Annotated in this window: 54 protein-coding genes; 7 read left to right on the plus strand and 47 right to left on the minus strand. The window is 35.9% G+C overall.

The features are described 5' to 3' along the window. Window positions 1-514 precede the first annotated feature (514 nt). The 38 genes from hpf to ACIQXI_RS20715 form a co-directional block, all read right to left on the minus strand. On the minus strand, window positions 515-1066 hold the full coding sequence (gene hpf / locus ACIQXI_RS20530) for a ribosome hibernation-promoting factor, HPF/YfiA family (RefSeq protein WP_402928188.1): 552 nt from the start codon (window positions 1064-1066) through the stop codon (window positions 515-517). A gap of 89 nt (window positions 1067-1155) precedes the next feature. After that, window positions 1156-1539 carry a PilZ domain-containing protein gene (locus tag ACIQXI_RS20535; RefSeq protein ID WP_402928189.1) on the minus strand — a complete coding sequence of 128 codons (384 nt, stop codon included), beginning with the start codon at window positions 1537-1539 and terminating at the stop codon, window positions 1156-1158. Between the two features lie 219 nt (window positions 1540-1758). After that, complete coding sequence (gene fliS / locus ACIQXI_RS20540; protein ID WP_402928191.1) at window positions 1759-2169, minus strand: flagellar export chaperone FliS; 411 nt, start codon at window positions 2167-2169, stop codon at window positions 1759-1761. Window positions 2170-2243: 74 nt separating this feature from the next. Continuing rightward, on the minus strand, window positions 2244-2603 hold the full coding sequence (gene fliT / locus ACIQXI_RS20545) for a flagellar protein FliT (RefSeq protein WP_402928193.1): 360 nt from the start codon (window positions 2601-2603) through the stop codon (window positions 2244-2246). 33 nt (window positions 2604-2636) lie between these two features. Next, window positions 2637-5123: a flagellar filament capping protein FliD gene (gene fliD / locus ACIQXI_RS20550; protein ID WP_402928194.1), complete on the minus strand. Its 2487-nt coding sequence runs from the start codon at window positions 5121-5123 to the stop codon at window positions 2637-2639. A gap of 21 nt (window positions 5124-5144) precedes the next feature. Next, entirely contained in the window at window positions 5145-5534 is a 390-nt protein-coding gene (gene flaG / locus ACIQXI_RS20555; RefSeq protein WP_402928195.1) for a flagellar protein FlaG, read from the minus strand. Between the two features lie 225 nt (window positions 5535-5759). Beyond that, the gene (pseC, locus tag ACIQXI_RS20560; protein ID WP_402928198.1) at window positions 5760-6914 is read right to left on the minus strand and encodes a UDP-4-amino-4,6-dideoxy-N-acetyl-beta-L-altrosamine transaminase; all 1155 of its coding nucleotides are present in this window, start codon (window positions 6912-6914) and stop codon (window positions 5760-5762) included. Continuing rightward, window positions 6911-7957: a pseudaminic acid synthase gene (gene pseI / locus ACIQXI_RS20565; protein WP_402928199.1), complete on the minus strand. Its 1047-nt coding sequence runs from the start codon at window positions 7955-7957 to the stop codon at window positions 6911-6913. The genes pseC and pseI overlap by 4 nt, the downstream gene beginning before the upstream one ends. After that, on the minus strand, window positions 7954-8913 hold the full coding sequence (pseG, locus tag ACIQXI_RS20570; protein WP_402928200.1) for a UDP-2,4-diacetamido-2,4,6-trideoxy-beta-L-altropyranose hydrolase: 960 nt from the start codon (window positions 8911-8913) through the stop codon (window positions 7954-7956). The genes pseI and pseG overlap by 4 nt, the downstream gene beginning before the upstream one ends. Further along, entirely contained in the window at window positions 8913-9635 is a 723-nt protein-coding gene (locus ACIQXI_RS20575; RefSeq protein ID WP_402928202.1) for a cytidylyltransferase domain-containing protein, read from the minus strand. The genes pseG and ACIQXI_RS20575 overlap by 1 nt, the downstream gene beginning before the upstream one ends. A 15-nt stretch (window positions 9636-9650) precedes the next feature. Then, window positions 9651-10823, minus strand: a complete 1173-nt coding sequence (locus tag ACIQXI_RS20580; protein WP_402928205.1) for an acyl-CoA reductase — start codon at window positions 10821-10823, stop codon at window positions 9651-9653. Then, window positions 10820-11881: a LuxE/PaaK family acyltransferase gene (locus ACIQXI_RS20585; RefSeq protein ID WP_402928207.1), complete on the minus strand. Its 1062-nt coding sequence runs from the start codon at window positions 11879-11881 to the stop codon at window positions 10820-10822. Before ACIQXI_RS20585 ends, ACIQXI_RS20580 begins: the two co-directional genes overlap by 4 nt. Beyond that, complete coding sequence (locus ACIQXI_RS20590) at window positions 11878-13212, minus strand: AMP-binding protein (protein ID WP_402928209.1); 1335 nt, start codon at window positions 13210-13212, stop codon at window positions 11878-11880. Before ACIQXI_RS20590 ends, ACIQXI_RS20585 begins: the two co-directional genes overlap by 4 nt. A gap of 57 nt (window positions 13213-13269) precedes the next feature. Further along, complete coding sequence (locus ACIQXI_RS20595; protein ID WP_402928211.1) at window positions 13270-14241, minus strand: transketolase family protein; 972 nt, start codon at window positions 14239-14241, stop codon at window positions 13270-13272. Beyond that, window positions 14234-15064 carry a transketolase gene (locus ACIQXI_RS20600; RefSeq protein ID WP_402928212.1) on the minus strand — a complete coding sequence of 277 codons (831 nt, stop codon included), beginning with the start codon at window positions 15062-15064 and terminating at the stop codon, window positions 14234-14236. The genes ACIQXI_RS20595 and ACIQXI_RS20600 overlap by 8 nt, the downstream gene beginning before the upstream one ends. Beyond that, a complete protein-coding gene (locus tag ACIQXI_RS20605) occupies window positions 15057-15812 on the minus strand; it encodes an SDR family NAD(P)-dependent oxidoreductase (RefSeq protein ID WP_402928213.1) in 756 nt (251 codons plus the stop codon). The genes ACIQXI_RS20600 and ACIQXI_RS20605 overlap by 8 nt, the downstream gene beginning before the upstream one ends. 16 nt (window positions 15813-15828) lie before the next feature. Further along, window positions 15829-16068, minus strand: a complete 240-nt coding sequence (locus tag ACIQXI_RS20610; protein ID WP_402928215.1) for an acyl carrier protein — start codon at window positions 16066-16068, stop codon at window positions 15829-15831. A gap of 7 nt (window positions 16069-16075) precedes the next feature. After that, window positions 16076-16624: a UDP-4-amino-4,6-dideoxy-N-acetyl-beta-L-altrosamine N-acetyltransferase gene (pseH, locus tag ACIQXI_RS20615; RefSeq protein WP_402928217.1), complete on the minus strand. Its 549-nt coding sequence runs from the start codon at window positions 16622-16624 to the stop codon at window positions 16076-16078. Between the two features lie 17 nt (window positions 16625-16641). Further along, window positions 16642-17712 (minus strand): FkbM family methyltransferase, encoded by a 1071-nt coding sequence (locus ACIQXI_RS20620; RefSeq protein ID WP_402928219.1) that lies wholly within the window; start codon window positions 17710-17712, stop codon window positions 16642-16644. Then, window positions 17702-18688, minus strand: coding sequence for a UDP-N-acetylglucosamine 4,6-dehydratase (inverting) (gene pseB, locus ACIQXI_RS20625; RefSeq protein ID WP_402928222.1), 987 nt, complete (start codon window positions 18686-18688; stop codon window positions 17702-17704). Before pseB ends, ACIQXI_RS20620 begins: the two co-directional genes overlap by 11 nt. Window positions 18689-18828: 140 nt before the next feature. Beyond that, on the minus strand, window positions 18829-20040 hold the full coding sequence (locus ACIQXI_RS20630) for a motility associated factor glycosyltransferase family protein (RefSeq protein ID WP_402928224.1): 1212 nt from the start codon (window positions 20038-20040) through the stop codon (window positions 18829-18831). Continuing rightward, the gene (locus ACIQXI_RS20635; RefSeq protein WP_402928227.1) at window positions 20040-20384 is read right to left on the minus strand and encodes a hypothetical protein; all 345 of its coding nucleotides are present in this window, start codon (window positions 20382-20384) and stop codon (window positions 20040-20042) included. Before ACIQXI_RS20635 ends, ACIQXI_RS20630 begins: the two co-directional genes overlap by 1 nt. A 20-nt stretch (window positions 20385-20404) precedes the next feature. Continuing rightward, complete coding sequence (locus tag ACIQXI_RS20640; protein WP_402928229.1) at window positions 20405-22096, minus strand: motility associated factor glycosyltransferase family protein; 1692 nt, start codon at window positions 22094-22096, stop codon at window positions 20405-20407. 97 nt (window positions 22097-22193) lie between these two features. After that, window positions 22194-23006 (minus strand): flagellin N-terminal helical domain-containing protein, encoded by an 813-nt coding sequence (locus tag ACIQXI_RS20645; protein ID WP_402928231.1) that lies wholly within the window; start codon window positions 23004-23006, stop codon window positions 22194-22196. Window positions 23007-23185: 179 nt separating this feature from the next. After that, window positions 23186-23404, minus strand: coding sequence for a carbon storage regulator CsrA (gene csrA, locus ACIQXI_RS20650; RefSeq protein ID WP_402928233.1), 219 nt, complete (start codon window positions 23402-23404; stop codon window positions 23186-23188). Continuing rightward, complete coding sequence (gene fliW / locus ACIQXI_RS20655; protein ID WP_402928235.1) at window positions 23404-23847, minus strand: flagellar assembly protein FliW; 444 nt, start codon at window positions 23845-23847, stop codon at window positions 23404-23406. The genes csrA and fliW overlap by 1 nt, the downstream gene beginning before the upstream one ends. A gap of 15 nt (window positions 23848-23862) precedes the next feature. Then, a complete protein-coding gene (locus ACIQXI_RS20660; protein ID WP_402928237.1) occupies window positions 23863-24426 on the minus strand; it encodes a DUF6470 family protein in 564 nt (187 codons plus the stop codon). A gap of 79 nt (window positions 24427-24505) precedes the next feature. Continuing rightward, entirely contained in the window at window positions 24506-25420 is a 915-nt protein-coding gene (gene flgL / locus ACIQXI_RS20665; protein ID WP_402928239.1) for a flagellar hook-associated protein FlgL, read from the minus strand. Between the two features lie 38 nt (window positions 25421-25458). Further along, window positions 25459-27045, minus strand: a complete 1587-nt coding sequence (flgK, locus tag ACIQXI_RS20670) for a flagellar hook-associated protein FlgK (RefSeq protein WP_402928240.1) — start codon at window positions 27043-27045, stop codon at window positions 25459-25461. A 32-nt stretch (window positions 27046-27077) separates the two neighbouring features. Further along, window positions 27078-27578 (minus strand): flagellar protein FlgN, encoded by a 501-nt coding sequence (locus ACIQXI_RS20675; RefSeq protein WP_402928242.1) that lies wholly within the window; start codon window positions 27576-27578, stop codon window positions 27078-27080. Between the two features lie 27 nt (window positions 27579-27605). Further along, window positions 27606-27866 (minus strand): flagellar biosynthesis anti-sigma factor FlgM, encoded by a 261-nt coding sequence (gene flgM, locus ACIQXI_RS20680; protein ID WP_402928243.1) that lies wholly within the window; start codon window positions 27864-27866, stop codon window positions 27606-27608. A 146-nt stretch (window positions 27867-28012) separates the two neighbouring features. After that, window positions 28013-28426 carry a TIGR03826 family flagellar region protein gene (locus tag ACIQXI_RS20685; protein ID WP_402928244.1) on the minus strand — a complete coding sequence of 138 codons (414 nt, stop codon included), beginning with the start codon at window positions 28424-28426 and terminating at the stop codon, window positions 28013-28015. Between the two features lie 84 nt (window positions 28427-28510). Continuing rightward, window positions 28511-29101, minus strand: a complete 591-nt coding sequence (locus tag ACIQXI_RS20690) for a ComF family protein (RefSeq protein WP_402928247.1) — start codon at window positions 29099-29101, stop codon at window positions 28511-28513. Further along, entirely contained in the window at window positions 29098-30459 is a 1362-nt protein-coding gene (locus ACIQXI_RS20695; RefSeq protein ID WP_402928248.1) for an ATP-dependent helicase ComFA, read from the minus strand. The genes ACIQXI_RS20690 and ACIQXI_RS20695 overlap by 4 nt, the downstream gene beginning before the upstream one ends. A 533-nt stretch (window positions 30460-30992) precedes the next feature. Next, window positions 30993-31835: a DegV family protein gene (locus tag ACIQXI_RS20700; protein WP_402928249.1), complete on the minus strand. Its 843-nt coding sequence runs from the start codon at window positions 31833-31835 to the stop codon at window positions 30993-30995. 165 nt (window positions 31836-32000) lie between these two features. Then, window positions 32001-32546, minus strand: coding sequence for a DUF4440 domain-containing protein (locus ACIQXI_RS20705; RefSeq protein WP_402928251.1), 546 nt, complete (start codon window positions 32544-32546; stop codon window positions 32001-32003). Between the two features lie 192 nt (window positions 32547-32738). Continuing rightward, window positions 32739-33413 carry a response regulator transcription factor gene (locus ACIQXI_RS20710; RefSeq protein ID WP_340820895.1) on the minus strand — a complete coding sequence of 225 codons (675 nt, stop codon included), beginning with the start codon at window positions 33411-33413 and terminating at the stop codon, window positions 32739-32741. Window positions 33414-33454: 41 nt separating this feature from the next. Then, complete coding sequence (locus ACIQXI_RS20715; protein ID WP_402928252.1) at window positions 33455-34603, minus strand: sensor histidine kinase; 1149 nt, start codon at window positions 34601-34603, stop codon at window positions 33455-33457. A 164-nt stretch (window positions 34604-34767) separates the two neighbouring features. Here ACIQXI_RS20715 and ACIQXI_RS20720 point away from each other — a divergent pair, with 164 nt between their 5' ends. Both ACIQXI_RS20720 and ACIQXI_RS20725 read left to right on the plus strand, forming a co-directional pair. Then, window positions 34768-35403, plus strand: a complete 636-nt coding sequence (locus ACIQXI_RS20720; RefSeq protein WP_402928254.1) for a YigZ family protein — start codon at window positions 34768-34770, stop codon at window positions 35401-35403. 145 nt (window positions 35404-35548) lie between these two features. After that, window positions 35549-36604, plus strand: a complete 1056-nt coding sequence (locus tag ACIQXI_RS20725; RefSeq protein ID WP_402928255.1) for an LCP family protein — start codon at window positions 35549-35551, stop codon at window positions 36602-36604. A gap of 221 nt (window positions 36605-36825) precedes the next feature. On the opposite strand, the gene ACIQXI_RS20730 is transcribed toward ACIQXI_RS20725, so the two are convergent. Further along, window positions 36826-37392 (minus strand): DUF6241 domain-containing protein, encoded by a 567-nt coding sequence (locus ACIQXI_RS20730; RefSeq protein ID WP_402928257.1) that lies wholly within the window; start codon window positions 37390-37392, stop codon window positions 36826-36828. A gap of 170 nt (window positions 37393-37562) precedes the next feature. Next, window positions 37563-38606, minus strand: coding sequence for a glycosyltransferase family 4 protein (locus tag ACIQXI_RS20735; RefSeq protein WP_402928258.1), 1044 nt, complete (start codon window positions 38604-38606; stop codon window positions 37563-37565). A gap of 225 nt (window positions 38607-38831) precedes the next feature. Here ACIQXI_RS20735 and secA2 point away from each other — a divergent pair, with 225 nt between their 5' ends. Both secA2 and ACIQXI_RS20745 read left to right on the plus strand, forming a co-directional pair. Next, window positions 38832-41198, plus strand: coding sequence for an accessory Sec system translocase SecA2 (gene secA2, locus ACIQXI_RS20740; RefSeq protein ID WP_402928260.1), 2367 nt, complete (start codon window positions 38832-38834; stop codon window positions 41196-41198). Continuing rightward, window positions 41198-42097, plus strand: a complete 900-nt coding sequence (locus ACIQXI_RS20745; RefSeq protein WP_402928261.1) for an accessory Sec system S-layer assembly protein — start codon at window positions 41198-41200, stop codon at window positions 42095-42097. The genes secA2 and ACIQXI_RS20745 overlap by 1 nt, the downstream gene beginning before the upstream one ends. Before the next feature lie 420 nt (window positions 42098-42517). Here ACIQXI_RS20745 and ACIQXI_RS20750 read toward each other — a convergent pair whose 3' ends face one another. Beyond that, the gene (locus ACIQXI_RS20750) at window positions 42518-43417 is read right to left on the minus strand and encodes a C40 family peptidase (protein WP_402928262.1); all 900 of its coding nucleotides are present in this window, start codon (window positions 43415-43417) and stop codon (window positions 42518-42520) included. Window positions 43418-43668: 251 nt separating this feature from the next. Between ACIQXI_RS20750 and brnQ the strand changes: the two genes are divergently transcribed. Together brnQ and ACIQXI_RS20760 are read left to right on the plus strand one after the other, a co-directional pair. Continuing rightward, the gene (gene brnQ, locus ACIQXI_RS20755; RefSeq protein WP_402928263.1) at window positions 43669-44991 is read left to right on the plus strand and encodes a branched-chain amino acid transport system II carrier protein; all 1323 of its coding nucleotides are present in this window, start codon (window positions 43669-43671) and stop codon (window positions 44989-44991) included. Window positions 44992-45099: 108 nt separating this feature from the next. Beyond that, on the plus strand, window positions 45100-46488 hold the full coding sequence (locus ACIQXI_RS20760; RefSeq protein ID WP_402928265.1) for a S41 family peptidase: 1389 nt from the start codon (window positions 45100-45102) through the stop codon (window positions 46486-46488). 207 nt (window positions 46489-46695) lie between these two features. Here the strand turns inward: ACIQXI_RS20760 and ACIQXI_RS20765 are convergent, their stop codons facing one another. The 5 genes from ACIQXI_RS20765 to ACIQXI_RS20785 form a co-directional block, all read right to left on the minus strand. Beyond that, the gene (locus tag ACIQXI_RS20765; RefSeq protein ID WP_402928267.1) at window positions 46696-47319 is read right to left on the minus strand and encodes a TetR/AcrR family transcriptional regulator; all 624 of its coding nucleotides are present in this window, start codon (window positions 47317-47319) and stop codon (window positions 46696-46698) included. A 319-nt stretch (window positions 47320-47638) separates the two neighbouring features. After that, window positions 47639-49180 (minus strand): murein biosynthesis integral membrane protein MurJ, encoded by a 1542-nt coding sequence (murJ, locus tag ACIQXI_RS20770; RefSeq protein WP_402928268.1) that lies wholly within the window; start codon window positions 49178-49180, stop codon window positions 47639-47641. Beyond that, window positions 49177-50277, minus strand: a complete 1101-nt coding sequence (locus ACIQXI_RS20775) for a glycosyltransferase (RefSeq protein ID WP_402928270.1) — start codon at window positions 50275-50277, stop codon at window positions 49177-49179. Before ACIQXI_RS20775 ends, murJ begins: the two co-directional genes overlap by 4 nt. Further along, on the minus strand, window positions 50274-51419 hold the full coding sequence (locus ACIQXI_RS20780) for a polysaccharide pyruvyl transferase family protein (protein ID WP_402928272.1): 1146 nt from the start codon (window positions 51417-51419) through the stop codon (window positions 50274-50276). Before ACIQXI_RS20780 ends, ACIQXI_RS20775 begins: the two co-directional genes overlap by 4 nt. 224 nt (window positions 51420-51643) lie before the next feature. Then, window positions 51644-53908 (minus strand): S-layer homology domain-containing protein, encoded by a 2265-nt coding sequence (locus ACIQXI_RS20785; protein ID WP_402928273.1) that lies wholly within the window; start codon window positions 53906-53908, stop codon window positions 51644-51646. Between the two features lie 235 nt (window positions 53909-54143). Here ACIQXI_RS20785 and ACIQXI_RS20790 point away from each other — a divergent pair, with 235 nt between their 5' ends. Then, window positions 54144-56039, plus strand: coding sequence for an S-layer homology domain-containing protein (locus ACIQXI_RS20790; protein ID WP_402928274.1), 1896 nt, complete (start codon window positions 54144-54146; stop codon window positions 56037-56039). 289 nt (window positions 56040-56328) lie between these two features. Here the strand turns inward: ACIQXI_RS20790 and ACIQXI_RS20795 are convergent, their stop codons facing one another. Further along, window positions 56329-57609, minus strand: coding sequence for an oligosaccharide repeat unit polymerase (locus tag ACIQXI_RS20795; RefSeq protein WP_402928276.1), 1281 nt, complete (start codon window positions 57607-57609; stop codon window positions 56329-56331). Window positions 57610-57671: the final 62 nt, after the last annotated feature.

Raw genomic sequence — 57671 nt, forward strand, 5'->3', positions numbered from 1 at the left:
ATTTTGATGTCCAAAATTTTTGTTTCGTTCGCTAACCGAAGTTAGCTCAGAAACTATATTGATTACGTTTTGCTTGTTCAGTTTTCAAGGTTCATATCGCGCTGTGTTTCAGCGACAGTAATAATATTATATCAAAATATCATTATGTTAGTCAACAACTTTTTTTAAGTTATTTTTCACTGTCGAAGTGACAGGAATTACAATATACCATAATAACCTTTTGTCTGTCAACACTTAATTAAATTAATATTTATTAATATAATAGGTGTTTTACGACAGGACTAAATAATAACATACTGATTATAGTTTAGTCAATAAAAAATATGAAAAAACTTTCCTAGTGAGTATGCCAGCAAATCATACAACCATTAAATGATGTCTATACCTTACTTACTTCTATTAGAAAAGCCAACCTCTTTACGTGGTTAAGGATTGAAGTTTATACCTATTTAAAACTAACTACCCTCTAATATAAAAAAGAACCCTCAGAAACAGAGGGTTCTTTGATAGTTCATTAAGTTGTTTCAATTAAGCCGTATTTGCCATCTTTACGTTTGTAAACGATGTTTGTACCGTTAGATTCAGCATCAGTGAAGATGTAGAAATCATGGCCTAACATGTTCATCTGTAAAACCGCTTCTTCATGATCCATTGGTTTTAGATCAAATTGTTTAGTTCGTACAATAGAATATTCTTCATCCTCTGTCGCAGTATCAGCTGCAGCTTGCGTTATAGCAAAATAAAGTCCTGCACCTTCACGCTCACGGAATTTACGGTTTACTTTTGTTTTATGCTTGCGAATTTGTCGCTCTAATTTATCAACAATTAAATCGATGGCAGCATACATATCGTTATGACGTTCTTCTGCACGAAGTGTTAAGTTTTTCATTGGAATTGTAACTTCCACTTTTGTTTGCTTGTCATTATAAACCTTTAAATTTACGTTAGCATTGGCGTTAACATCTTCGTTAAAGTAACGTTCAACTTTTTCGATTTTATTTTCAACATACTCTCGAATAGCTGGAGTTACCTCAATATTTTCACCACGAATGTTAAAGTTTAACATGTAAACTCCTCCTTTATGACTGCTATACATTCTATTTCTACACAAGTGTGTGAAATTCCTCTAAAATAATTCTTTTTTCAATAAAATTTTTACGAATTAATTTTTTTCTGTTTGGCTTCAGCTGTTTCTTTTTTACGTCGCATTTTCAGCTCATCGACAATTAAATCCTCAATTGCGCCCTGATTATTAAAGTACACACCGTATTGTTTGCCATTAGCAAATGGACGGCTCCAAATAACCTCTCCATATACGCGAATTTCTCTCGTATCCAGTACAAAACGTAAATCAAGAGGCGCAGGATGGACACCTAAATCAACCTCGGTAAACATCTTTAATCCCTTTGGACTAATATCCAATAAATCAGCCATCGCAGTTTGTGTATGATTCACTTTGCCATTTTCATATACCGCAAAGGTCATTTGTACAGGCTCATCAAATTTAAATCGAAAGCCTTCTTGTCGCTTAAATATCATATTCCCCACCCCAATACTTTTCAAACATATAGTTAGCTTGATTATGACACGAACGCACGATTTCCATCTAGAGGGAATTAGTAACATATTTGTCCATTTAATGACCTAATTTATGACTATATGTACAGTTTAGTTTGTCGATTATCGTATAATCTTAATAACTTTATATTTATGATAAATAAAAGAGACCATCTTCAAACGATGGTCTCTAATTTTTTATTACACTTGTCCGTTGTTTCCATTACCGAACTGTTGTTGTCGATTAATGCGAATAACTTCTTTCCAAGTATCCCGAAATTCCGTCACTAACCCTTCCACTTCTTCGATGATGCTAACATCATTTTGGATATTTGCTTCTACTAAACGACGATTCATATATTCATAAAGTGCTAACATATTTTTCGACACTTCAATGTCCATATTAAGTGTCGCCATAAGCTCACTAATAATTGCTTGTGCTTTTATCAAATTTGTATTCTTTTCTTGAATATTTTTCTCTTGAATCGCAAGTTTAGCTTTATTTAAAAACTTTAAGCATCCATTATAAAGCATCAATGTTAGTTCGCCAGGTGAAGCAGTTGTGACACTATTTTGTTTGTACGCATTTTGTGCTGTTAAATTTGCTGCCAATAAAGGACAACTCCTTTTAGATGTTACTTATTTACTATTTTAAACCATTAAATGAAGAAAAGCTAATAGAGAAATTAATTTTTCTTATCGTAATACATACCGTCCATAACACGGACATTGCCATATGGATTAAAATATTGCACTTCACTTTTTTTCGTTTTTTGAAGGTTTGCCATATCTTGCTTTACTGCGCTCATTACAGCTGCTAACCGTTCTTTAATGCCATTATCTAATTCTAGCAAGGTACGATGAACACGATCTTGTTCATCATAATGAAAACCCTCTTGTTTCAAACTATTGATAATCGTTCCACGTTTGTCTAACATACTATTAATCGTAACCACATAGTCATCACGATCTTCACCTTTTGGGATATCACCTAATAATTTATAGAGATTCGCAGACGCCTGCAATAGTTGATTTATTTGTTGCATAAACTTCCCCTACCTTGCTTCAGTAAAACCTTATTAAGAACCTTGTGAGAACATACTTGATTGTGAATTTGCTTTATTAATTGCTTGTTCCATTGCCGTGAATTGTTTCCAGTAACGAGCTTCGATATTCTCTAGTTTACTCTTCCATGTAGTAATTCGACTTTCTGTATCCATTAGATTTTTCCCAATTGCATATTGAGCGTCCGTCATTGTAGAACGACCAGCTTTTTTCTCAATATTAACTTCTAAAGATTTCATCGATTCACGTAATTTATCTAAATAACCGCGTGTATCAACAGTTTTACCATCTACTACATCCTCTTTTTTACCTTCACTATTTTTAAATAGCTTTTCAACTGAATCTGGATCTTCTTCTAAAGCTTTGCGTAATTTTGTTTCATCAATTTCTAATGTGCCGCCATCGTTATAGTTTTTAGTTGTCGTAATTCCAATACTAAATAACGTATTATATTTAGAATCAATACCTGAATTAGATTGATATACTAATGAGCGCATACTTGAAAGTCCTTCACGAATAAGAGTATCTCCTCGAAGTAAACCGCTCTTTGCTTTTTCTTCCCAAAGTTTGATTTCACTTTCGGACATCTCTTCTTTTTGTTCACTAGTTAATGGCGTATAATCACGATACTTTGTTTCTTTCGTTTGATCGGTAAAATCTTTTATTAAACCGTTATAAGTAGTAACGAATTCTTTAATTTTGGCCATTATATCGTCAACATTTGTTGTTGATGTCATCGTCACTGCTTGTGCTTGTGGTGCGGCATTTACTTTCGTATCATCTATACTGCCATCAGATTTTAAAATACCGGCTGCATCAGCATCTGCTTTTGCCGCATTTTGCGTACTAGTAGCTTCATTTAACCGTGTAACAGCTGCTTTTTCTTCAGCATCAGCAGTTAAGTATTCTCTTCGCAGGATATTTTGATCCGCTAGCGCGTAAAATTTACTTTTTTGATCAGCTGTTAACTCATTCCAAATCTTTTTTTGGTCATCTGATAAATTCTCTTCTTTTATAGTACCATTTTGCAAACCTTTTAATCCTGCATCACCGAATTGGCTATATTTTTGTTTTAAATCATCAGCTATAGCTTTTTCTGAATAACTTTCTAAAGTTGCTTTATCCTTACTAATTAAATTAGTTAACTCATCTTTACTTAATGATTTTAATGCATCTTTTACTTTTTGTGAAAATTCCGTATTATCGTCTATATCATTATGAATTTTATCAATTGAATCATTACTGTTGTACGAGAAGCGTTTTAGTGCATCAATGGCATTTTGATCAAAATCTTTTAATTTTGCACCATAAGTTGTGTAATCAGCCTGAGTTTTAAAATCTGTTAATTGATCTTTATTTGAAAATAAAACATCTAGTGTTTTGTCATCAAAAGCCTTTAACTTTGCTTTGCTTTCATCACTTAAAGGGCTTCCATCAATATTATCTTTGATATCTTGTACTGATGAATAACTCTTAATAAAATCTATTTCCTCATTGGATAGATTTTTTAAAGTAGCTGTTCCGATTTTGTTATATTGTTGTTGTTGTGTAAATGATAAAGCAGAACTGCCAAATGCAGCTTTATATGCAGCATCATGGTTCGCTGTGTAGCTATTAACATCACTTGCACCATAAGCTGATTGTTTTGTATTAAGATTTGCCTGTTTATTTGCTAAATTAGTAGTAGCATTTTTAAATTCTTCCAAAGCAGCTTTATATTTATCTGCAATTGTTTGAACACCGTTGAATGTATCTTTTAAAGTTACATTATAACCAGAAATCGTAAACGTATTTGTTGTTCTTTCTGTTGCAATGCCATTAACAGTAAAAATAGCATTTTTACCTTCTGTAGTTTGAACTTTACTAGGATCAGCAAATCCTAACTTGTTGAAAATGTCTACTCCACCTGTAACTTGGATTTCCTCTCCGCCTTTAACATCTCCAGTGTTTTTGGCAGTAAAGGAGAATCGACCATTTTCAAAAACCGCGCTAATTCCCGCATTACTAGTGTTCACTTTATTAATAAACTGATTTACAGTCATATCAGAAGTAATGTCAATTTTTGTAGCTTCACTTGCTAATTGACCGTTACTTTGAATCGCTTTAAATTCAATCGTTCCTGTTGCCCCTAAATCAGACATTTTCGTTGTACCAACAGCATTTACTTGATCACCAACTTTACGAGCTGCAGTAGCTAATTGTGAAACACCTTCAATGGAAAGTGTTCCCGAAGCACTCCCTGTTGCAGTAGCAGATACTAAATTAGAATTTGAGCTAGCTGCTGTTTTCGAAAGGAAACTTTTTAACACTAAATTATCAGCAATGTAAGTATCAAATGTTTTTAATTTTGTATTCACACTACGATAGGCATCACGTTGCCATTCATAAGTTTGTTTCTTTTGGTATAGCTTATTTAAAGGCACTTTTTCCGCAGTCATTAATTTTTTTACTAATGCATCAATATCCATTCCTGAGGCTAATCCGCCGACTCTATTTACCATTATATTTCCTCCTACATTTGCTTATATTTTTTCGTCTACAATCATTCCTAATAGCTTTTGCATCTCATAAAATGCATCTAAAAGTTTTTTAGGGGGAATTTCTTTTACGACTTCTTCTGTTTGGGTATCTACAACCTGTACGAAATAACGGTCTAGCCCGTCATGTAATACAAACTTAGAAGCGTTATGATTGATTTGTAAAAACTCATTTACTGTGTCTACCACGCTTTGCAGCTTCTCTTTAGATATTTCTTGCCCCTCAGCTGTTGATATTTTTTCTCCTTGCATTTGCGTTACTAACTGAGACTTACTAGTAGTCACCGCAATTTCTTCTTTACTAGCTTTCTTAGATAATGCAGATGACGTTGCAGTTCCTACATCTGTAGATTGACCTTGAGCTGCAATACGCATAATATGTAACCTCCTAAACATTTCTTGTTCTTATATTTAGTATCGGAAGTTTTTAGGAATGTTTCACCTTTTTAAAGTAACTACTTTACTTAAGTAAAAAAGCCTTTGGTTCAAAAAGTGAATCTGAACCAAAAGCTTTTTTACTTTTTTAATTTTATTTGAAATTTGATTATTACGACTAGCACCACATTCATTAGGCTAGATGTATTATTCGATACTACACTTTTAATCAAATTTATCCTTCTTAAGTGTTAGTTGTTCTTTTAATACAGCAATAATATAGTTAATCTCTTCATTAGTTAAACGAGGATGTATAGGCAAAGTTAACGCTTTTTCATACCATTCCTCCGCTACAGGACATAATCCACGCTCATAACCAAGTTTTTGATAATACGGATGCCAATAAACAGGTAAATAATGCACATGGACACCAATATTTGCTGCTCGCATAGCATCAAATACTTGTTTACGATTTACTTCATCTAATTGAATCATATACAAATGCCAGCCAGATTCAGTTTCCTCTAATTGCTTTGGTATTGTAATTCCACGAACATTGTTCAATGCTTCATTGTACATTGTAGCAATTTCTTGTCTCCGCTTAATAAAGTGATCAAGCTTTTTCATTTGTGAAATACCTAGGGCTGCCTGTAAATCTGTCATCCGATAATTATAACCTAAATCTGTCATTTCATAATACCAATCACCTTGCTCTTTAGCATAAACTGTTGGCTCAATTCCATGGCTTCGGAACTTTAATAATTTTTTATAATAATTTTCGTTATTTGTAACTATTACGCCACCTTCTGCTGTTGTTACAGGCTTTACAGGGTGGAAACTAAACATTGTCATATCAGCCTGTGTTCCAATCTTACGCCCTTTATAACTAGAACCAAATGAATGAGCACCATCTTCGATAACTACGAGTTTATGCTCCCTCGCGATATCCATAATTGCATCTATATCGACAGGTTGACCAGTAAAATCCACTGGAATAATTGCCTTTGTTTTTGATGTAATCTTTGATCGGATTTGTTCAGGATTAATATTATAAGTATGTTCATCAATGTCCGCAAAAACAACTGTTCCACCAACATAGCGCACACAGTTTGCACTTGCAGCAAAAGTAATTGGAGAAGTAATTACCTCATCCCCCTCACCAATTCCAGCTGCGTAACAAGCACCATGTAAAGCTGCTGTTCCATTACAAAATGCTACTGCGTATTTTACTTCAACATAATCTGCCACAGCTTGCTCAAACTGTGCAATTTTCGGCCCTTGTGTTAAGTTAGGCGAACGCAAAGTTTCTATAACGGCTTGAATATCATCTTCATCTATACTTTGACTGCCGTATGAGATAAATCGAGGTGAATCACTCATAGTAATAACTCCCAACTTAATGGTGTTCCTTTTGTTACGTTTTGCTTAATTGCTTTACCAATTACTAAATCATAGTACTTCGTTGGCAAACCAAGTCCTGGTCGAACGTTGCGAACATTTTGTTCAGTTAAAATATCGCCAGCTTTTAAATCTTCGCCAATATATAAAGAACGACGGAATTTCGCTGATTCCTTTTCAGCATTTGTTGGTCCATAGCTCACATTTCCTAAACTTTGCCATGCTCGCTCTGTTTCTTCTACTAACATTTTTAATTCATGTGGTTCCATTGAAAAGGCAGAATCGACCCCACCTTCAGCACGAGATGTTGTAAAATGCTTTTCTATTACCGTTGCTCCTAGTGCAACTGCGGTAACCGATACACCAACCCCCATAGTATGATCTGATAACCCTATTTCTGTATTAAACATTTCTCTCAAATGCGGTATTGTTACTAAGTTCGAATTGGCAGGTGTAGCAGGATATGTACTAGTGCACTTCAGTAATATAATTTGATCGTTACCTTCTTCATGAGCAGCACGAACAGCCTCATCGAGTTCAGCGGCTGTCGCCATACCTGTAGAAATAATCATAGGTTTACCTGTTCGCGCTACTTTTCTAATTAAAGGAATATCTACATTTTCAAATGAAGCAATTTTATAAGCTGGTACATTCAATGTTTCCAGAAAATCTACTGCAGTTTCATCAAATGGCGAACTAAAAGCAAGGAGTCCAAGTTCTTGCGCTTTTGCAAAAATCTCCTTATGCCATTCCCAAGGTGTATACGCCTCTTTATATAAGTTATATAAAGAATTACCTTTCCAAAGATTCCCGTCTTCTTGGATGAAAAACTCACCTGTATGGACATCTAATGTAATTGTATCTGGTGTATATGTTTGTAATTTTAATGCATCTACACCTGCTTCTGCAGCAAGTTCTACTAAATGTAATGCTCTTTCCAATGATTGATTATGGTTACCTGACATTTCTGCAATAATAAATGGCTTCGTATGGCGACCTATTTCTCTATTTGCTATTTTAATCATTTTATCAACTCCAATATTTTATATACCCACGCATTTGGTTGCTCATTTTGAGTTAGAGTAAGCCCTCGTTTACTTATATCTTTAAGCTTTACATTTTTTAATAACTGTTTGTAGGTTTCAGATGTCACATCACTGTGCCACCCCAGATTAATCACTAATCCAAGTTCTGCAACATATTCTGTCCCTTCCATCTGATTACTTGCAACAATTGTACTAGATGAGGGTAGTCCAACATAACAACGTTCCCACGTTGTACTTCCACCAGCACCAATAGCAAAATCAGCTTGTTGCATTAACTTTGCCATATAATTAATCTGACAATGATAGTAATACCCTTGCTCTTCACAAATCTCGCGAATTCGACTCTTGTAAATATTACCATTACCAACAACTACATCAACACGTTTAAACTGAAAATCCTCAAGTGCCTCCAAAATTTTTATCGTCTCATTCGTTGGATCCGAACCGCCCATAAAAACCAGTAAATTTTCAATTTTCTCTTGTCTCTTGCGTAAAAGTCGTCTTTCATTAATAAATTCATCACGCATAATTAAAAATTTTGGGCCTAATAGTTTTACACATGTATCAGACACTAAACCATCATAACGCGATTCAAAATATGGCAATACATTTTGATCTAGGAGTAACTCACAATCATGTTTACGGTTCGCCAAATCATCAATTACTGCAATTTTATTTGTGAATACACGTATTTTGGACTCCCATTCTTTATCAATCCCATAATGATCAATGATATAAAGGTCTGCTTGCTCAGCTTCAAAAATATTTCTGAAGCCTTCACTGTTTACGTAATCAATTAGATTGCCAGGTAAATCTTGCATCCAAAAGATGACTTCACATCCATTCAGACGCAAATTTTTTGCAACTGTTAAACATCGCATAACATGACCACTACCGATTTCAATAGATGCATCTGTACGAATAATGACTTTCATTAAATCACCGGCTTTTGCTCGATATGAGCATTTAGTTTTGCAATATCAGGATTATCTTTTAAAAATTGAATGACATTTGCACTTGAAATTAAAGGGTTGTTAAAATGCTTCGCTATCTCATAAATGAGTTTATAGTCTTCTTCTGTATCTAGCGTAATCCTTAGTTCTGGTGCAATTCGATTTGCAGGTGCTTTATAAGTGACTGATTTAAACTCTTCAGCAAATTCGTAGGCATAATAAGTAACGTGCTCACGATGTCGAGATTCTAGCCCTACTTTATGAATATATAAAAGGGCATCATATGAAATAAGCTCTACTGCTAATCCACGAGGTAATTGCCCATCAATCAACACGATATCTTTACGTTCTTTTAACATTAACTCTACTATTTCACTGCCCATTTCATAGTCAACAAAAGGGCAATCAGACGTGACACGCATTACATAATCAGGTTTGTATTGTTTTGCACATTGAACATAGCGATCTAATACATCTTCCTCAGAACCTCTGAAATATGCAACTTGATGCTTCTCACACCAGTTTGCAATTGCATCATCTTGTTTTAACTTACTTGTCGCAACAATAACCTCGTTAACACCTTTGATGGCACGACAACGCTCGATATCGTACTTTAAAACATCTACATCTCCAAGTGGTTTTAAAATTTTCCCTGGCAAACGAGAGGAGCCCATTCTTGCTTGTATAATGACAATTGTTTTCATAGTTCAACTCTCCATTTATAAAATTATTACTTCCCTCGTAAACGATGTTAAGAAACTTTGTCCATCCCAAACACCATCAAAATTTAGTGCTTGCCCAATTGGTACAATCCGATCTATCCCTCTTGTTGAAATTGTATCAACTAATTTTACTAACTCGGTTTTCTCAAAACCAAAATATGCAATTGTTTGATCTTTATCAATTATTGTTTGTTCTAAGTCTACTAAATTTTCAACTTCATACTCAAAAAATAAGCCACCACCGCAATGCTGTTCACGTACATTCGCTGGAACATCATTTAGCTTTATACGTGAAAAGTAAGTTATAGGTGCTACTTTTTCTACATAACTTTCAGCAGCTAATTGTAGACTAGTCGAATACTTTAATACTTGCGTTGCTGCTAATAACTCATGTTGCTTTATCTGGATTTTACGTTCAAATGCCGTCCAGAAAGATTCTGTTTTCTCGCCTATCCAAACCACAAGTCTTGGTGATGAACATGCCATTTGGTCAAACCAAAACACATCGTTATAAAATTGCTCAAGTAATGTATCTAGTGCCTCATTATTTAACAGCTTAACTTTTTCGGAATTTAAAATGGCTAATGAGAATCTGTCTGGAAATGCTAATTCATTTGCTATTGACGCAAGTGGGATATTACGAATAGCTTTTATCGTTTCATCGCCTCCCCAAATAACACGTGTATGACATGCTAGACTAAGCACTTCCGTTGCATTCTCATCATGTCCATATGTACAAATTATAATTTGCTCGGCTACCGATTTAAAATTCGGTAATTCTTCTAAGATTACTTGTAATAACTCATTTATTTCTGTTTTGCTTGAAATTCGAATAATGTTGCGATTCCCTGCAAGAAGTGACAGCATCCATGAATAAACGAAAATAGTATCCACATTTGAAGGTGCGATATGAAAAGCTGTGCCACGCCCACGAACTATTTTTCCCTCAGTAGCCTTTTCAAACTCTGCTTGCATTTGCTTAATATTTGATTTACGGAGCCAGTAACCTAACGCTACAACTTCGGGCATCGAACGCATCCGCACAAAACGCTTCGATAAACTTTGTGTAAAGGCAATGACTTCTTCTGCAAAAGGTTTATTCATTTTTTGACTATTCAAGTTACATAGTGCATCATTAAAATTAACATTTTTTGGCCAAAATATTTTCACAAACGCACGCCTCCTTGAAAAGTATCGCTACAACCGCGTAATTCTGCCTTCGGAATCCGCCCAACTACACTAAAATACTTACCTTTCCATCCACATGGACAATCATCAATACCAAGAATTGTGCCTAAATCCTCTGTCAATAAAGAATGACCTGGATAGCTTTTCGGTAATTCACTCACTACCTGAATTAACCCTTGTTGCCCTACAGGTAAAACATCAAACGTAATTGGATTACGAATAATCACGTCCGCATAGCTCGGTGCATGTAAATGTCCTTTACTACACTCCACAAAAATTGAGCCAACCTGTTCAACCATTCCATAATAGTTATGTACTTCTTGAATGCTTAGTTGCTCACTAAGAAGATGATTAAAAGTTAAAGCATCAACTGCATCATCCTTAAGCTTTTTCCATCCACCCCCGTGAATCAGTACACTATTATTAAAATTAATATTTAACCCTTTATCTCTTATTTCTTTATAAACGTACTGCCAAATCATAAATGTAAAACCAAACAGTAATATACGCTGCCCTTCGTATTCTTTTAAATATGCTTGTAAACCCTCAACATCCAATGTCATATCATCATTTAAAGCATAAAAGTGTTTACGGCCAAAATTCGAGAACCCTAAAATTCCCGCTCCACGCGCACTAAATGATTTACGATCCTTTAGTACGGATTTCGTATCTAACAGAATCATTGGCAAACGTTTATTACCTAAAATGGGTTTCATCACTTCTACAAGAGCTTTTGTTTGTGCAATCGATGTTTCTTTATCGAGATAAATTTTTGATACTTGCTGTCCCGTTGTCCCACTGGACGTTAACACCTTAACAACGTTTTCTTGTGAAACCGATTTTAAATTCATTAGTTTAAATAACTGCACAGGTAAAAAAGGTACTTCTTCTAAACAACTTGCTTCTAGTAATGCGTTGCTTTTTTCTAGCATTGATTTATATTCATAGCAGTTTTCCGTGTGCCATCTAGTTAGTTCATTTAACTTAACTACAAGCTCACTTTCTTTCTCAGCCTGTAATAAATGATAAGGGAACGTCATAAGCAGCTCTCCTTTAGCTTCATATAATCAGTTTTGCCACTAACAAAACGCGGTATTTCATCAATCACTTTGACTTTGAATGCAGTTTTATGAAGTTTATATAAACGTTCAAGCGCTTCTTTTACTTGCTCAACAAAATCTTCTTGCTCAATAGCTACAATTAATTTATCGTCAGAACCAGTGCAAGCTAAAGGTATTTGTAGTTCTTCTTCAAGTTTCTTTTCCACATCATCTAAGTTAATACGCAAACCAAATAACTTAATAAAGCGCTTAATACGACCTGTAATTGTAAAGAAACCATCTTCATCAACAATTGCTGTATCACCAGTATAAAGTAACCCATTATGTTCATAGCCTTTTGCTAAGTCTGCTAAATTCTCAGCGTACCCCATCATGACATTAGCACCTTTATAAATTAACTCGGCTGTTTCTGCATCTATAGAAAGTTTACCACCAGGAATAGCAATTCCAATTGTGCTAGATTTCTCTAATACTTTTTCGTGAGGTATATAAGAAATACGCGGTGCAGCTTCAGTTTGACCATACATTATGTAAAATCTTTTATTTTTTTCTTTTGCATACTCTGCAAAATGCTTTACTAGCTTTTCATTTAATCGTCCGCCAGCTTGTGTCATTGTCTTTAAATAAGGTAAATCCATTTTTGTAAAACCGATACGTTGTAGCATTTGATATGTAAATGGAACACCTGCAATTGAAGTTGCTTTATGTTTTTTTACAAATTCCCAAAATGACTTCTCCATTACACTTTCATCGGTCAATAAAATTGAAGCACCTGCTAAAAGATGACTATTCACGATCGACATACCATATGAATAGGAAAGCGGTAGATTCATAATCGCACGTTCATTTTGATTAATTTGTAGATAATCTATAATTGATTCAGCATTTACTTTAATATTGTCATAGGAAAGACGGACAAACTTTTGACTACCGGTAGTACCTGAAGTACTTAATAAAATTGCTAGGTCTGGATGAATACTTATAACTATTTCTTTTGTTCTTAATAGTTGATTTTCGTTTTTTTCATATCCTGCGTGACTCTCTAATCCTATAATCCATTTTGGCTGATACGTATCTATAATGTTGGCTAATAATTCACGATTAATCCCTTCAGCAATCAGCATGACGGCATGCTTACTATTCATAGCTGAAATATAAGCAGCTAAAATATCAATTGTATTTTGGCATAGAATCAATATTAACTCTTTATTTGTACTACGAAATTCAATTTTTGGAATTTCACAAAAAGCGTATGTTTGTTCATTTGTAATAATTGCCACATCATTACTTTTTAAATTAAAAAGGTTCATAAACTCGCTCCTTCTTTATAGGAAAAGGTGTGATAGCATCTACCACACCATAAATAATTAAATATTATTTAATGTTTCCTTTATACTTTTAGCAACTTTATTAGCAGTTAACCCGAAATGGTCTAGCATTTCTTCATATATACCTGCTTTACTATAATCACTAGGTAATCCTAACATTAAGTGAGGAGGCTTTTTAACCTCAAGAGCTATCGCTTCGGAAATAGCACTACCTAATCCCCCAGCAATAACATGCTCTTCCATACTTACTAGAAGCTTTTTATCTTTAATATCTTTTTTTATTCCTTCAATATCTAAAGGTCTAATAGTATGGACATTAATTACTTCAGCTTTAATGCCTTCTAACTCTAATAATTCTGCAGCTTTTATGGCCTCACTTATAATAGAACCAGTTGCAAATATCACGATGTCTTCGCCATTTTTTACTGAGATAGTTTTTCCGATTTCAAAATTATAATCCTCTTTATAAATAATTGGAGAGGGCGCTCCACTAGTTAATCGAAGATATACGGGATGAGGGTAATTATCCAAAGCTTCTAATACTTTTACTAGTTCAAAAGAATCTGCAGGCGAAATAATTGTTATGTTTGGAATAGCACGAATAACAGCGATATCCTCAAAACTACAATGCATATTACCTATCATACTTAATACTACACCACTAGATAATCCTACCATCCTTACTGGGTGTTTCATTTCACCAATATCCATTCGAATTTGCTCTAAGCATCTTAGCGTATGAAATGGAGCATATGTTGTTGTATATACATCAAAACCTTCACTGGCTAAACCAGCACCTATACCAATCATATTTTGTTCAGCAATCCCTACATCAATAAATTTGTCAGGATATTGTTTTCTATAACGATCTAAGCCTGCTGGAATAGATACATCAGCTGTTATCACCAATAAATCTTCATTTTCTTTGGCTTTCTCTAACATTACCATTCCAAATGTACCTCGTTGACCTAAACGCGCTAACATTTTATGATTCTTTAATGTACTATTCATATTTTTTCACCTGCTCTTCTATCGCTTCGTTAAATAATTTATCTGTTAGGACAGCATGATGCCAATCAATATTGTGTTCCATAAAAGAAACACCTTTGCCTTTAATAGTATTAGCTATTATTAGTTTAGGTTTATTAGAAACACTATCAAATACGTTTATTAATGCCTCAATATCATGCCCATCTACAGTTGAGACAGCCCACCCTATCTCTTCTAATACTTTCTCCAAATGATTCATTGGTAAAATATCTTTCGTTTTACCACCTAGCTGAATACCGTTGCGATCAATAATGACTGTTAAATTATCTAAGTTAAAGTGTGGAGCAGATAAAAATCCTTCCCAAATAGATCCTTCGTTACTCTCACCATCACCTAATAATACATAAACATGGTTTGATAATTGCTTACGTTTTAAACCCATCGCTACACCCATAGCTAATGATAAGCCCATTCCCAAGCTACCGCTTGTAAATTCAATTCCTTTTTCACGATTCATTACTGGATGACCTAAAAAGGCACTACCTGTTTTCATAAAACTAGCTAAATCTTCCTTTGTGATAATTCCATTTTCATATAAAGCAGTATAGTAAGCTAAGACCCCATGTTCTTTACTTAATAAAAAACGGTCTCTACCTTCATCTAAAAGATTTTCACTACTTATATTCATTGTGTGACCGTATAAAACAGCTAATATCTCAATGATAGATAAGCCTGGGCCTACGTGTGCAGCATTATTCCCTGAAGCATTTGCTAATTTCAAAGCATTTACTCTCATATGACTAGCTTGTTTCTTTAATTTTTCTACCATGCTTGCATTAATCATTAAAAAGTCCCCCATCTACTCGTAATATTTGTCCAGTAATATAGGATGACAAATCAGATGCCAAAAATAACACACTATTTGCAATCTCCTCAGGTCTAGCTAAACGTTTTAAAGCTAAATGACTTTGTAGTTGTGTCAAAAATTCTTCGCTTGTGACTGCATTTGATACCATATCGGTTTCTGTAAAACCTGGAGCAATTGCATTTACCCTAATATTAGCACTACCTAGTTCATTCGCTATTGTTTTAGTAAAAGCATTAAATGCAGCTTTACTTGCCGTATAGGAAATCATCCCTTTATAACTATCATCGGCTGCAATAGATGTAATATTTACAATAGATGCCGCTGTACTTTTTCTCATTAATTTCACAATATATTGCGTCATTAAAAAAGGACCATAAAAGTTGACTTTCATTTTTTCTTCAAGTGTTTCCATAGCAGTCATTTGATAAATTGTATCTCCTGCAATCCCAGCATTGTTAACTAATATGTCTATCGTAGGAGATAATTTTCTTATTTCTTTTATGGCTAGTTTCACTTCATCTTCCTTACTAATATCAAAATAGACAGGTGTTATTTGAACACCTGTCTCGTTTTGAAGATTAGTTAAGTAGCTTTCAAACTCCACAGTACTTTTTCGAGCACATGCAATTATATTGGCGCCCTGTTTCGCAAATACAGTTGTAATGGCTTTTCCAATACCCCGATTACATCCTGTTATAACAGCTACTTTTCCGCTTAAAAGCATACTAACTACCTCCTACTTATACTTCAACATCATATTTCTTTAAAATTTCTATCCCGATTGTATACGAGCTAAACTCAATTACATCATCTGTTTCAAGCATAATGTCGAATACATCTTCTAGCTCAGCAACCATTGCCATATGCCCTACAGAATCCCACTCTTCAATTGAGTTATATACTAACGTTTCATTTAACTGGTCCTCTGTAACATTAAAACATTCTTTAAAAACATTGTTATACTTGTTTAAATTATTCATTGCTATTTTATCCTCTCACTTCGAATGGAGCCCTTAATTTATGATATTTCTGATAATCATTCATCCATGTATCTTTTAAAATTTCAAGAACTTCCACATCATAATATATACCATCTTTTTTTATATGCTGAGTTAACGTACCTACTTTTCTAAATCCATAATGATAGTCCATTTTCAACATAGATTCATTAATAGAAAGCACTTCAATTACCAATTTATTAAACTTCATTTCGAAGAAATAATAATTTAAAAAATAGGGCAATATACGACTTGAAACAATAGAATACTCTAATTCACCAATATAAAATCCAGATGAGGCTTTCTCATGTATGTAGTTAATATTATTTAATGAAATTAAACCTATAGGATTATTTTTATAAATAATAACCCAATTTAATTGTGTATTATCCTTGTCTATCTTTTCATACCATTTCTTTTGTTTGTTTAAATCAGGCTCAATATCTGTATACATAAATTTAGTTACATGTTCACTAGTACGCCATTTCATTATTAAATCTAAATCATCTTTAGTTAATAATTTAAATTCTATACTCATTATTATTCACCACTAATTCATTTTGGAACATATGCATATAATTTTCTCCAGTTGTGTTTAACTACATATTTTGGGTTAGCTTCTTTTATTATTTCTTCGAGAATTTGCGCATCTTCTGGGAAATGATACGTACAAATTGATAGTCTTGGTTCCATTTCTTTCAAAGTTCTTGTGGCCCCTTTTAGCATATATCGTTCTGCACCTTCGATATCCGCTTTAATATAATCCACTTTCTTAACCATATTTTTCTCAACCAAATTATCAATTGTATCGATAAGAACTGATCTAATTTGAGAATTACCACGATTCATATAAAAAGAGTCAAGTACTCCTGTGTCTGACTCATACAAATCCATTTTCCCTTGATGATCTGACAAACCAAATGGTATTATTTGAATATTATCATATAATTTCTTTTGCTTTTCTAAAATCTCGAGTGATTTTTTTCCCGGTTCACAAGCATATACTGTACATCCCATATTAGCCGCGTAACAAGAATATAATCCTATATTTGCCCCAGCATCAATTATAAAATCTCCCTCTTTAAGATAAACATTTTCAAACTCATAAGCACCATCTACTACTAATGAAAAATCGTTTAAAATATTTGGAAATAATTCATCCCCTACTGTTTCATAAAAAGCACCTTTTAATGCACTATTAAATAAAATAGGGTTATATATTTGAATACCATTAAAATCTATTATTTCTTTTGAAAGATCAATATTATGTTTTTTAAAATATACTTCAAAAAATAAATCTTCATAATTCTCAATTGACTGTACATTTTTTATATTTTCATAACCATTTTCCACAATAAACTTATATACTTCTTCATTATGAGCCACTACAGTTAAATAAATAAGAACGTTTTCTTTTTCAAAACTCGCTTCGGTAATTTCGATGATAGGTATACTTCTTTTTTCTCCATTTTTATCATAATATGAATATTCTTGTTCTTTCCTATGACCTGGAGATACAAAAATATAATCCACCTGGTTATTGTCAACCCAATCCAAGTAATTTATTAATATTTTTGCTGCGTATCCTATACCATACACGACTGTATGTCGCCCATTAACATTCATTATATTTCTTTTCTCCAATCATTCTCTCTAGATCACTAATAGTTAACCATTCCTTATTATTATCACTTGTATAAGCAAAACCGTCTGGTAAAGTAATGCCACCTTCAAACTTATTAGCATTCCACCAAGAGAATTCAGGCTGAATGACATAATACGTATCAAACTCTAATGTATGACGAGCATCATCTTCCATTATCATCGCTTCATGTAATTTCTCACCTGGACGAATCCCAATTACTTCAATTTCACATTCAGGACCAATCGCTTTTGCTAAATCTGTAACTTTCATACTCGGAATTTTTGGTACGAAGATTTCTCCACCGTACATTCGCTCTAAATTATCTAATACAAATTGCACTCCCTGATCAAGGGTAATCCAAAAACGTGTCATACGCTCATCTGTAATAGGTAATCTACCAGTATCTTTAATCTTTTTAAAGAATGGTACTACACTGCCACGACTTCCTACTACATTGCCATAGCGTACCACTGCAAAGCGTGTTTTCTTTTCGCCTACATAAGCATTAGCCGCGACGAATAATTTATCAGATGCTAGTTTTGTTGCACCATATAAATTCACAGGACTGCATGCCTTATCTGTCGAAAGCGCAATAACCTTTTCTACTCCACGGTCAATAGCCGCTTCAATGATATTTTGAGCCCCATGAATATTTGTTTTTACCGCCTCAAATGGGTTATATTCACATGCATCTACATGCTTCATAGCAGCTGCGTGGATGACAATATCCACACCATCAAATGCACGATATAAACGGTCTTTATCACGTACATCACCAATAAAGAAGCGAATACGGTCATCTTGGAACTCTTTTTTCATTTCGTACTGTTTTAGCTCATCACGACTAAAAACAATCACTTTTTTCACACCTAATGTAAGCGCTTTTCGGATAAATTTTTTACCGAACGAACCTGTACCACCTGTTACTAGCACGGTTTTGTTTTCCAATGAAATCATGTTAAAACTCCTATCTTATATAAGCAATCATATATCAAATAAAATATAATTAAAAAATCAATTAAACAAATGTTTTTTCTTAAGTTTTCACATGATATATATCGACAAATTTTTAAATTCATAAAGAAAAACTCATAAATCTATGAGTTTTTAATAAGTTCATAAAGTTGTTTTTCGTTTAACAAAGGTACACTTTCTATTTTCGCCCCATTTTTAGCAGTATTATATACATTACATGTACTTTCTTTACAATTTTGATTAAACCATGTTAAATAGCTGTATAAATTCGGCAATGTTTTAATAGGGGCTCCCGCGTTGGACTCTATTTCTATATACTGCTCGTCTTTAGAAAAATTTCTTCCTGAAGTAGAATTAGTGGCGTGTGTGTATTCATCCATGAAACCTAAATCCTGACCAAACAGTACTATAGATTCGAATCCTAGATGTTGCAGTAAACTAAAGCCAGTAGTAGCTACTGAACCGCCTGTTTCTAACAATGGATAATTCATTTCTTTAGCGTATTGTTCTGCTAGTTCGTATCCTTTTTGTAATAATATATATTTATCTCCCTTATGGAACCTTACTGTATTAAAATCTGCAGTACTTAAAAAGAAGAGATCTCCTGTATATCCAGAATCCTTTAATTGTTCGATAATTGTTGGTTGGCAGTCTGATATAATGACCCCATCTGGAACTATGCCTTCCTTCAATAGTACTTTCAAAGCAGATCCTACACACATTAGGAATGCCTTTTCATTAACAACTTTCAACCACTTTTTAGTAACGTCTAAAGAAGGTCCACTAGCAATAAGACAAGAAATCTTTTTCTGGTTTAACCTTTCTTGAAAATATTGTAATGAAAAACTATGTTGTTGAATATTTTCATAAAAGTTCATTTCCATTATTGAAGCGAAGCGTTTAAAAGACATCTGCTTCATTTTAATATCCATTAGTAAAAAATAAAGGGGATGTTGTTTATCCATTACTTGTAGCCAAACGTGTGGCATAATAATTTGATAATCATTTACAGTAGCAATTTCCCTAAAGTCTGTAGTAATAGTAACATTTTTCGGCAATTTCCTACTACCGTAAATAGACTTATATAAGTCTATTTCTTGACTATCCAAAGCATAAACAAAAATTGGCTTGGAATCACTAACTAGTTTTAATAAAGCATGTAAATGGTAGCCTAATCCTAAACCAATTAATAAGTATCCTTTATCGTCATTATTAAACTCGCATTCAATGAACTTTTCCGCATCTATTATCGGCCGATACTTACTATATAGCAATATATTATTTACCTTTAATGTGGCATTTCCGTCCTTTGCTTCTATTTTTTCAAACTGCATTAAATTTTAGAAGCTCCTAATTCAATATCTGAAAAGAAAGGAACAATCTCATATTCAAATAAATCTGCTACTAAATTATAATCACCTATTGACAAGCCATCATTTATTTCTGATAAATAATCTACAATTTTTGTCATATCGAGAGTGATTGCCACATTATTTTCATTTAACAGCCTACTTGCTTCTGCTATCCATCCTGCACCTTCTGAAAAATCTCGGATATGGTTAAGAGCTTCGGCAATCCGATCATCGCGTAGGTTATTTGCAATCATCATACATCCCTCAGGTAATCTCTTTACGTATTCATTAAAACTTATAAGTATATCGTTTAATATTTCGTTCATCATTGCAACCTCACATTATTTTATTGTTGTTTTATTACATCTAATACATATTGTTTTGAAACTTTAAAAGCCTCTAATAGTCTTGAATAAAGTTCTTTGTTTTGATTGAATACTCTTTCATAAGCAGCTTGATCACTTTCATTCGGTACTGGTTCATAATTACGTAAGACATCCAGTGTAATAGGACCATATATATGGTTCATTGCAGTCCTTGTTTTGTATTTTTTAATCAATTTATCTATTTTATCTAATTCACGTAATACACTTTTTTCGAATACTGTAGTCGATTTATTACTATTTAATTTAGCTAAACCAATTTGAATCTCTCTTATAATCTTATTATAAATCTCTATCTCAGCTTGCATTTTTCCAATTAAGAGATCAATATCTTGTGATTGTTGTTTAGGATGGCAATCCAACTTTACATTAGTTTCTTTATTAATAAATGAATTACAAAATACAGTGAATGGCATTTGTTCCATTCCTTCTATTTTTGCCCCACCCTCTGTACAATTAAAGATTGGCGATGGGTGCTGAATTTGCTTATTTAGCATTTCAAAATCCTTCTTCATAAGTAAAAACGCATAGTCTGTTAAAACATTGTCATTATAGTATCCTATAATTTCAAACATCCCTCGATTCTTCTTATACGATTCATCTACTTCTATATAATGTTTATTACTATCTTCATGAGATTTATTATCGGTATAAGCCAAATCTTGTCCAATAATTGCAATTGGCCCGCTTGTCATATAACAAGCTATTGAAAAAGCAAAATTCGCTACAGATGCTCCACCTGCTATAAGTGGTACATCTATGTTATATATATTTTTTAAGTAATTTTGAAATTCATTATCTCCAGAATCTAGAAAAGCATATTTTCCGTTTGGAAATATTTCTTGAATTTTATAATGACTACTAAAACCAAAAATCAATTGGGACTTTATATTGCCAATTCCCTTAAAATGGTTATAATTGGCCATTCCTCCATCTATAGAAACTACGTAATCAGGTTCAATTCCATGATGTAATAAAGAATTAATAGTTGATCCAGAGGCAATCGTGATAACCTTATTTTTTATTTCCTTCAACTTTAAAATTTGCTTTTTTAGAGATGGACCGCCTGAGATTATGATAATTGGACAATTATAGAGTTGTTTTAATTCATTTAAAGAATGATTCATATATGAATGTAAAATATTATGTACATAATTCTCCTGCCAGTCTAGGGAAAATTGTCTTATTGTATTTTCCCCAACTTGTTGAAGCCTCTGCACTGTTTTAATGCTTTCTAAAACAATCAAGTATTCTTCTTTTAAAATTTTATCATAATTCGGTGAACATATTACTTTCACTCGTTTACTAAAATTACCCAATTTAGAAGATGCGACACCTTCAATAACTTCACTTTTTACCTCTTCAATAAGTGTAAAATCAATATTTGGATCTATTAATTCTTCGTTGAACTCCTTAAATAAAGGATCAATAACAATCAACTTATCATTTTTTCCTAATTTATTTTTCAATTCATCAATAATATAACCTAAACCATACCCAAAAACTACATGTACGAAATTGGGTTCGAACTCTTTTTCTACAAGTCTTTTTGCTTCTTGAATAGGATTGTATTTACTATGTAAAAAGAAATTATTTACTCTAATGGTTTTTAAATTATTATTAGTTGATACATATTCAATATTATAATTACTCAATATTAACCACCTCTTATCTATTATCGTCCTAAAATTAAAAAAATAAAGGAATCTGCCGAAAGACAGATTCCTTTATTTTAACCTAAATATTAATCAATTATTGTAATAATTGAAGAACGCCTTGTGGTTGTTGGTTAGCTTGCGCTAACATAGATTGAGCAGCTTGCATTAAAATATTGTTTTTAGTGAAGCCCATCATTTCTTTAGCCATATCTGTATCACGGATACGTGATTCAGCAGCAGTTAAGTTTTCAGATGTAGCACCTAAGTTGTTGATTGTGTGCTCTAAACGGTTTTGAACAGCACCTAAGCTAGAACGCGCATCTGAAACATTAGTAATAGCTGTATTAATTGTAGTGATAGCTGTATCTGCAGCACCCTGAGAAGAAATACTAAGTCCAGAAAGCCCTAATGCGCTAGCTGACATTTTTCCAACACTTACAGTAATTTTTTGACCTTCATTCGCACCAATGTGGAAAGTTTTACCGTTAAATGAGCCATTTAGTAATTTTTGAGTATTGAACTCTGTATCAGTTGAAATACGTGTAATTTCTTTAGATAATGCGTCAATTTCTTTTTGTAAATCCTTACGATCAGAAGTTACGTTTGTATCGTTCGCAGATTGTACTGCTAATTCACGCATACGTTGTAGGATTGAGTGTGTTTCGTTAAGAGCACCCTCAGCAGTTTGGATTAAAGAGATTGAGTCTTGAGCGTTTTTAGTAGCCATGTCAAGACCACGGATTTGTCCGCGCATTTTTTCAGAGATTGCTAAACCAGCAGCGTCATCGCCAGCACGGTTGATTTTGTAACCAGAAGATAACTTCTCAAGATTTTTAGAAGCTTCAGTGTTGTTGAAAGAAAGGTTACGGTGTGTGTTTAAAGCTGAAATGTTATGTTGAATTCTCATTTGGAATTCCTCCTTGAATGTTTGTTTTGTTATTCCACGTCCGTGTGGAATATTGTCGGTTTAGGTTGTATATATGTACTTCCCTTACCCTACAATCTATATATCGTTAGTAGTTGGAAAAGTTTAATAGTTTTTTTAAAGTTTTTTTATTTTTTATGTAATAGCTTCATAGCACAAACTTATTTTCTCTTTAGCTGCTCTAAAAAGTTGGAAGTTGAAGCAAGGGCTTCTTTATTTTGTGCTTGGATTGCTTCAAAAACTTCTGAACGATGTACTTTGACTGTTTTGGGCGCAACGATACCAATTTTAATTTGCTCACCTTCGATTGCTAATATTTTTATTTCGATTTGGTCGCCTATCATAATAGACTCATCTTTTTTACGTGAAAGTACTAGCATTATTTCGCACTTCCTTCCAATGGTTGCATTGGATAACGTAGAGGAAAGGCTTTATTGTCTTGGAGAACGATTTGCTTGCCTCGTTTTTTTACTATATTTAAAATAACAGGTGCCAACAAGTTAATCGTAGAATCTTGGAATGATTCTTTCATTGTCACAATGGCATATGCAATAACATCTTCTTCCTTTTCAATCTGTAATTGTTCACGATCCTCTTCACTAATATCAAAGCTATAATCTTGTTTAAATGCAAAAGGATAGGCAACAACAAAGCCAATTTCGACATGCTGAATAGATTGTAATAGTGCTAGTGGCAAATCTGCATCTATAGGTAGTAAAACAAATTCTCTCTCTTCCTCTAATCCTAGTAAGCCATGTTCAAATGTCAGGATATCTTGTTCAGCAATTTCGACTTCCCCTAAAAATTTCGTAGCAATTTTCATTTTCCGTGCACTCCTTTAGACGATAACATCAATGTCAACATCTGGTCTTTGTATCATTGTACCAGTTACTTTTCCTGGTGTGTATTCATGGATTGGTTTGTTCACTTGGGCGTCAATTATTGGTTCTCTTCGTTGAATATTGACGTCAGTTGTACCTGGCGTATAGTCAATTTTTACTGAACCTACAGATGGAACAAATTTCACATTAAATTGCACACGGTGGGGGCCATGGTTTTGTTTGGCGATATTTTGGATAGTTGCTCTACCTTGCTCTTTACCGGCGCCTTCCATCATTTGTCGACCTTCCCTTGCTCTACGTGCCATGCCCTTCATTGCCTCTTGTTTACCTTTTTGCGCATAGTTTGCACTTGATTCTAGTGGGCCAATTAAGCCTAAATCACGTCTTGCTTGGGATGAATCAATTTTTAGTACACTGTTTGTAGTATTGATTTCAAGTATTGCGGCAGGTTGCTCAATATGCTGGGTAGCTCTTGGCTGTTTAATATATTGCTGTGGCTTGGCAATATTAAGGTCAATTTGTGCGTCTGTTGTACGAATTTGAATTTGTGGGAGTCTCATATACACTTCTCCTTTCAAGAAAAGCGTCTGAACAAAATGTTCAAACGCTTAAATTCATTAGCAGAAAAATCACTCTTATTTATCGAATAAAATCGACTAAAGATTGTTGGATAATTTTCGCACCAACAGACAATGCAGCCTGATGGATAGATTCTGATGTTACCATTTCTGTAATAGCTTTTGAATAATCAACATCTTCGTTATTCGATAATTGCTTCGTTACGCTAACTTCACGAATAGATAAACGGTTTTCCATTAATTCTACCCGGTTTTGACGTGCACCTACATCCGCTTGTGCTTCAAGAATTTTATTGTGCATTGTTGTGATGTCATCGGTAGTGCTCGTACTTGTTACGCCACCTAAAGCAGAACCTATCTCATCACCTGTAGCCACAGGAACTCTATTCGGGTCTAATAAACCCGAAATTTTGCTCATCATATCATCTACACTTTTAAATAAATCACTGCCAGCAGTGTTTACTGTCATTTGAATGCCATCATATACTTCGATTTTTACATCTTCATTATTAACATTTGCCGTATTAATCGCACCATTTAAAAATAATGGTTGTCCTGTTTTTGTACCACTGAAAATATAACGGTCTCCGACTTTTGTATTTGCTACATCTTGCAGTTGTTTTTGAATTTGGTCAATTTCAGATTTAATCTTCGCACGTTCATCTGGAGTATTTGTATCGTTCGCCGCTTGAATAACAAGCTCGCGCACGCGCTTCATTTGTTCGCCTACTTGATTTAATGATTCGTCAGATGTATCTAGCCAGTTGTTGACTTCATTCATATTACGTGAATATTGTTCAACTTGGCCTAGATCACGTCGATAGCCCATCCCTTTTACTGCTACTACTGGGTCATCTGAAGGTCTTGTTATTTTAGAGCCTGAAGTAATTTGGTCTTGTAGCTTTGACATTTTCCCGTAGCTATTGTTTAAGTTCAGAAGCATGTTATTTGATAACATAGATTGTGTTACGCGCATAGTTGTAAAAGCTCCTTTCTTTTGTCTAACTCAAATTTTTATAATCCTACACGGCCCATACCGTTAATGATTTTATCTAAAGTTTCATCTACCACTGTTATCATACGCGCATTGGCGTTATATGCTTGTTGGAATGTAATCATATTTGTCATTTCTTCATCAAGTGATACGGAAGAAATCGATGAACGGTTGTTGCCAATTGTCACAAGCAATGTTTCAGAAGTTGCGTTTAAACGCACTGCTTCTTCTCCATCGACACCGAGCTTACCAATTATGCCTTGATAAAATGAGTTAAATGTTGCACCTTCTAAATTACCTGTTGTAATTGTTTTTCCTAAGATCGTAACAGGTGAACCGTTTTGCACCATTGATTGGATGTTAGAAAGTTCAAGCGCCCATTTACCGTTCCCTTCTTCATTGGCACCTGAAGAAGCTGCCAACTTTGAAGAGTCTTTTAATAGCACATCATTGACTTTAATATTCCCTGCTGACATCGGTTTGTTACCATCAATTGGGACAAAAAAATCTTTTATGCCCGGATCTCCATTAAAGTCAAATCCTTGCGCGTGCATGGCATTGAAAACATTCGCAAATTCAGAGGCAAGTTTGTCAAGGCTAGCCATTGTTTCTGGGTAATAGCCTTTAACATCCGCTCCATCTTGATAGCCATAAGAATTAATCAACGATAATAATTTACCTTTGCCTGGTTCTAGCTGGTTATATGTAATCGTGCCGTTATCTGTTGTACCGGAGCCAGTAACTTGTATATTGTTGAAGACATTTGTTAAATCATTGCCATCAATTTGAGCATTACCATTCACTGAAACACTTGCTGCATCTCTACCATTCACTAGCTTAATAGGTGTTGCTCCGTCATATGGTTTAAAGATAATCGTTACGCTACCTTCAGCCACGCTCGAAGCAAGCCCTCCTGTAGGCACTCGTTCAACGGAAACTGGGATGTAACTATTTAATTCATCGATTAACACATCGCGAGCATCGTATAAATCATTTGGTACATGGCCATTTGGTTCCACTTCTTGCACTTGCTTATTAATGGCAGCAATTTGCTTTAGTAATGAATTGATGCGATTTGTGGAAACATTAATTTCATTACCTAAGTTACCTTGAATCGTTTTTAATTGCGTATCCATATAATTCAAGGATTCCGCGAGGTGGTCCGCACGCTGGATTGCCACTTTGCGTGATGCCGCGTTTTCTGGCGTTCCACTGACATCTTGCAGCCCTTTCCATAGCTGTTCTAATGCTGCGTTTAAACCGTATTGAGACGGTTCGTCCATAATATCTTCCATTTGAGAAATAGCGTTTGAACGAGATTCCCAATAACCAAGCTTATTAGTTTCTTGACGGTATTGACGGTCCACAAATTCATCGCGAATACGTTGAATGGAACCGGCTTCTACCCCTGTTCCTAGATGCCCAGGATAAGTTGGCGTGTTTAAACCTGCCGTTGGGAAACCTGGTGTAGCTTGCATGTTTACGCGTTGACGTGAGTAGCCAAGTGTGTTGGCGTTTGAAATATTATGACCTGTTGTATATAAAGCAGATTGTTGTGTAAATAAACCTTTTCTACTTGTTTCTAAGCCCATAAATGTTGAGCGCATCTTTTTTCCTCCTTTAAGGAACGTGATAAAAATTATGCTTGAGAATCAAAGTACGATTTTTTTGCAATCGTATTCGTACCGCGTACTTCATGACCAGAGTAATTAATTTGCTCTGGTCGCGGACGAAGCGCATCTAATGTAAGATTAACGAATTGCAATGATTGAAATACTAGTTTTTGATTGAGCTCATTTTGTTTGCGTAAATCATCAATGATAAGCATTAATCGATTGCGAGCAGCTGACAGTGTTTCTTTTTCAGCAAGTTGTTCAGCAGCCTCGATGACATCAGCGACAGTCATTTTGTCAGTGGAAGCAACTCCTTTTGCTCCAAGGTATTCGGCTACCTGTATCTGACGCTGTTGCTCAAGCTTATCGATGGCCGCTACATGTGCCTGCTCATCCTTGAGCATTTGGTCTAGTGCTTCCATATCGCCAGCTTTTATAATTTCTGTTTTTTTGAAGGCTAGTTCGAGTAAGCTTTTATGCATTCTCTCTAGCTTAGTTAATGTTGAACAAATCGTCTCTACAGACATTTTGCTAAGCACCCTTTCTGTTTTTACCTAGAAACGATAATATTTCAGCATATCTTCAGCAACTTTACGCGCATTGACTTTGTATTCACCAGAGTCAATATCTGCCTTTAGTTGTTGTACGCGTTCTGCACGTTCTGTACTGTACGTTGTGACACCTTGCATTTCCTGTGCTGCTTTTGAAATTTCTATTTTGTCCGCAAATGACGCTTTGTTGTCGCTAGATTTGACATTGCGTACTTGATTTTTATAGGCGTTAACAGCATTAACACCATACGATGTAATCTTCATGTTCTTCCCCCTGTCTTAAAAGCTTATCTTACTATTATTTCGGATTGTCTCCAACAATGTTAAGTTTTCAAATATAAAAAAGTGTGCTAATTTTGTTTAAAATTAACACACTTTCGCTTATCAGCCATTTTTAAGGTGTAAAATCGTTATTTTTTGCGATCAGCATGATAGGTTACTTTATCGCGTTGTTCAACGCTCTCACGGAATTCTTTAGCCGCTTCAAATGTACGAAGGTCTGATTTTAATTCATCTTGGCATTTTGTACATAGTTTGCCCTTTGTTGTTAAGTGACCACAGTTATCACATGGATAGCCTAAGTTCGGGAACATTGCCGGTTGCAAGCGACCTTTACGAACCCATTTATATAATAGTTCTTCTTCAGCACCAGTTGCTTCGACAATGCGTTCTACTGTTGCGGCACGATTTTCACGCTTGCGCAAAAAACGGTAGACGATTTGATACAGCTCTTCTTCTGATTGTGCGCATTTATGACATACGTCTCTGACCCCTGTATAATTAAAAAACTCATTACATTTTGGACAATTTCGAACCTCAGCCATCTATTCTTCCTCCTCTTGCAAGATCACTATCTAATTATACGTATCTTAAAACCGTAATCTATTATACATGATGTTTTAGCATTTTCATCCATTAATTAATGTGAAGGTTCGAACACTTTGGGCACCCGCTTCTAGTAAAACCTGTTGGGCATGCCGTAATGTTGTCCCTGTAGTTTCTATATCGTCAAAAAGCAAGTAATCTTTACGCTCAACTTGCGCTTCGGGCAATAATCGAAAAAGTGGAGCCGATTGTAATCGCTGTGCTCTATTTTTTGAACTTTGGGTTTCCGTTGTTGTTTTTTCTAGTAGCTGTGTATAAGGGATCTTTGCCGCTTTTAGCAGTTCCTCCGTATGGGAGAATGTACGCTCTTGTTGCTTCTGAGGATGTATCGGAATCGGGATAACCGTTGCTTTTTGGCGTTTTAGTTGCGCATGGATTTCCTGCCGAAATACTTTTGCTAGTGCTACGTCTTGGAGAAATTTAAATTGATGCAAATAGCTTTTCATGGCGTCGTTATATTGATATAGGGCAGTTTGTATAGATGAACGCTGGAATTGTGCTGAACATTTCTCACAAATGCACGGCGGGAAGTAATTAAATAAAAGGGATTTCCAGCTCGGGACTAGTTGCAAAGGCTGTGCGCATAATAAACAAAATATTTCTGTTTTGTTCATTGTGGGAAGCCTATTTTATTATTATAGATTATTTTTTCGCGTGCTTCGTCCATGGCGAGTGTAATGCCATGATGGAAGAACACAACATCTCCATCTGCGTACGCTGCATGCCGCCCGACACGTCCTGCAATTTGTATTAATGCGCTTGCCGTAAAAATCGCTGATTCTGCCCCAACCACTGCGACTTGAATATTTTTTATCGTAATCCCTCTTTCTAAAATGGTCGTTGTGAGTAATCCCGGAATTTCTTCATCGCGCAACTGTAGTACTTTTTGTTTTCTGTCTGAGTCATCTGCATGAACAGCTAATATATTGTCGTGTAGCTTTTGAAACAGTGGTGTTGCCATTTTTAGCAATTCTATTGTCGGTACAAATATTAGAAACGGTTCATTTTTGGCAAGTCGCTCTTCTGTCCATTCTTTTAGTTTTCTAGGGAGCTTGCCTCGCTGCAGTTTTTTTTCATAGCCCCAGAGTGCACTGAATCGTGGCACTGGTAAAGGCTTGTTATGATATCTTTTCGCAATAAATGAGCATTGTTGAAAGTCATTGAGTAAGGTTGGCGAAGGTGTGGCCGTCATAAAGTAAATTGGGGCTTGTGCCGTTTTAGCTTTTTGCACTGAGCTTGCTAATGTTTTATCGAATGAATAAGGGAAGGCATCGGCTTCATCGACAATCATAACATCAAATGCTTGTTCAAATCGATAGAGCTGATGTGTCGTCGCCAAAACGAGTTGTGCATAACCGTCTTGCTTTGGCGCCCCACTGTAGTAAGCATGAACGATTGTTTGCGGAAAAACTTTTTGAAAGCGTGGAAATAACTCTAGCACCACATCTGTTCGTGGCGCCGCAATGCAAACCCGTAAACCTTTTTCTAAGGCATAGTGTACAGATTGAAATAACAACTCTGTTTTTCCCGCCCCACAAACTGCAGAAATTAAATGGGATCTACACGCTTTAACACTCTCTAGTAGTTCATCGGCAGTCTGTTGTTGAAGTTCCGTCAACTGGCCTGTCCATTGGAGTGGATGCTGTCTTTTTCTATAGGCTTTAGGACCTCGCCATATCATTAATTGCGAACAGCTGCTCACTCTGCCCATGCTTAGACAATGTCTACAATAAACACATTGCCGCTGACATTTCGAGCAATCAAACATTGTAAAAAACTGAGGCTTATCATTATGGCAACGATTGCATTTCAACCGTGGTGTTGTTTGAATACCTTCTATTATATGAAGATATTTTCTAATAATGGCACGTTGTATATCTTGTTTTGCAAATGCTGTATGCTCCCGTAACCAAATGCGTCCTTCATGAAAATCTCGCATAGCAGGGGGCAAGAGCCATCCTTTATATTTCATATTAAGTTGCTCCTTTCTTTTGGTGATGGTGGGATGTTCTGTCGGGGTGGCAGTGTATTGTGGCGATTTATCATAGTTTACTGGCTTTTTGACCGGGTTTTGTGGCGTTTCTCATGAGCTTTGTGGCGTTTCCACGAGTTTTATTGGCGATTGCCACTGGCTTATCGGCGATTCATGGGGTTCTATCGGCGATTCGCACCGGCTTATCGGCCATTCACGGGGTTCTACCGGCGTTTTGCACGGGCTTATCGGCGATTCATGGGGTTCTATCGGCGATTCGCACCGGCTTATAGGCGATTCACGGGGTTCTACCGGCGTTTTGACCGAGTGTAGCACCCCTTTCTACGTGGTCTGCAAAATTATTGGCGTTTCTCATTAGCTTTGTGGCGTTACCACAAGTTTTATTGGCGATTCGCGCGGTCTCTCCCGCGATTCACGGGCTTCTACCAGCGCCCTATTCACTCCCCCTCGCTAAGTAGACCCCTTAAAACAACAAAAAAGTCTCTACAACAAGTTGTAGAGACTTTTGCACGTTATTTTTTTGTCCAGCCTAGGCCCATGGCACCTTCGCCTAGGTGTGTGCCGATTACTGGTCCGAAGTAGCTTAGTTTAAAGTTTACATTCGGGTAAGTTGCTGCGAGCTGAGCTAGCCATTCTTCAGCTTCTTTTTGACAGTTGCCGTGAATGACTACAGCATCCATGTTGTCATACTTGTGTGCATCTTCAGCTAATAAATCTTCTGCACGCTTTAAAGCTTTTTTACGTGTGCGGATTTTCTCGAATGGTACAATGACCTTGTCCACAAAATGTAAGATTGGCTTTACTTGTAATAAGCCTCCGATTAAAGCTGCCGCTGAAGATAGACGTCCTCCCCGTTGTAAATGTGCTAAGTCGTCTACAATGAAGTAAGCACGAATATATTGCTTCATGTCCGCTAATGTTGCTAGTATTTCTTTTGCCGAACAGCCTTGTGCCGCCATTTCAGCTGCTCGTAACACATAAAAACCTTGAACAGCGCAAGAAATCTCGCTGTCGAATGCGTACACATCAATACCTTCCACCATTTCTCCTGCTTGGACCGCACCTTGATATGTACCACTTATGCCACTCGATAAATGAATGGAAATAACTTCGTCATAATCTGTTGCCAACTCTTCAAAAAGAGCGGCGAATTCACCAATAGGTGGCTGTGTTGTTTTAGGGAATTCTTTTGCCCCTCGTACTTTATCATAAAACGCAGATGCAGTAATATCTACTTCCTCTGCGAATAACTCACCTGAAATATTTACACTTAACGGAATCATACGTATGTTTAAGCGTGCGCGATCTTCTGGCGTAATGTATGCAGTACTGTCTGTTACGATTGCCGTCCTCATTCATGTCCACTCTCCTATGTTTCAAGTTTACCTTAAAAAGAAATGAATGTGAATTGAATTACGCCATAACGTAATTGCATCAGGATGCTTTACACACGAGGTTAAGTCGTGGCATCCATTTCACATTCATCTTCTATGTATTGTAAAGGGAATGACTTCCCCTTATTAATTGCCTGTGCTAGATTTAGTATCATCACCAATATAAAAGACGCTCGTCACTTTCCAATCTCCACCCTCTTTAACAAAGACCGTTACTTGACGTCCAGCGCTTTCATGTTCGACATTAGTTTGGAGCTGCAATGAGTGTATTGTCATATTGGCAAATACTTGAGCTTCTTGATTATCATACTTTGCAATCGTTACATTTGATACATCACGTTTCGTATCGGATTGATCAAATACTTCCTCTGCAAATTCTTTATCTTCTTCATAATTAAAGCCTTTTGGGTTTTTAGATATCGTGTTCATATAACGTTCAATGTCTTTATCATTGAATGCGGCAATATATTCATTAAAGGCCGCTAAAATTGCTTTTTCCTCATTAGCTGGAACATTCGTCGCTTTTTGAACTACTTCGCCCTTCATTTCATAGCCTGCTGTTCCATCTTCAATCACTTCTTCTCGCTCTTTTGCCGTTAATTCATCTTCTTTATTGCTACATGCAGTTAACACGAATAAAGTTATAACTGCCAGAATAATTTTTTTTAACATCATAAAACCTCCCGCGCAATATTGTAGCATATAAATGCATTAGTAGGAATTTTGTTGCGCTTTTTCAACATTTAGGTGCTTTTCATTGTTAAGACGTTCATCCATTAAAAATGTTGCGCAATAAAAAAACTGTCTTAAAAACTACTATTTAAAGTAGCTTTTAAAAACAGCCTTCATGTTAATACTATACAGTTATCGTACTTCAACCCAACCATTTTTAATAGCTGTTACAACGGCTTGTGTACGGTCGTTTACGTTCATTTTTTGTAAAATGCTTGAAACGTGGTTTTTAACCGTTTTTTCCGAAATAAACAGTGTCTCACCGATTGTACGGTTAGATTGGCCATCAGTTAATAATTGTAATACTTCACATTCACGTTTTGTTAGTAAATGGAATGGACGACGAATTTCTGTCTGATGGAAGTTTCCTTTGTTTTCATGCTCAGAAAGGCGACGGAATTCTGCTACTAAATTTTTTGTTACTTTTGGATGTAAGTAAGAACCGCCATTTGCCACTACTTTAATCGCTTCAACGATTTCATCAGCATCCATTTCTTTTAGCATATAACCAAGTGCACCTGATTTTAGTGCGTGTGTTACGTATGTTTCATCATCATGAATTGATAGCATAATTACTTTAGCATCTGGATACTCTGCAATTAAATCAGCTGTTGCCTCTACACCATTTTTGCCAGGCATATTAATATCCATTAAAACAACATCTGGTTGATTTTCTGCATATAAATTTACTACATCTGTACCATCGTCACCTTCTGCAATTACATCAAACGTATCTTCAAAATCTAAGATGCGTTTAACCCCTTCTCGGAATAGCTGGTGATCGTCTACAATAATAATCTTCGTCATTTGTCTTTTACCCCCTAAAATTCTGCAACACATATCTTTCTTTACTCTACTTCTAACGGAATTTTAAATAACACCGTGGTGCCTCGATTTATCTCACTTTCAATTGAGATTGTACCATTTAATATTTCAATACGTTCTCGCATTCCTAATATACCAAAGGAATGATCTCTCACTACTTTTTGATCGAAGCCAATGCCATCATCTTTTACGACGATATTTACCGCATTGTTCAACCATTCGAGTTTTACCCAAATATCCTTACATTTCCCGTGTTTCATCGCATTTGTTACACATTCTTGCACTAATCGGAAAATGGATACTTCATAATTTGAAGGAATACGTTGTTCTGTGCTTCTAGATTGGAAATGAATTTCCACTCCAGGATTATATTCGGTCACAGTCGACAAATATTTCTTTAAAGTCGGTACAATTCCCAAATCATCAAGCGCCATTGGTCGTAAATCGTAAATAATACGACGTACCTCTGACAGCGCATTGCGCACAGTTTTCTTTAAATCAGCAATTTCAGCCAAGGCATATTCAATGCCCTTTTCACGATACGTTCTTTCAATTAAGTCTGTACGCATTAAGACATTGGCCAACATTTGGGCTGGTCCATCATGAATTTCTCTCGATAAACGTTTACGCTCTTCTTCTTGCGCAGCGATTATTCGTATACCGAAATCTTGTTTCATCTTTGCTTGTTCAAGCGCTAACCCAACATTTTTTAAATCTGACGTTAAATAATTTAAAATAACATTTACTTGATTAACAATATGATCAGCACGTTCAATTGTATCGAGTAAACCTCTTAGACGTCGCTCTAAATCATCTCTTTTGTCGCGAAGTTGCTTTTCTTGTGTTTTAATGACGGAGAGCTTCAATTGAAAATCATGGGCCGTTTCATATGCATCTCTAACTTGTTCTTCGGTATAATTATCAAAAGCTTTACTCACTAATACAAGTCTTTGCTTAGCAAGCTGCGTGCTTTTTTCTAAAGCATCGCCTTCATCGATGACAGTTGAAATCTGTTTTCGAACAATTTCTAGCTCTTGTTGCATATCTTCAAAGCTTCTACGGCTTTGTTCACTTATAATGAAAATATCGTCTTTAGAGCTCATTATTGTTTCTAACATTCGATTAAATACGTCATCAAGCGACTTTAAATCGAAGGTATCATTTGAAAACATAGTGTACTCCCCAGTCTAATGTCCTTATTATCACATAGTATTTTGAAAGACCAATTTCATAGAATCTAAGTCTAAACCTATTATAGCATCACAATGATAAAAATTAATGCTTTTTCTTATGAAATTTATAGTATACAACCCTACAATAAAGGAGAATGACACTTATGAGAGAAAACTATTTAACCGTTAAAGGCTATGGAGAAAGTGAGATTATTATATCTAAATCACGCTTCCTCACATATATAGAACGCGCTGAAACCGAAGAGGATGCAATGATGTTTATAGAACGCATCAAAAAAATGCATCATAATGCAACACATAATTGCTCTGCCTATATCATCGGCGAGCATGATCATATTCAAAAGGCGAACGATGATGGGGAACCAAGTGGTACAGCAGGCGTCCCTATGTTAGAGGTATTAAAAAAACAAGGCTTAAAAGATACGGTCGTTGTCGTCACACGCTACTTTGGTGGCATTAAATTGGGCGGTGGCGGTCTTATTCGCGCTTATGGTAAAGCAACAACGGAAGGATTGCTTGCTGCACAAGTTGTGGAACGTAAGCTGCACCATCTCATGAAAATAGAAATTGACTACACTTGGCTCGGAAAAGTAGAAAATGAACTTCGTAATTCTATCTATTCGTTAGAAGAAATTCGCTACTTGGAGGGTGTTGAAATCGTTGTTTCCGTGCTAAAAGAGCAAGAAGAGCAGTTTAAAAATTGGATGACGGAGCTGACAAATGGACAAGCGATAATCACTTTTGAAAGCGCGCAATTTATCGAATTTATTGTGAAATAAATAGTTTTAATTGTCTAATCCTGAAGGTCCATAGTATAATTTTAATGTTGAGCTTTATTATTCAATTATGCCCCTATGCTATTTTGAATAAAATTTAGTTCAATTATTTAATTATTCCCAAATTCAAGAGGAGAATATATCATATATGAAAAGATCAAATATAAAGAAGAAAAAGAGGTCGTCCAAAGCTTCTTTAATTATAAAAGTAGCATTGCTTCTCGTTGCTAGTTTACTAATTTGCGTTACGGCCTACGGTGTTTATATTACTAAGCAAGCCGAACACGCTGCGAACTCAGCCCATGAAGAATTAGAAGGTCGCGAAGTTTCAACACTGCGAGAAGAAAAAGTAGAACCAGTACATGATAATGTTTCGATTTTATTTGTCGGTGTCGATGATAGTGAAAATCGTGGGCAAGGATCTGATCATTCTCGCTCAGATGCACTAATCTTAGCAACATTAAATAACAATACTAAAACAATTAAAATGTTAAGTATTCCTCGTGATTCTTATGTTTATATCCCTTCCGCTGGCTATAAGGATAAAATCACACATGCACACGCATTAGGCGGTACCCTATCAACTATCGAAACGGTTGAAGGTTTACTAGATATTCCAATTGACTACTATGTGCGCATGAACTTCAACGCATTTATTGATGTTGTCGATGCATTAGGCGGTATTGAAGCTGAAGTACCTTATGCTTTACACGAAAAGGACGAATTTGATCGTAATACGATTAACCTTCAGCCTGGTTTACAGCATTTAAATGGTAGTGAAGCACTAGCACTTGCTCGTACACGTAAAAAGGACAATGATATTCAACGTGGTATTCGTCAACAAGAAATTTTAACAGCCATTACAAATAAAGTGGCGTCCGTTGGCTCTATTACAAAATATGATGATGTCATTAAAGCAATCGGCGATAACATGAAAACAAATATGACATTTAGTGAAATGAAATCATTCCTGTCATATTTAAAACAAGGTAAACCACGTATCGATTCTTTAACGTTAGATGGTGCCGATGATATGTCAACAGGCGTTTACTACTATCAATTAGACGAACAATCTGTTGAGGACGTATCACAAATTCTTAAAAACCATCTTGCATTAAAAACTTCTTCTACGTTAACAAACAACAATACTGATAAAGATAATGCAGCTGGCGATGATAGTTCATCAAACGATTCAGCCCAATAATACAAAGCCTTTCCACTATCGAAACTGATAGCGGAAAGGCTTTTTTTATTTTAGTTTGCCCGCGGAGCTCGCTCTTACCCGCGATATTTGGGTTAGGTCTGAGTTGCATAAAAAATAATGCTTATTGTGTATAAGTAGTGATTAAATAATGATTTCAAAAAGGTTCGTAAAAAGAGCATTGTTACAGACAGGTAATTGGTTTACAAATAGAAAAATAGCACTCATCGCTGAGCGCCATAGTTTGGTTCATTTTGATTGTCAGATTCATTTTCGAAGTATTCTTTTATATAATACCCTTCCTCCTCTGGAGTCGACAAACGAGATGCTTTTCCTGGAGCGTTTACATTTCCGCCCTGATGCATTTCCCAAATTTTATTATGGTCGTCAACGGCGTTTGAAAAATCACCTTTCGACCATCTTTCTAATATTGGAATGTAAAGATCGTTATGTTCATAATCGTTCATTTTACATAAAGCCAATAATCGTTCAACTTTTTCTTGTGTTATTTGCGTGTGACCCCACTGAGCACCTGACTGAACCTTTTGGTGAGACATGCTGTGAATAGCTTCGCTCAACTTTTCTTCTACTAAATTATCAGGATATTGCAGTTCTTCCATTGTAATTTTTTTATCTTCAAGTGGTGCTCCAGAATTTTCAACAACAATTGGTTTTTCTTTTTCAGGACCAGGTTTCTCTGTTTGTTCGGTGAATTTAATGGTACTAAAAATCCCACCAAAAATGACCAACATTACAATGATAACGATAATCGCTTTTGTTTTTCTTTTCATGTTACTCCCCCTCAATAATTTGGTTTTTCCATGAACATGTCCCATAAAGCTATACCCACTGCTAGCTCTTTTCCCGCGATATCCACCGTTTTAACCACGAAATATACATTGCTATGTTCAAAAAAAGACTGTAGATTACTCAAAAAATGAGCTACTCTACAGTCTTAATATTATTTATTAAAAATTCGCATGAAATTTAAAAGCGGTTTATAGTTTTTGCCTGCAAGTCCTATGATCTCCACAAAAATTTCTATTGCAATTAAAATTACTGTAATTAGTAAAATTGCTCCCCATAACTTTGCCATCGAGAAGATAATAGCAGCTAAACCGAACATCATGGCAATGCCATAAATAATCAGCACAGTTTGACGATGTGTAAAGCCCATATCCAATAGACGATGGTGTAAATGGGATTTATCTGGATCAGACCATTTTTTCTTCATTCGTAAGCGACGAACGATTGCAAAGAATGTATCAGAAATCGGTACACCTAGCATAATAACTGGGATAATTAACGAAATGATCGTAAAGTTTTTATATCCTAATAATGCTAATACTGAAATCATAAATCCTAAAAACAATGCCCCAGTATCTCCCATAAAGATTTTAGCTGGGTGGAAATTATAAAATAAGAAACCAATTGTTGCTGCAGCTAAAATGGCTGCGAAAGCTAATACGAACATGTCGCCCATACTAAATGCCACACATGATAAAGTGATTAGTGCAATAGATGAAACACCAGCTGCTAAACCGTCTAAGCCATCTATTAGGTTAATGGCATTGGTAATACCTACAATCCATAGTATCGTAAAAGGAATACTTAAGAAACCGAAATCTAATTGCCCACCAAATGGCAAGTTAATGAAGTCAATTTGAATACCACCTACAAAAATAACGATAAGTGCAGCAACAATTTGACCAAGCATTTTTGCCTTTGCGGAAATCTCACGCATATCATCAATGACACCTGTTGCCACAATAATACAAGCTCCGATAATAATCGCTAAACTATATTCACTGTGCGGCTGTAAAAAAGCCACTCCTATTAAAAAAGCAAGAAAAATTGCCAGACCACCAAGTCTTGGCATGATGCGTGCATGGACTTTTCGATAGTTCGGCGCGTCAACGGCACCTATTCTAAACGCTAAACGTTTAACTAGTGGAGTTAACAAAATGGAAGCAACGAATGCTGCTATTAAAGACACGTAAAGCATGTCTCTCCTCCTCAAAAAAATAATCTACATTTGAATCCAATTTGATTATAGCACGAACAAGCTCTGAAATATACTTTTTCTAAACATTTTCCACCATTTCACATTTTCCATTTTTCTCTATTATTCTACTTGCATTACTGAATGTCAAATGTAGTCATCATTCGTAAAATTTGATAGAATAATGAGGTGTCTAGCATTTAGACAACTTTAAAGGAGCGTAAATTCATGTTCTCAATTTTTAAACGCAACAACGAGCAAACGAGTGCTCGTCAATTAAAACGCTACTATAAATTAGTAGAACAAATTAATAATCTTGAAGAAAAATATGTCAACAAGTCAGATGCTGAATTAAGAGAAATGACTTTTATTTTCAAGGATCGTTTAGAACAAGGCGAACCAATTACATCAATCATCCCAGACGCATTTGCTGTTGTACGCGAAGCCTCAAAACGTGTATTAGGTATGCGCCATTTTGATGTACAACTTATTGGTGGACTTGTATTAACTGAAGGCAATATCGCTGAAATGCCTACAGGTGAAGGGAAAACGCTAGTTGCCTCACTTCCCTCTTATGTGCGCGCATTAGAAGGAAAAGGTGTTCATGTCATTACCGTCAACGACTATCTTGCCAAACGTGACTTTGAGCTAGTTGGACAAATTCATCGTTTCCTAGGTTTAACAGTCGGCTTGAATGTGCCAATGATGGAACCAAATGCAAAAAAGGACGCTTATAATGCGGATATTACATACGGCGTTGGTACTGAATTTGGTTTCGACTATTTACGTGACAATATGGCACATAGCTTAGCTGATAAAGTTCAACGCGCCTATCATTTTGCCATTATCGATGAAGTCGATAGCGTACTGATTGACGAAGCAAAAACGCCGTTAATTATTGCTGGTAAAATGCCTGCAAACGATGAATTACATCGCATAGCAGCTATGTTAGCTAAACGCTTTAAAGCAGAAGAAGATTACGACTTTGATGATGAAACAAAGGCAACTTCTTTAACAGATAAAGGCATTGAAAAAGTTGAGGCTGCTTTCAATGTTGATAATTTATATGATTTAGAACATCAAACACTTTACCATTATGTCATCCAAGCTGTACGTGCACATGTCATGTTCCAACGTGACGTTGATTATATTGTGAAGGATGACAAAATTGAGCTTGTTGATATGTTCACTGGTCGTATTTTAGAAGGTCGCTCTCTTTCCGATGGCTTACACCAAGCAATCGAGGCGAAAGAAGGCGTAACGATTACAGAAGAAAATAAAGCACAAGCTCAAATTACGATCCAAAACTACTTCCGTATGTATCCGAAGCTTTCTGGGATGACGGGTACAGCGAAAACACAGGAAAAGGAAATCCGCGAAGTGTACGGCATGGAAGTTATTCAAATTCCAACAAACCGCCCACGTCAGCGTGTTGACCAGCCTGATATGATTTTCAAAACACAAGCAGCGAAGTATAAATTTGTTGCAGCTGAAGCGAAACGTCGCCATGCAAAAGGGCAGCCCGTATTAATCGGTACAACTTCCATTCTGCAATCTGAAACGGTTGCCGAACATTTGAAAAAAGAAGGCCTAAAGTTCCAATTGCTTAATGCCAAAACAGTTGAGCAAGAAGTTGAACTGATTTCTCAAGCAGGTCAAAAAGGCCGAATTACCGTTGCTACTAATATGGCTGGCCGTGGTACAGATATTGTGTTAGGTGATGATGTACATGCACTAGGTGGATTATATGTTATCGGTACCGAGAAACATGAAAGTCGTCGCGTTGATAACCAGCTACGCGGTCGTTCTGGTCGTCAGGGAGACGTTGGGGAAAGTCGCTTCATTCTCTCTATTGAAGATGATATGTTCCGTCGCTATGCAAAAGAAGAAGTTGAAAAATTCATGACAAAAATGGTTGTGGATGAAAATGAAGTCATTCAAAACAAAGATGTTCAAGAACTTATCAACCGCACACAACGCATCGTTGAAGGTTCACAGTATGGCATGCGCGAGTACAATTTAAAATTAGATGATGTTATTAATGATCAACGTACAGTTATTTACGGTCTACGTGACAAAATTTTAGCTGGCGAAGATGTAATGGGTGAGCTGAAAAAAATGTTGAGCGAGACAGTCGATTTCGCCGTACGTGATGCTGCACCTGAAGAGCTCCCTTCTGTAGAATGGGCTTATGACCAAATGGAAAATTCACTTAATTCATTATTTATCACACCTGTTACAATTGATCGTGAAATTGGTAAAGTGAAACAAATTTTAGCCGACATTCAGCCTTCTGAGCAAGAACTTCTTGATCATATGGAAAAATTCGCAGAAAATGCACAAGTCATGGCTGTCATTCCACAAGTAATGCTGAGCTATTTAGATAGTGGCTGGGTGAAACATTTAGAAGCAATGGCTCACCTAAAAGAAGGTATTGGCTTACGCCATTATCAACAAGAAGACCCAATGCGTATTTACCAACGCGAAGGACTTGAATTATTCGGCAAAAATTTCCAAGAATTACGCCGTTCTATTATTATCGAAATTACAGGTTTCATGAAAATGGTTGAAGGACAACAACAGGAGGTACAATAATGGGCTTATTTTCATTTTTTAAAAAATCGGATAAAATCGTGCAAGAAAATACAATTGATTCAAAGGATTTACTAGGCAACGCTTCTACTAATAAAGGTGACAATCGTGATGTCGTGACGAAACTGTCATTCCATCCTGAATGGGATGTACCACAGGAGCAAAAATACATTTTTAACTTCCTTGCTAATGACTTAGAGCCATTAAAGCCAAATCAACTATCGCTATCTTCTATTAGTATTGAAGAGGAGCCACGCACAGGCAAATGGCTAGTTCGTGCATTTTTCCGTTCATCATTAGCTGAAGCAATTGAGCTTGGTGAAATTGAATTATTCATTATGGATAAAAACGATGAACTTGTAGCATCGAAAAAATTCGATTTCAAAGCACTGGGCACAATCCCCGCTGAAAGTGCGCGTCCATGGGTATTTGAATTCGAAAAATCTACAATTAAAGTAGACGAAGTACCAGAGGACGGTTGGAAAATCGCCTTTAACCTTGTTTCCTTACGTGGTCACCAATTAGAATTAGATCCGACATGGGAGCAACAATTACCTGCAGCGCAAAAGGAAGAGCTTGCAAAAATCGTTAAAACATTACCAAAGTTAGGCGAAACAGAAGTCAACTTCACTGGCCTACAGGCAAAACTTGCTGACAACGGTAACTTGAATGTCTCCATCTTTATTCGTAACGGTCACAACAAAGCAATTAATCTTGAACAATTACCGTTAGAAATTATCGATGCAACAGGTAAACAAATCGCTAAAGGTTCATTTAAAATGGAGCCAATCTTGACTGTCCAACCAAACTCAACTAAACCTTGGACATTCATCTTCCCAGCTGAACTAGTAGATGCTCAACAAGCTGACCTATCACGCTGGACAGCACGCGTAACTCAATAATTAATAACAATCGAAATCCTTCTTTCTGCGGAAAGAAGGATTTTTTACTGTATACAAAGCTTTGATTTTTACTATGTGTCCTCGGAAATTTGCTTTTGTGGCGATTCGCACGGTCCTTGTGGCGGTTCGTTATCATTTTGTGGCGGTTCGCACACCATGTGTGGCGATTTACTCCCCTTTTGTGGCGATAAGCCACAGTTTCCTGGCGATTCTGGACGTTCTACCAGCGATTCATCACGGGTTACCCGCGATTCATATCATTCTATCGGCGATTCACGTCATTCTATCGGCGATTCTCCCGTGCTTACCAGCGATTCGCCATAAGTTACCCGCAATTCACGACGTTCTGCCAGCGATATCGCGTCTAACATTCCAGCAAATAAAAAGCGATTTTTGCATTATGCAAAAATCGCCTACTTATTATTTCACTGTATCAAATCGTTTATAAGCTACTAATCTAGTTGACCAGTAAGAGTACGTCACATCAGAAAGTTCCACACCATCTGTACCTGCGTGGATAAATTTATTATTGCCAAGGTAAATACCCATATGAGAAATGCCATCTTTATACGTATTTTCAAAAAATACTAAGTCCCCTGGCACAGGATTTTTCACTTGTGTTGTACTGCTATTAAAATAGCCCTCGCTGCTATCTCTGCCTATTTTCAAACCGCCTTGATTAAATGCATAAAAAATAAATCCGCTACAATCCAGACCATCTGGAGTATTCCCACCATAAAGATAAGGTGTTCCAATAAGTGCATTTGCTATTTCCACTGTTTTTTTATAAATTGCTTGTCCATTCACTGTTGGATCTGACGTCGTCACTTTTGAGGGCTTGTCCTTATCTGTTGTCACATTATTATGTATTGTATCACCCTCAGGTATCACAGCTACTGGAGAAATTTTTAACACTTGTCCAATATAAATTTTGTCGTTCTCTATGCCATTCCATTCTTTTAGCTCTTTTAACGTCACATTATATTGCTTCGCTATTTTTGATAGCGTATCGCCTTTCACAACTGTATGAACAGCCGTTGTCGGTTTTGGCGGTGTCGTTGTTGTTGGCTTTGACGGCTTTACTGTTTCCGTTGTCGTTTGCTTTGTAATCTCTAACTTTTGTGCTATATAAATCGTGTCCTTGGATAAATTATTCCATTTTTTAATGTCTTGTATTGATACTTGATGAGATTGGGCAATCTTGGATAACGTATCACCTTTTTGTACTGTATATGTCGCCGCTTGAGCATTTTGTATTGCAAAAAATGAAGTAGCAATAGTGCTTAAAGCAAGAATTCTCCATTTTTGTGATTTTAGCATATCAAATAGCCTCCGTTCATGGTAGAATATGTCCTTGTGTGTCTATCATACTAAAGAAATGCCTAAACAAAAATCGGAAAAACTGACTATTTTTCAAAAAATTTATGAATCCTATAGAATACTACAGAATCCGACTATCTACTATTAGTATAATAATTGCAAGTTTTATAGTCCTATGATAACATACATGTCTGTATTTAAAATTTTTAGAAAGTTTCATTTTTTCAATTATAAAGGAGTTTTTAATTTTTATGAGAAACATCTTGATTTTCATCAAAGAGAATTTAGCTGTAGGATTACTACTTTTCGCCTTATTTTTAGGGGCAGGTAATATTATCTTTCCACCATTACTTGGTCAACAAGCTGGTGAACATATAACACTTGCCATGATTGGATTTTTAATAACAGGTGTCGGTTTACCTTTACTTGCAATCGTTGCTGTAGCTAAAGCAGGTGGCGATTTACAGCTGCTAGCAAGTCGAGTGCACCCGGTTTTTGGGATTATCTTCACCTCTATTGTATATTTAGCAATCGGTCCGTTTTTCGCGGTTCCACGTACAGGCTCTGTATCCTATGAAATCGGTATTGCTCCGTTTCTTACAGAGGCTGCTAATGAACATTGGGCTCCACTATTTATTACGTCTATAGTGTTCTTTGCATTGATTCTTTATTTATCGTTCAATCCTTCAAAACTTGTCGATCGCGTTGGGAAAATTTTAACACCTGTACTGTTGGTAGTTATTTTAGTACTAGCTGTTAAAAGTTTTATGACACCAATGGGTGACCCTGGGGTAGCCGTTGGCAATTACACGAATGCACCATTTTACGAAGGCTTTGTGCAAGGCTATTTAACGATGGATGTGTTAGGTGCTCTTGTCTTTGGTATTGTTATTTTACAAGCATTACGTGGTATGGGCATGCATGATAAGAAGAAACAAGTTAAAACAACCATTTTTGCAGGAATTGTAGCTGCACTTGGTCTGGCTTTTGTCTATATTTCACTTGGCTATATCGGCAATACAAGTATCAGTGCAATTGGTACATCGGATAATGGTGGCGTTATTATAGCCAAATCAGCGCAATACCTATTTGGTAGCTTTGGTAGTATTATTTTATCTCTTACCATCTTATTAGCATGTATCTCTACGGCTGTCGGCTTATTAACAGCCAATGCACAGTTTTTTAACAAGCTATTTCCGCAAATTTCATATAAAACGTTTTTAATCGTCTTTACGCTTTTAAGTGTAGCTATTACAAATGTTGGGCTATCAACAATCATTAGTACTTCATTGCCTGTCTTATTAATTATTTACCCGCTCGCTATTGTACTGATGATGTTATCGCTTGTTGACCATTTCTTCAAAGGTGGGCGCATTGTTTATATTTGTGCGTTAATTCCGACATTCTTTGTCAGTCTGTATGATGGATTAAAAGAAATGAAAATGACATGGTCAGCCTATGAGAATATGTTAAATGCATTACCACTATATGAGCAAAGTCTTGGTTGGCTTGTACCAGCATTAATTGGTGCATTGATAGGATTTATCATCCACAAGCTTTTCACAACAAAATAATCGTTCAATAAAGACACGTCATCTTCTATAGACGTGTCTTTTGTCATTCGCGGCAATATGGAAATTCATGTATAATATGAAATAAATAATTTAGAAAAGAGGTGTCTTATGAAAAAAATATTATGGTCTTTCTTGTTCATAGTGAGCTTTGTCATCTTTCCATTATCGACCGCTTCTGCTGCAACTAATGAGCAGCAACTTGTAGAAGAAATTAAAGAAATTGTTACAGAAAATTATGTTGGTAAAATTAATGGCAACTTACAAAATGCCAAAACCGTACCAGATATCATTAATATGCTAGACCCTTATTCAACATATTTTTCGAAGCAAGAATTTGAAGAATTTATGAATAGCATCAATCTATCCACAATTGGTATAGGCGTTGTTATTGAAAAACATGATGATGGTATTCACATTTTACAAGTAATCGAAGATAGCGGAGCCGCTGAGGCTGGTGTCGTGGCTGGAGATATCATTGTTGGCATTAATGGTCAATCCATTGTCGAAAGCTCGATAGAGGAAGCCTCCTCCCTGCTAATCGGCAATGAAGGTACACAGGTTCAAGTTAAACTACTACACGAGAACGGAACTACTTCTACTAAAAACATTACACGTAAAAAATTCACACTGCCAAATGTAGAGTCTGCTTTATTATTTGGTGATGTCGGCTACATAGCTATGTCTTCCTTCTCTGAAGATGGTGCACAACTCGTAAAAGAAGCTTTGATTCAATTAAAACAACGTGGCGCTACTTCCTTTATTTTAGATTTACAAAATAATGGCGGCGGTTACGTTGCAACAGCAGAACAGCTTACTGGCTTATTCCCAAAGGCAAAAATCGCTTATTTACTGCAAGAAGCACATGCCTCTTATGAAGTACGTGCTATTCAACAAAATGTAAAATTCCCAGCAAATACACGTATTTTAGTAAATCGTTATAGTGCCAGTGCTTCTGAAATGCTAGCTGCTTCGTTACAAGATCAACAATCAGCGATTTTATATGGTGAAACGACTTATGGTAAAGGGGCAATGCAAGGCTTTTATGAATTGCATGATGGCAGTTATTTAAAGCTTACTGTTGGTAAATTTACAGGCCCTGCTGGTCAAACTATTAATGAAGTTGGTGTGAAGCCAAATATTAAAACAAAGACGCCACCAATTTTCCAAGCACATTATGATGCGATTAAAGCGCAATACAAAGATTATCAAGAACTAGTAAGCCTAAAAAATGTGCCTACTACAAAAACGTTTACGGTTAAGTTCTCACAAGCTTTTGCTACACCTATTCCTGAAGGTAGCGTACAGCTCATTGCATTAGGTGGAGATGCAATTCCAATTACAACAAAAGTAGAAAAAGATAATTCCTTTATCGTTACACCTACTGAGCCTTTAGGTAAAGGGCAAGAATATATGCTAGTTGTCCATCCAACTATTCAAAAAGCAACAGGTGATAAACTGCAAAAAGGAATTTATCTTCATATAGCTGTGACTAACTAAAAACAAGTTTATCGCACACAATATAAAGGCGTTTGATGATCGCTCCAATGCGAAAATCAAACGCTTTTATTTAGCTTTTTAAAATTCCTCTACTATTAGAAAAAGTGTTAGATTAACCATAATTAATCTAACACTTTTTTGCGTCGTTCAAGTCCACTATGGCTGTCACCTTCCCGCTCAGCTCAGACGCATAGGCTGAACTCGTCTTTAGATATGACAATTAGCTAAGTTCTCACGCATGTGGGGTTCCTTTAGAAGAAAAAATACATGCACTAAGTTACGTGCTAGCTCACAAGGCTTACTTTTTTGTTCTAGTAAATTCGTTAATATTAAACGTTCAAAGGACCCTACTAGGCTATCTGCTATTATTTTTATATCAATATTTTGTAATTGAAACACTCGTTCACAATCATGACGATAGACTAGCTCAATAAATTGCTGTGTTAATTGACATTTAACACTCGTCGATTGTTTTGATTCAAAAAAGCCGATTTTCGTTAGCTTTGGGTTTTCCATGATATAGAGGAACAGCAAATATAATTTTTGCTCAAGTATTTCAATAAAGCCCTCTAACCCTTTTTCAACTTCTGCATGGTCATTCCGCATTATTTCATTAAAACCTTGTTGAAATCGTGTGTTTAAATCATTGTAAAGCGACTCTTTACTTTTAAAATATAAATAAAACGTAGGTTGTGTTACGTCTGCTGATTTCACGATATCACTTATTTTTGTCGCATGATAACCCTTTTCCGCAAATAGCTCCACAGCTTTTTCTAGTAATAATTGTTTACTTTTTTGACCATTTGAATTAATTTTCCTGCCTCTTGCCATCAATGTCACCTTACTCTAATAAATATTAATTTATTTGTTTATTTATGGTATTAAAGATATTAAATACCATAAACGAACCCATCATTTTCCTTTTGTTATTTGAATAATGTTAATTATAATATAATTCTAAAAATTACACTATGTATATTTAACAATAATGTGATTTTTGGTACTTTTTTTGCTTTTAAAAACACTAAATATCGATCAAAAGTTTCAAACCCACTCCATGACAATATTGCTTAAAAATGTACCTATATAGCCTTTACAAACAATATAAAAAAGCATGCTGGAAGTAGTCCCAGCATACTTTTCAAAATTTTTATTGTTTTAATAATTTCTTTTTCAGCTTATCCATATATTCTTTTACTTCTGTTATGCCAAATAATAAGTAAGAGCCTACAAAGACAGCAATAAAAATCGCTAAACCAACAATGAACGTTAACCATTTGTAATCAAATACTAAATAGTGACTTGAAAAATACATAACAATCGTAATGATGATTATTGGCGGCATTGCTCTGAAAAAATGCAACTCTTTGCTAAAGATGCCCATTTTCAAATCGTACTTCACTATTGCATAGACAACTAACATAATAAAGTTTGTAATGGCACTAATTAATGTACCCCAAGCAATTGCTTCGGCTCCATAATCTTTTACCATCAGCATAATAACCGCAATATTGACACCAAATACGTTGATTAAACTAAAAATAACTGGTGCCATGGAGTCGCCCTTTGCATAATAGAAGCGCGTAATATACGTATTTGCAGCTAAGAAATACATGGACAACACGAATATTGCTAAAACAGGTGCAGTAAGCGCTGTCGAGGCAGCATCGAAATTACCATACTGGAAAATGACCTGTATCAAGTTTTCCGAGTAGAAATAAGAATATATTGTTACGGGTATCAGTAGCAATAAAAGATAATGTAACCCTTTAGAATATAAGCTTTTAATAGAAGCAGAATCATTGTTCGCTTCTTTTTGACTCAGAATCGGATAGATTACTGTTGTCACAGCTGTAATTAAAATCGCTTGTGGGAATTGCATCAGCTTAGAAGAATAGTTCACAGCTGCTACAGCCCCTTCAGAAAGCATACCAGCAAAAATACGCTGTAACAAAGCATATAATTGAATTGTCGCTCCTCCCAGCATAATCGGTAATACCATAATCCAAAGCTGCTTTGAGGAAATATTATGTTCAAACGAAAATCCAACTTTATGAGAATCTAATTTGCGATAACCAAGTATTAAGAAATACAGCATAATCGCCGCACTAGCTAAAGCACTAATACCATATCCAAGTGCTTTGATACTTTCAATTTGAGATAACCCAACGGCAATGACTAGGAAAATCGCATTGTAAATTAAAATCGCAAAGCTTGATAAGTGGAATTTCTCATTGACATTCAATAAGCCACTATACCAAGAAGATAACACAAGTAATATCGATGATGGCATCATCCAATAGTACAAGTTTTTCAATAAATCTAAATCACTTTGACTATAATCATCACCATTCGTTTTTTCATGGTTGAACATCTCCATGATTGGATTCGTAAATGCTAATAAAATAATAGTCATAGCCGTAACAGTCAACAATACAATCGTAAAGGACTGTTTTACAAATACAGCTCGGTCTGTTGTTTCCCGATTATAAATCGAGATCACGGCTGTTGTAAAAGCTCCACCTACTACTAAATATAAAAAATTAGGAATGGTGTATGCTGTAAAAATACTATCCGCAGTATGGGAACTCCCATATTGGATACCGATAATGATCTCACGTAAAAAGCCGAAAACACGAGCAACGATATTAATAATCGCAACGGCGCCGACAACTTTTATAAATTTATTCATAAGTCATCCCTACCTTTAATGGCCGACTTATAAATTTCAATACATCTTGCTGTTATATTTTTTTCATCGTTAAATTCTAAAACGTCATTAATCGCTTGACGATTCATATATTGTTCCTTTGGCGTGTTCACTGCACGCAGCATCTCCTCGGATAAAGCCATAGCGTTCTCAGGCTCCACTAAACGCCCTGCTCCTTCACCAAGTAATGACACAAGCCCACCTACTTTTGAAGCGATGACAGGTGTATCTGTCGCCAATGCCTCTAATGCTACTAGGCCAAAACCTTCTAAATGGGACGGTAACACGAAGACATCACTTGCCTGGAACCACTTTACAAGTTCTTGTTGTTTTAGTGGGTCTATGAATTTGACGTCTTCACTGAAAAATGGTTGCAAAGATTGGTAAAAATTATCATCTCTTCTAGAACCGATAATAACTAGTTCTATTGGGCGATCCACTTTTGTTTTTAACATTTGGAAAGCTTGTAATAATTCTTCCACACCTTTTTGCTTAATGACATTTCCTACAAATAGAAAGACAAATGACTCCTTCGCCACTTGCAATTGTTGACGTACTGCAGCTTGGTTACCTTTTATAAAGACTTCACGATTGACCCCCATGCTAATAACGGAAATTTTGTCAGGTTCGATAGCAAAGTCTTGCTCAATTTGTTGCGCTAGCACAGGGCCAACTGCGATGACATGTGCACTTTCGCGTAATATACTAGCTGTCCAGTTGCGAATGCGTGCATTTTTCTTTGCCATCCGTTCAATGTCTCCACCATGAGCTGTAACAATGTACGGTATACCAAACACTTTCTTTAAAAGTAGTGATAACATACCTGAAGGAAACACATAGTGTGCATGTGTAATATCGATTGATTTTCGATTTTTTAAGCCCTTCATTACTGTAGAAAGTCCCCATTTAGCATATTTGACAATGGTGTTTTTCTTACCAGTGGCTGGGTTTGTATTCACTGCTATTTCAACGTCTAGTCCTGCCTTTTCAAGTGCTGTAACTTGGTTTTTCACAAAAATACCGAATGATAAATGATCAGATGTTGGATACATATTACTAATGACGAGTACTTTTTTCATAGACGTGTCACTGCCTTTTTCATTAATTCCTGACCATACATGGCCTCTTTATGAATATGTGTAGCAATTTGTTTCGTCTCCGCAATTGACTGCTCCCAATTGCTACTTAGTTTACCAACTAATTTAGATAGAGCTTTCTCATCATCCTCTATATCCTGCATCTGTAAGCAACGATCCGATGCACCAACAAAGGACATAAAATCTTGCACTTTTGTATGATAGGATACTGCAATAATGGGAGTCTCAGAATTGGTCGCCAGTATAAGTGAGTGTAAACGCGTACCAATAACGATATCTTGCTCGGCTGTTACCTCAAGCAAACGTTCAGGCACAAGATTTTCCTCGATTATTTCTGTCTTTGCACGATGTTGCATTTTCTTTTGTATATCATGTGTCACGGTTACATCTTGAGGAAACTTGGTTGCAAAAAATGTAATGTGAACATTTTGCTCTGAAATAACTTGATCTAAATTTTTGGCCATACCTGTTACATATGCATCATATTTTGCAACATTACCTTCTGGCCAATAGTTTGCATTATAATATGGAACGGCTGAAACACCAATTTTCATTGGCTTATCAGCATAGTCTTTGCGATCACCTTTTAGCGTAAATGCAGGATCACCAATTACTTCAATTGGTTTTTTAACCCCAATACTTTCTAATAGTTTTTTAGACTGAGGATCACGCACAGAGATATTTGCTGCATAACGACACATAACGCGGATACTAATTTTACCAGAGAAAGTATCGAGTGGTCCTGCGCCGCATCCGTAAATAATGTAGGGAATATTACTTTGTTTCGCCATCATTGCGTATGTTCCATAAAGATGGGCCTCACGTTTATAAAAGTCCATTAAAATACCACCACCACCAATAATGAGGAGGTCAAAATTCGAAACATATTGTTTGTTATTTCTATACGTATGGATAAACGTTTTATATAAATTGCCCTTTTTATAATACAATGGATAGCTATGTACCCCATAACGCGCGGATGTTTGTTGTGTGTTATTGCTAAATACGGTAATGTCGTCACTCGTTACCGAAAATGTTTGTTTTACTTGTTGAAGAATGCCGTATAATATTGATTCATCACCATTATTATCATTGCCGTAATTCCCCACAATGCCTATTTTCATTAAAAAACATCCTTTTACTTTTTAATACAGAGATTATACCACAATTGCAGTTATTCGTTCTTTTTAAAAATAGTAAAAAAAAGGGGAGCCTCGAATATATACGAGATTCTCCCCTTTCCTACTGCCCTAGTACTAATATTTTTAGTATAAACAGCATAAAAGTATTACTTCATATGCCTCACTTCTAACAGTGCGCAATATAATGCTAGGGCATAATTCCTCTATTATTTATGAATGGCTCTGTAAAGGAACAGACCGAAATGTGCTCGACTAATGGCTTCGTTTGGTTTATAAATGTTGCCATCATAGCCAGTCGTGATGTTGTTTGCTGCTAATTGTTGTACATATGTGTAAGCCCAATGATCTTTTGGCACATCTTTAAAGGCAATACTGCTTGTGCCCTTTAATTTATAAGCGATTGCTACAATTTTGGCCATTTGTGCTCGCGTCAATGTTGCACTCGGGTCAAAAGTATTGTTTTCACGGCCACTCATTATACCCGCTTCGACAACCGCTGCAATTTCCTTATAGTAGATGTGATTAGCCGGAATATCTTTGAAGCTTGGATTTTTCACATTTTTCGTATCTAAACCTAAAGCACGACTAATAATAACTGCCGCATGGGCACGTGTTAGTTTGTCATTCGGTCTAAATGTACCATCAGCCTGACCTGTAATGATATTGTGAGACGTTAAATATTCAATCTCTTTATAGTAGACATAATTATTCGGAATGTCTTTAAACAGTGCCGGCTTCGCTACCGTAACCGTAGCAGCCATACTTTTCGTGCCTAATTTAGCGATGACTTTACCAGTCGTACCTGGATTTTGCGCTGTAAACTTACCAGTACTTGTAATTGTACCGATATTCCCTTCTACAGACCATTGCACCTGAGATGGATTATAGACAATCGGCTTGCCTGCATCATCTTTTGCATCAATCGTAAAGTTAACAGATTCGCCTGCACCTACAGTTTTACTGCTTGGTGCAACATTCATCGTTGTAGGTGCATCCACAACTTTCACTTGATATGATTGCACCGCTGATCCGTCATAGCCGATATAGATTCGATCCGTACCAGCTTGCGTTGCTGTATAGTTCATACCATTAATTTGTAACGTTTGGTTTTGAGACGCTAATGATAAATGGCCATCTAGTGGTAGTGTTGTATAGTTATCATCTAACACATATTGCACAGCTACACTTGATGAAGCACCTACTAACAGCGTTGCATAATTTGTACTATTGGTAAATTTCATATGTGTTGCCTTGCCATTTGGCGCTGTACTTACTGCTTGTAAAGTGGCAGATACAAGGCGTTGCGTATTTCCTGAATTGGATGGTAAATTCGCTAATACGACATTATTACTGCCGTAGTTTCGAATACCCATTGTTGTGGAGCCCCCACCATCTAAGTTAATGGCTCTGTCTACACCAAGCGCCACTAAGTAATTCGCAAGCTGTACCATGTTCATGCCTTTACTATGGCTTTGACGCCCGTCTACTGTAATAAAATGTACTGTTTGTCCATTATTACTTGTCGCTACCACTGTACGTGGTGCTACTTCTTTGGCGCGAGAGCTAGAAGTACTCATCATAATGTAAGGTTTTCCATCCTTCACTAAGTAAGGACCACTCGCCAAAATAAATTGCGCATTTTGCCAAAGTTGATCAATGGAGAAGTTAACACTCATTTCATCGCCAACAGCTACATGGCTTAATTTATTGTGCCAGTCACCGCCCTGTAAAGATACAACGAAACCTGTAGATGGAATCGTTAATTTATCTTTCGAGCCATATGGTTTAATTTGCGTTACTTTACCTGTTAACGTTTGTCCAAATTTATTTTCCGTAATCGGTGACCCAGTGTCTACTACAATTTCAAAACCGTATTCATTTGTATCTGTTGTTTTACTATAGAACTGCGGTGTGTATATAACAGCTTCTGAGATATTACGTACACGATTTAAGCCTGACATTTCATAATTTGTTCCGTTATGAGAAAGTGTTATATCAAAATCAAAATAATCAATAACACCACGACCATCAGAATTCATCCCAAACGCTGTCGGGACGTTCATATATTGGTCGGAACCGTTTGAAACAGTACCGCCGTTTAAAATAACATTATTTTTGGCTAGTAAAAATAATGGGTAACCTTCTGACATATTATAAAAACTTGCATTAATAGCACCAACTACACGATTGCCTTCACGAGAAAGACGATTCGCGTTTGCTACTGTCGATTCTTTTCCATTGACTGCTGCGGGCATCCCTAGTTGTACTTCCGTCGTTGGATCTCCAACATTAATCGTTAAATGATTAATAGAATTTGTATAGGTATTGCTGTATGTATATTGGTTATACTGCACACCTTTTGAAAGTGGGTAATCCTTCTTTACTGTTTGAAATGCATAGGCATTTAGTGGACTAACAACAATCGACATCATTACAACTAACACTAGTAAAATTTTTGCTATTCTTTTCATTTTTGCGCGCTCCTCAGTTAATGTAGAGCCCTCACCTTCCCTTCTATATTTTTCTTCTATTAGATTATCAAAAATATGCCAAAATAGCTATGGAACATTTAAGCTATTTTCCAGTTTCATATATATGGTAAAAAAACTATTTACATTGACGCATTTTACACGAATATACATATTTGACCTTATCTCAACTCTCTAACTTTGGTAAAATGATGTTAAAGTTTAGGAGGTTAATAATATGAAAAAACTATCAATCATTGCATTGCTTATGACATTAATTAGCTTGCTCTTTTGGCAACCCCAAATGGCTTCCGCTGATGAACTTTCAGGGCATGCTCACGAAAATGGTCTGCGCTATTTAATTTCAAAAAATGCTTTAGTCATGGATGCCAATGGCAGTTATCGTCCAAATGACAATGTAACACGCGGAGAATTTGCTTCATATTTAACAAAAGTAATGAAGCTTGAAGCAAACAACGGCATGGCATTTACCGATGTGCCAGATACATATGTATATGCAACAGATATTCAGCTTGCTGCTACTGCTGGTATCATCACTGGTTATGCAGACGGTTCATTTAAGCCAGATGCCGCCATTTCAAGACAGCATATGGCTATTATGCTAGAGAGAGCTATTGATTATTTAAAAATCCCTAAAGGTACATCAACTATTACATTTAAGGATAACGCTTCTATTATTAAAGACTACCGCGCTGCCGTAGCTGTGGGTGCACAGTTAGGCATCATTAACGGTTCAAATGGTTACTTTATGCCAGAAAAAAACGCAACAATTGGACAAGCTGCAACGTTTATTCAACGTTTAATGCTGCTTGCGGGTGATGCTTCTGCTGACTTTTCTACGTATGCGGTGAAGGAAATTTCAAATGGTACATTAGTCGGTAATCAAGGCTTCACAAGTTTTGAAGCCGCTGAAAAAGCCATCACTAAAAATACACAAGTAATTGTCCAAAAAGATAAAATTGTCAAAATGTCTTCAGGCTATGCTGTGACAAATAATTATGTGGCCCTTTACTCTGAAACGATTAAAGACCAAATCGCCGTTGCAGGTAATACTGAAATGGAATACATCAGCAGTGATGCAACACAAGTAAAAGTTCGATTAGCTGGCCAAGTTGGTTATTTAAAACAAGCGGATGTAACACTCATTCCATTTTCATTAAGTAAAGGACGCTCTTATTACACAAATGAAAATGGTGAAATTAAACATACACTATACGATTACACAACAAATAAATATTCTTCTAGCTATGTTTTCGGAAAAGCACCTGCATTCATGAAACAGGGCCAAAAATACTATAGCTGGAATGGCATTTATTTCACAAACGGCAGTGGCTCATCTAAAGGTGAAGCTTATAACTATTATCAGTTTTTACCTGCTCGCGCAACAACACAATATACAGCAGAAGAAATCGATGCTTACATTATGACTAAGCTTGCCGAAGTTGAAAGTACAGGTGTTACTCTTTATAAAGATGCTACAACTAAAAGTAAACTAATCGGCTTAGGTAAAACATTAAAAGAGATTGAAGCAAAGTCACATATTAACGCCATGCTAATTTTGGCACTTGCACAGCATGAAAGTGCATATGGTATGAGTGATCACGCTCAAAACTTAAACAATCTATTCGGTTTATATGTATATGACACAAACCCATTGAACAAAAAATTCGACACTATCGCAGCTAACATCAATGAACTTGTTGATAAGTTTTTACAACCAAACTATATTACACCGGGTGGTTCACCAGGGAGAAATTATGCAAATGGTGCTGTAGTTGGTTCGAAGGCACTTGGCTTTAATGTTAAATATGCATCCGATCCATACTGGGGAGCTAAAATCGCCGGTCACTATTATCGTGCTGAAAAAGCGTTAGGCTTTAAGGATGCTAAAAATCCATATACTATCGGTTTAACAACAACAACTGGTCTAAACGTCCGTATAGACCCATCTACTAACAATAGCCCACTTTTCACATATGCTAGAAGTGGCATGCCTGTTATTGTTATTAACGCTAACGTCAATGGTTGGCATGAAATACTATCTGATAAGCTCCATACGGGATCAGCTTACATTAGTAAAGACTATATTAAATTGATCGATACAGTGAAATAAAGAAAAAGCGCCATCCAATTGCATTATATTGGACGGCGCTTTTTTAATTTTGCAGTTCAGGTTCATAATTCCGCGGTATGTGATGAGAATTCCGCGGGGCACGGGCTTTTTTCCGCGATATATCATGAGAATTCCGCGGTACATCCGCTTTTTCCCGCGATATTTCATGAGAATTCCGCGGTACATCCGCTTTTTCCCGCGGTATTTCATAGGATTTCCGCGGGGCACGACCATTTTCCCGCGTTATCAAAAAATAAAGGGCTATCCTCAATTGGATAGCCCTTTACTGTTAGTATCGAAGTTTTTGTTGTTCTGTTTTAATTATTGCTGACGCAATGACGACAAAACCTAACATTAAAATAAAGATTAAATCAAGTAAGCCTGTATGCATCGACACTGTAAATAGTGTAATGACAAAGGCATAGGCAACTGAATGGAAGCTACGGATGCCAGCACGTTTTACTTTATTATAAATTAATGAAATTAATACACCATATAATAAGAAGCCAATCGCTACAAGCGCATAGCCACCATCTAGGAATAACTGTCCGATAAAGGTTGGCGTTGTTGTTCTCGTTGGACGTGTAATATACTTCCCTTCGTCCACACTTAATGAGTTAACCACTTCTGTTACCTTCATACGTGGTGAAATTTGCTCACCTGGAAGAATCGTATTAAAGACCCCTTTGTGAATTTCACCTTTTAAGTACCCCTCTTCTTGCGTGTACTCAATAATTTTACTTAAAACGATATGACCCGTTACACTTTCACCATTTATTGAACGAATCCATTTAGGTGTTAAATTTACTTTTTGTTCAACGGTTAACAGTTTTTCTTTTTCTGTTTCTGTTAATTCAACATCTGGTTGGTCACGGTTATTAAATTCTTTGGTTGTATCCTCTGTCACTACTCGTAAGAAGCCAAACATCGAGAAAGCAACACCAATGACAAATAAAGCTGTCAGGAACCAAGTTAACTTTACGCGCTTCACAACATAATGGAAAATGATAATTCCAGTAAACAGCATGATGATTAATGGCGTACGATAGCCCATTAATAAGAATAAGAACATGACAACAGCAAAAATCGCGCCGTATACAAATGCTTTCTTCCACGTCATATGCTTTTCTAAAATCATTTTGTAAGATAACAACAATAAAATACCATACCATAATAATTGGCTAAAGAAGTTTAGTTTTGGATCAAGATTACGACGATTTGATTCATCGGAAATTCCTAAACCCCCACCGAAAATCATCATTAAATAAGAAGCTAATCCGATTAATGTTAGTAATACAACAAAGTGAATGACATATTTACCTAAGAACGAAAGCCCGAATGATGGGATTGTCCATTGCAATTTATCAATAATATAAACACCGATATAATAGCAAACAAGTGCTACTAATACAGCTGGCCAAATTGATACGCGAACATTAAATAATTCAAATCGATGGAAATCGAATAGACTTGTAAAGAAATATAGCACTAATATAAAAGGTAAAAAGAAATACGGTGAAAACGTATCAATCTTATTGACCTTTGCGAAAACTTGCTTCAGTTTATTCATACATGTAATACATCTAAATAGATGTTATTGCCCTCCTCTATGATGAATCAATAGTTGTTACA

Origin of the sequence: Lysinibacillus sp. NPDC097195, from assembly GCF_044762075.1 — a bacterium.
Taxonomy (GTDB): domain Bacteria; phylum Bacillota; class Bacilli; order Bacillales_A; family Planococcaceae; genus Lysinibacillus.

Coding starts and splice junctions, on each gene's coding strand:
- hpf (WP_402928188.1), bottom strand. CDS start 1,066: ATGTTAAACTTTAACATTCGTGGTGAAAATATTGAGGTAACTCCAGCT.
- ACIQXI_RS20535 (WP_402928189.1), bottom strand. CDS start 1,539: ATGATATTTAAGCGACAAGAAGGCTTTCGATTTAAATTTGATGAGCCT.
- fliT (WP_402928193.1), bottom strand. CDS start 2,603: ATGCAACAAATAAATCAACTATTGCAGGCGTCTGCGAATCTCTATAAA.
- fliD (WP_402928194.1), bottom strand. CDS start 5,123: ATGGTAAATAGAGTCGGCGGATTAGCCTCAGGAATGGATATTGATGCA.
- flaG (WP_402928195.1), bottom strand. CDS start 5,534: ATGCGTATTGCAGCTCAAGGTCAATCTACAGATGTAGGAACTGCAACG.
- pseC (WP_402928198.1), bottom strand. CDS start 6,914: ATGAGTGATTCACCTCGATTTATCTCATACGGCAGTCAAAGTATAGAT.
- pseI (WP_402928199.1), bottom strand. CDS start 7,957: ATGATTAAAATAGCAAATAGAGAAATAGGTCGCCATACGAAGCCATTT.
- pseG (WP_402928200.1), bottom strand. CDS start 8,913: ATGAAAGTCATTATTCGTACAGATGCATCTATTGAAATCGGTAGTGGT.
- ACIQXI_RS20575 (WP_402928202.1), bottom strand. CDS start 9,635: ATGAAAACAATTGTCATTATACAAGCAAGAATGGGCTCCTCTCGTTTG.
- ACIQXI_RS20585 (WP_402928207.1), bottom strand. CDS start 11,881: ATGACGTTCCCTTATCATTTATTACAGGCTGAGAAAGAAAGTGAGCTT.
- ACIQXI_RS20590 (WP_402928209.1), bottom strand. CDS start 13,212: ATGAACCTTTTTAATTTAAAAAGTAATGATGTGGCAATTATTACAAAT.
- ACIQXI_RS20595 (WP_402928211.1), bottom strand. CDS start 14,241: ATGAATAGTACATTAAAGAATCATAAAATGTTAGCGCGTTTAGGTCAA.
- ACIQXI_RS20600 (WP_402928212.1), bottom strand. CDS start 15,064: ATGATTAATGCAAGCATGGTAGAAAAATTAAAGAAACAAGCTAGTCAT.
- ACIQXI_RS20605 (WP_402928213.1), bottom strand. CDS start 15,812: ATGCTTTTAAGCGGAAAAGTAGCTGTTATAACAGGATGTAATCGGGGT.
- ACIQXI_RS20610 (WP_402928215.1), bottom strand. CDS start 16,068: ATGAATAATTTAAACAAGTATAACAATGTTTTTAAAGAATGTTTTAAT.
- pseH (WP_402928217.1), bottom strand. CDS start 16,624: ATGAGTATAGAATTTAAATTATTAACTAAAGATGATTTAGATTTAATA.
- ACIQXI_RS20620 (WP_402928219.1), bottom strand. CDS start 17,712: ATGAATGTTAATGGGCGACATACAGTCGTGTATGGTATAGGATACGCA.
- pseB (WP_402928222.1), bottom strand. CDS start 18,688: ATGATTTCATTGGAAAACAAAACCGTGCTAGTAACAGGTGGTACAGGT.
- ACIQXI_RS20630 (WP_402928224.1), bottom strand. CDS start 20,040: ATGCAGTTTGAAAAAATAGAAGCAAAGGACGGAAATGCCACATTAAAG.
- ACIQXI_RS20635 (WP_402928227.1), bottom strand. CDS start 20,384: ATGAACGAAATATTAAACGATATACTTATAAGTTTTAATGAATACGTA.
- ACIQXI_RS20645 (WP_402928231.1), bottom strand. CDS start 23,006: ATGAGAATTCAACATAACATTTCAGCTTTAAACACACACCGTAACCTT.
- csrA (WP_402928233.1), bottom strand. CDS start 23,404: ATGCTAGTACTTTCACGTAAAAAAGATGAGTCTATTATGATAGGCGAC.
- fliW (WP_402928235.1), bottom strand. CDS start 23,847: ATGAAAATTGCTACGAAATTTTTAGGGGAAGTCGAAATTGCTGAACAA.
- ACIQXI_RS20660 (WP_402928237.1), bottom strand. CDS start 24,426: ATGAGACTCCCACAAATTCAAATTCGTACAACAGACGCACAAATTGAC.
- flgL (WP_402928239.1), bottom strand. CDS start 25,420: ATGCGCGTAACACAATCTATGTTATCAAATAACATGCTTCTGAACTTA.
- flgK (WP_402928240.1), bottom strand. CDS start 27,045: ATGCGCTCAACATTTATGGGCTTAGAAACAAGTAGAAAAGGTTTATTT.
- ACIQXI_RS20675 (WP_402928242.1), bottom strand. CDS start 27,578: ATGTCTGTAGAGACGATTTGTTCAACATTAACTAAGCTAGAGAGAATG.
- flgM (WP_402928243.1), bottom strand. CDS start 27,866: ATGAAGATTACATCGTATGGTGTTAATGCTGTTAACGCCTATAAAAAT.
- ACIQXI_RS20685 (WP_402928244.1), bottom strand. CDS start 28,426: ATGGCTGAGGTTCGAAATTGTCCAAAATGTAATGAGTTTTTTAATTAT.
- ACIQXI_RS20690 (WP_402928247.1), bottom strand. CDS start 29,101: ATGAACAAAACAGAAATATTTTGTTTATTATGCGCACAGCCTTTGCAA.
- ACIQXI_RS20695 (WP_402928248.1), bottom strand. CDS start 30,459: ATGAAATATAAAGGATGGCTCTTGCCCCCTGCTATGCGAGATTTTCAT.
- ACIQXI_RS20700 (WP_402928249.1), bottom strand. CDS start 31,835: ATGAGGACGGCAATCGTAACAGACAGTACTGCATACATTACGCCAGAA.
- ACIQXI_RS20705 (WP_402928251.1), bottom strand. CDS start 32,546: ATGTTAAAAAAAATTATTCTGGCAGTTATAACTTTATTCGTGTTAACT.
- ACIQXI_RS20710 (WP_340820895.1), bottom strand. CDS start 33,413: ATGACGAAGATTATTATTGTAGACGATCACCAGCTATTCCGAGAAGGG.
- ACIQXI_RS20715 (WP_402928252.1), bottom strand. CDS start 34,603: ATGTTTTCAAATGATACCTTCGATTTAAAGTCGCTTGATGACGTATTT.
- ACIQXI_RS20720 (WP_402928254.1), top strand. CDS start 34,768: ATGAGAGAAAACTATTTAACCGTTAAAGGCTATGGAGAAAGTGAGATT.
- ACIQXI_RS20725 (WP_402928255.1), top strand. CDS start 35,549: ATGAAAAGATCAAATATAAAGAAGAAAAAGAGGTCGTCCAAAGCTTCT.
- ACIQXI_RS20730 (WP_402928257.1), bottom strand. CDS start 37,392: ATGAAAAGAAAAACAAAAGCGATTATCGTTATCATTGTAATGTTGGTC.
- ACIQXI_RS20735 (WP_402928258.1), bottom strand. CDS start 38,606: ATGCTTTACGTGTCTTTAATAGCAGCATTCGTTGCTTCCATTTTGTTA.
- secA2 (WP_402928260.1), top strand. CDS start 38,832: ATGTTCTCAATTTTTAAACGCAACAACGAGCAAACGAGTGCTCGTCAA.
- ACIQXI_RS20745 (WP_402928261.1), top strand. CDS start 41,198: ATGGGCTTATTTTCATTTTTTAAAAAATCGGATAAAATCGTGCAAGAA.
- ACIQXI_RS20750 (WP_402928262.1), bottom strand. CDS start 43,417: ATGCTAAAATCACAAAAATGGAGAATTCTTGCTTTAAGCACTATTGCT.
- brnQ (WP_402928263.1), top strand. CDS start 43,669: ATGAGAAACATCTTGATTTTCATCAAAGAGAATTTAGCTGTAGGATTA.
- ACIQXI_RS20760 (WP_402928265.1), top strand. CDS start 45,100: ATGAAAAAAATATTATGGTCTTTCTTGTTCATAGTGAGCTTTGTCATC.
- ACIQXI_RS20765 (WP_402928267.1), bottom strand. CDS start 47,319: ATGGCAAGAGGCAGGAAAATTAATTCAAATGGTCAAAAAAGTAAACAA.
- murJ (WP_402928268.1), bottom strand. CDS start 49,180: ATGAATAAATTTATAAAAGTTGTCGGCGCCGTTGCGATTATTAATATC.
- ACIQXI_RS20775 (WP_402928270.1), bottom strand. CDS start 50,277: ATGAAAAAAGTACTCGTCATTAGTAATATGTATCCAACATCTGATCAT.
- ACIQXI_RS20780 (WP_402928272.1), bottom strand. CDS start 51,419: ATGAAAATAGGCATTGTGGGGAATTACGGCAATGATAATAATGGTGAT.
- ACIQXI_RS20785 (WP_402928273.1), bottom strand. CDS start 53,908: ATGAAAAGAATAGCAAAAATTTTACTAGTGTTAGTTGTAATGATGTCG.
- ACIQXI_RS20790 (WP_402928274.1), top strand. CDS start 54,144: ATGAAAAAACTATCAATCATTGCATTGCTTATGACATTAATTAGCTTG.
- ACIQXI_RS20795 (WP_402928276.1), bottom strand. CDS start 57,609: ATGAATAAACTGAAGCAAGTTTTCGCAAAGGTCAATAAGATTGATACG.